The sequence below is a fragment of the Janthinobacterium sp. 17J80-10 genome, assembly GCF_004114795.1.
In the GTDB taxonomy this organism is placed as follows: domain Bacteria; phylum Pseudomonadota; class Gammaproteobacteria; order Burkholderiales; family Burkholderiaceae_D; genus Paucimonas.
The window spans coordinates 1,365,598-1,422,881 of sequence record NZ_CP035311.1; the positions used below are offsets into that span (position 1 = coordinate 1,365,598).

The window sequence follows — 57,284 nt, forward strand, 5'->3', positions numbered from 1 at the left end:
GCCGTGGTAATTGCAGCCGAGCGCCGTCACGTCTTCGTTGACGGCCGCGCATGGCCGCTGGCGCGCGTTGACAATCTGCATACCGGTGGCGAAGGCGACGAAGCCACCGGCGGCCTGCGCGCGCCAATGCCGGGCAAGATCGTGGCACTGCTGGCGCAGCCAGGCGCCACTGTCGAAAAAGGCGCGCCGCTGCTGGTGATGGAAGCCATGAAAATGGAACACACCATTACCGCACCTGCCAATGGCACCATCAAGGCGTTTTCGTACGCGCCTGGCGACCAGGTTGCCGATGGCGCAGAACTGGTCGAATTCGAGGTGACAGAATGACACGGCAAGTACGCATCGTTGAAGTCGGGCCGCGTGACGGCCTGCAAAACGAGAAGGAAGTCGTCAGCACGGCGACCAAGCTGGAGCTGATCGAACGTCTCGCCCAAACCGGCTTGCAGGATATCGAGGCGGCTTCCTTCGTTTCGCCCAAGTGGGTGCCGCAGATGGCCGACCATGCCGAGATCATGGCGGGCCTGCCTTCGCCGGAACGCTATCCGAACGTGAATTATCCGGTGCTGACACCCAACCTCAAGGGATTTGAGGCGGCGGCTGCTGCCGGTGCCAGGGAAGTGGCGGTGTTTGCTGCCGCTTCCGAGGGATTCTCGCAAAAGAACATCAATTGCTCGATTGCCGAATCGATCGAGCGCTTTGTGCCGATCTTCGAGGCGGCAAAGCAGCAGGGCATCCGCGTGCGCGGCTACATTTCCTGCGTCGTTGCCTGCCCCTACGATGGCCCGACCGCGCCGGAAAAAGTTGCGCAAGTCGCGGCACGCCTGATGGAACTGGGCGCTTACGAAATTTCGCTGGGCGACACCATCGGCGCCGGCACGCCCGCTTCAGTGCTGCGCATGCTCGAAGCCGTCGCGCGCGTGGCGCCGGTCGGCAAACTGGCCGGCCATTACCATGACACCTATGGCATGGCTGTCGCCAACGTGTATGCCTCCTACCAGTTCGGACTGCGCTCGTTCGACAGTTCGATCGCGGGTCTGGGCGGCTGCCCCTACGCCAAGGGGGCGACCGGCAATGTGTCAACCGAAGACCTGGTCTATCTCTTCGATGGCCTGGGCGTGCAGACTGGCGTTGACCTCAATGCCCTGGTGGATTGCGCCGCCTGGATCAGCGGCGTGCTGAATCGCGCGCCGAACTCCCGCGTATCGCGCGCCTTGCTGGCCAAGCGCAACTAGGTCCGGGAGCTTTGCCACATGATTACCTTGTATCACTGCATGAGCGCGCGTTCCTTCCGCCCCCTGTGGATGCTGGAGGAGCTCGGCGGGCCCTACGAACTCAAGATGCTGCCGTTTCCGCCGCGCGTTCTGGAGCGGGGCTACCTGGAAATTAATCCTCTGGGCACGGTGCCGGTGTTGTTCGACGGTGATGTGCGCATGACTGAATCGGCCGCGATGTGCCAGTACCTGGCGGCGCGCGCCGGCGCTACGCCACTGAACGTGACGCCGGACGAAGCCGGTTATGGCGCCTACCTGAATTATCTGCATTTCGGCGAAGCGACGTTGACGTTTCCGCAAACGCTGGTGCTGCGCTACGCGCACTTCGAGCCGGTGGAGCGGCGTTCGCCGCAAGTTGCCGAAGACTATGCCAAGTGGTTCCTGGCGCGCTTGCGCAGCCTGGAGCCGCTGCTCTTGCAGCACGATTATCTCGTGGCCGACCGCTTTACGGCTGCCGACGTTTCAGTGGGCTACGCCTTGCTGCTGGCCGAGCACCTGGGCCTCAAGCCGCGATTCACCCCGGCGGTGCTGGCTTACTGGGAGCGCCTGCGCAGTCGCGAGGGTTTCAAGCGCGCGCTTGCCGCGCAGGAGAAGGCCGCACAAGAGCAGGGTGTGCCTGCGATTCCGGCGCCGGATGTCCGCCCGTAGGGCTATCGTTTTAAAGGAATTAATCATGTCCGCACAACCCCTCGTATTCCAGCCTTCCCCTGCACCCGTTGCGCCCGTCGTGGCCGACAAGTGGCCGGTGGACGCCATCGTCGCCCTGTTCGAGCTGCCCTTCACGGAATTGCTCTACCGCGCCCAGCAGGCGCACCGCGAATACTTCAACCCGGCCGAAGTCGAGCTGGCCACGCTCATGTCGATCAAGACCGGCGGCTGCTCCGAAGATTGCGGCTATTGTCCGCAGGCAGCGCGCTACGATACCGGCGTGGTGGCTGAAAAGATCCTGCCGCTGGACACCGTGCTCAAGGCAGCGCGCGAAGCCAAGGCGCATGGCGCCAACCGCTTTTGCATGGGCGCGGCCTGGCGCGAGCCGAAAGACCGCGACCTGGTTAAGGTCGAGGAAATGGTGCGCGAAGTCAAAGCCCTGGGGCTCGAAACCTGCGTCACGCTGGGCATGCTGGGGCAGGGCCAGGCCGAGCGCCTGCGCGCCGCCGGCCTGGATTATTACAACCACAACCTCGACACGGCGCCGGAATTCTATGGCGACGTCATTTCCACCCGCGAATACCAGGACCGCCTGGATACCCTGGGGCGGGTGCGCGGCGCCGGCATCAAGGTGTGCAGCGGCGGCATCGTTGGCATGGGCGAATCGCGCCTGCAGCGCGCCGGCCTGATTGCGCAGCTGGCCAACATGGACCCGTACCCGGAATCTGTGCCGGTCAATAACCTGGTGCAGGTGGAAGGCACGCCCTTGTACGGCACCGAGCCGATCGACCCGCTGGAATTCGTGCGCACGGTGGCGGTGGCCAGGATCACCATGCCGAAAGCGCGGGTGCGCCTGTCGGCAGGGCGCCGGCAGATGGGCGAGACGGTGCAGGCCTTGTGCTTCGTGGCCGGTGCCAATTCGATCTTCTATGGCGAAAAGCTGCTCACCACGGGCAACCCGGAAATCGACGCCGACCGCGCCCTGCTGGAAAAGCTCGGCATGACCGCGCGCGGCACCGCCGTGGATGCGCGCTGCGAGATCGATGCCTGAATGGCATCCCGCGCCGGTCCTCGACTGGCGGGATGTCTTGCGGTATCATTACGGCAGTCATTGGGGAGTAGCCGCTCTTCCCCCGAAGAGGCTTATGTCAACACACTTGACCCGCAGGTCATGGCATAAGCAGTTCTGCAACTTGGCAAGACCTTTGACCACATCGCTTCCGTGCAGGCCGGGGGAAGCGTCGTGGTCATTCGTTTACTGCCCGGCTGTGGAATATCTCAAGTTCATGGAATCCCTTCTCGTTTCAACCGGCGTCGTTGCCCTCGCTGAAATCGGCGACAAGACGCAACTGCTCGCCTTCCTCCTCGCTGCCCGCTTCAAGAAGCCCTTGCCGATCATTGCCGGCATCCTGTGCGCGACCATCGTCAATCATGGTTTGGCCGGCGCGCTGGGCGCCTGGATCACGGCCAGCATCACGCCGGAAGTCTTGCGCTGGGTGCTGGGGGTATCGTTCATCGGCATGGCCATCTGGACCCTGATCCCCGACAAGATCGAGGAAGAGGAAACCCAGGTCGCCAAGCGCTTTGGCGTGTTCGGCGCCACGCTGATCACTTTCTTCCTGGCCGAGATGGGAGACAAGACCCAGATCGCCACCGTTGCCATGGCCGCGCATTATGCTGCGCCGCTGATGGTGGTGATCGGCACCACCCTGGGCATGCTGATCGCGGATGTGCCGGCGGTGTTTGCCGGCGACAAGCTGGCGGCAAAGATCCCCATGAAACTGGTGCACTCGATCGCCGCCGCGATTTTTGCCATCCTCGGTATTGCGACCCTGCTTGGCGCGGGCGCCAGGCTGGGGATCTGAGTCTGGTGACGTGCCGGTCAAGCCAGCCTCAGGCTGGCTTGATCGCCACCTTCAGCACGCCGTCGCGCTGGTTGGCAAACAGGTCGTAGGCGGACACGATGTCGTCGAGCTTGTAATGATGGGTGACCAGGACGCCGAGGTCGACACGGGAAGACGCCACCACGTTCATCAGCCGGCGCATGCGTTCCTTGCCGCCGGGGCAGAGCGCCGTATTGATCCGGTGGTCGCCCAGGCCGGCGGCGAAAGCTGCCAGGGGAATCTTCAGGTCGCTGGAATACACGCCCAGGCTCGACAGGGTGCCGCCGGGCTTCAGCACGCGCAGCGCCGCTTCGAAGGTGCCTTGCGTGCCGAGCGCCTCGATGGATGAATCGACGCCACGGCCCCCGGTCAGCTTCATGATCTCGTCCACCACATCGCAGTTCCTGAAATTCAGCGTGATGTCTGCGCCCATGGTCTTGGAGACGCCCAGGCGCTGGTCGTTGCCATCCACGACGATGATGGTGGTGGCGCCCAGCAGGCGCGCGCCGGCGGTCGCGCACAGGCCGATCGGTCCCTGCGCAAACACCGCGACGGTATCGCCGATCCTGATGTTGGCGTTTTCCGCGCCCTTGAAGCCGGTGGACATGATGTCCGGGCACATCAGCACCTGTTCATCCGTCAGGCCGTCCGGCACCGGCGCCAGATTGGCTTGCGCATCGGGCACCAGCACGTATTCGGCCTGGGTGCCGTCGATCATGTTGCCGAAGCGCCAGCCGGCCGTGGCCTTGTAGCCATGGCAGCCGCAGCGCCCGCTGGGGATGAGGTAACTGCCATCCTGGGACGGCGCGCCATCCTGGGCGGCATACGAATTGAAGTTGGGGCAGATGGCGCCGGCGATGACGCGCTGGCCTTCCTGGTAGCCCTGCACGGCACTGCCCAGCTTTTCAATCACGCCCACCGGTTCATGTCCGATCGTCAGGCCCTTTGCGACGGGATATTCGCCGTTGAGGATATGGATGTCGGTGCCGCAAATCGTCGTGGTCGTGATCCGTACCAGCGCATCATTCGGACCGACGTCGGGAATCGGCTTGTCCGCCAATTCGATGCGTCCGGGTTCAATAAACACCGCTGCCTTCATCATTGCTGCCATCAATTTCACCTTGGGTTGGTTGAAAGAAAACTGCGCGAATGCCTTGGCCAAGCGGGCGCGTCGGCATTTCTGCCTTGAACCTTTAAGCATATGACGAGAATCCGGCTTGTCAATGACAAGCCGGTGCGGCGGCGGAGTCGCTAAACGGGGCGTCAGACCATCAGCCAGCTTTCGCCAGGGCGTGCAAGCGCGCCAGTTCCGCGACTGCAATCGGGATACCTTCTTTTTCGGCCAGCGCGCGCTGGCGGTAGCGGCGGTCGCCTGGCTGGCGCGGCTGGCCGGCGGCCTGCATCTGCCGCACCAGCGTCTCGGTGCGCCGGGCAAAATTGTTGCCTGCGCCTTTAGACGGGTCGATAACAATCAGCAACTGGCCCGTCCAGGGTGTTTGCGCGCCCGGATGGCCGGACCAGTCGAAGTCAAACGAAAAATTGCCGCCGGTGAGCGCGGCCGCCAGCAGTTCCACCATCATGGACAGGGCCGAGCCCTTGTAGCCGCCGAAAGGCAGCAGGGCGCCGCCGTCGAGGATGGCCTTGGGGTCGCACGTCGGCTGGCCGTCGCGGTCCACGCCATACCCTTCCGGCAGCATTTTGCCTTCCCGCGCGGCGATTTGCACGTCGCCATTGGCGATCGCACTGGTGGCCAGATCGAACACCAGCGGGTCGGCGCCTTCGCGCGGCGCGGCAAAAGCGATCGGATTGGTGCCGAACAATGCCCGCGTGCCGCCGTGCGGCACCACGCATGCCATGCTGTTGACAAAGGACAGCGCCACCAGCCCCTCGCGGGCAAAGGGTTCGACGTCCGGCCACAGCGCGGCAAAATGGTGCGAATTATGGATTGCCAGCAGGGCGATGCCATTGGTGCGGGCTTTTTCGATCAGCAGCGAACGGGCCGCCGCCAGCGCCGGCTGGGCGAAGCCATTCTTTGCATCGGCGGTGATGAAGCCGGGCGCGGCATCCCTGACTTCGGGTACCGCCTTGCCATCCACCCAGCCGCTGGCCAGCGTGGAAACATAGCCGGGCATGCGGAAGATGCCGTGGCTGTCGGCGCCGTCGCGCTGGGCGCTGGCGCAATTGTCGGCAAGTACCTCCGCCACTTCGGCAGACGTGCCATGGCGCTCGAAAATGCGCGCCAGCAGCGCCTTGAGTTCGGCGAAGGAGAGATGTGCCGGGTTGTTGTGCTTCTCGGATTGCATGCTCGGTTTTCCTGTTGCGGTATTCATTCAATTGCCCAGCGCGTCAGCCGATGGTCATCAGGCTGGCGTTGCCGCCGGCGGCAGCGGTATTGACGCTGATGGCACGTTCGATCAGCAGGCGTTCCAGCGGCACCGCCGTTTCGCCGCGGGCCAGGCCGGTGACGCCGATGATGGGCCCCTTGCGGCGTGCGACCTGTTCGCACACGCCGCGCAACTGGTCGCTGTCGCCGTGGTGCAGCACGGCGTCGAATCGCGCATCGGCCGAGGTCCAGTCCGCGGTCAGGCCGATGCGCGCGCGCACCGGCTGCGGCAACCTGGCGTGCAGCTTGCCGCAGCCGTCGTCATCCGGCCACAGCAGCGCGCAACCGGCTGCCAGCGCGGCAGCCAGCTGGCACAGGCGGTCGGCATCGCTGTCTGCCAGGCCCAGCACAGTCTCGCGCGGCAGCAGGCGGTAAGTGTTGCGCTCGCCGGTCGGGCCCGGCAAGGTGCGCGACAGGCCGCTCTGCGAGAGGGCCGCGAACGTGTCGCACTGGCTGGCCAGCGTGTCCAGCTTTTGCTGCCTGGCCCAGTCCTTCAGGGCGGCCAGCGGTGCACCCAGGCGTTCCTGCAGGGTCGTGCGCAATTGCGCATCGGCAGGGACAAGCGCATCCATGCGCATGAAGGTGCGGGCAACGCCATCGGCCGGGCGGGTGGCCAGCAGGCGGTACAGGTACAGCGGGCCGCCGGCCTTGGGCCCGGTGCCGGACAAGCCTTCGCCACCGAAGGGCTGCACGCCGACCACCGCGCCGACCATGTTGCGGTTGACGTAAATATTGCCGGCATGGGCGCGCTCGACCACGCGGGCAATCGTTTCATCGATGCGCGTATGCACACCCAGCGTCAGGCCATAGCCGGTGGCATTGATCTGGTCGATCAAGGCGTCCAGGTCTTCGCGGCGGTAGCGCACCACGTGCAGCACGGGGCCGAAGATTTCGCGCTCCAGTTCGGCAATGCTGTCGAGTTCGATCATGGTCGGCAACACATAGGTGCCGTTCTGCAGCACAGTATCGTCGCTGCGCGCGATCTGGTGCACGCGGCGCCCCCTGGCACGCATGGCCTCGATATGCTTGTCGATGCCTGCCTGGGCGCGAGCGTCGATGACCGGGCCGATATCGATGTCAAAATTGTCCGGGTTGCCGATGCGGCATTGCGCCATGGCGCCCTTGAGCATGTCGATCACGCGTTCGGCGACGTCTTCCTGCACGCACAGCACGCGCAGGGCCGAGCAGCGCTGGCCGGCGCTGTCGAAGGCGGAGGCGACCACGTCGGTGACCACCTGTTCGGTCAATGCCGAGGAATCGACGATCATGGCATTCTGCCCCCCGGTCTCGGCGACCAGCGGCACCGGGCGGCCATGGGAATCGAGGCGGCCGGCCAGCCTGGCGGCAATGCCGCAGGCGACCTCGGTGGAGCCGGTAAACATCACGCCCTTGACGCGTTCGTCGCAGACCAGGGCGTCGCCGACGACACTGCCTTTGCCAGGCAGCAGTTGCACCACGCCCTCAGGCACGCCGGCCTGCAGCAGCATGCGCACGGCCTGGGCGGCCACCAGCGGGGTCTGTTCCGCGGGCTTTGCCAGCACGGTATTGCCTGCGGCAAGCGCCGCAGCCACCTGGCCGGTGAAAATTGCCAGAGGGAAGTTCCATGGGCTGATGCACACCACCGGGCCCAGCGGGCGGTGGCTGTCATTGGCAAAATCCTCGCGCGCCTGGAGGGCGTAATAGCGCAGGAAATCCACGGCTTCGCGCACTTCGGCAATGGCATTGGTAAAGGTCTTGCCGGCTTCGCGCGCCAGCAAGCCGATCAGCGGCTGGATCTCGCTCTCCATCAGGTCGGCGGCGCGCTCCAGCGCGGCGGCGCGTTCGGCCGGCGGGGTGGCCTGCCAGATTGGCGCGGCGGCAAGCGATGCCTGCAGCGCAGGGGCGATATCGTCGGGCCCGGCTTCATGGACGCGGCCGACGATATCGCGGTGGCTGGCCGGGTTCAGCACCGGGACACCGTCGCGCTCGCGCACGGCGCAGCCCAGCATGGGGTGCGCGCGCCAGTCGGCATGGCCGCTGCCCAGCAGCGCGGAAGACAGCGAGCCCAGGCGATGTTCGTTGGCCAGGTCGATGCCGCGCGAGTTGGCACGCGATTCGCCATACAAAAATTGCGGCAGCGGGATGCGTGGATGCGGCAGGCCGCAGCCGCCTTCGGCTGCGGTCATTGCCTCGATGCGGGCGACCGGATCCTCGACCAGTTCATCGATCGAGATGGCGGCGTCGGCAATGCGGTTCACAAACGAGGTGTTGGCGCCGTTTTCCAGCAGGCGGCGCACCAGGTAGGCCAGCAGGGTTTCATGCGTGCCGACCGGTGCATAGATGCGGCAGGGACGGTTGAGCTTGCCGTCGGCCGCCTTGCCCACCACCTGTTCGTAAAGCGGCTCGCCCATGCCGTGCAGGCACTGGAATTCGTATTGTCCGGGATAGTAATTCTGCCCGGCCAGGTGGTATACCGCCGCCAGCGTATGCGCATTGTGCGTGGCGAATTGCGGGTAGATTGCTTCAGGCACGGCCAGCAGCTTGCGTGCGCACGCGATGTAGGAAACATCGGTGTACACCTTGCGCGTATAGACAGGGTAGCCTTCCAGGCCGTCGATCTGGGCGCGCTTGATCTCGCTGTCCCAATAGGCACCCTTGACCAGGCGGATCATCAGGCGGTGGCGGCTGCGGCGCGCCAGGTCGATCACGTAATCGATCACATGGGGGCAGCGCTTCTGGTAAGCCTGGATGACGAAGCCGATGCCATTCCAGCCCGCAAGCGCAGGTTCGAAGCACAGGCGCTCGAGCAGGTCGAGCGAGATTTCCAGGCGGTCGGCTTCCTCGGCATCAATGTTGAGGCCGACATCGTACTGGCGCGCCAGGCGGGTGAGCGCCAGCAGGCGCGGGTACAACTCATCCATGACGCGCTCGTACTGGGCGCGGCTGTAGCGCGGATGCAGGGCGGACAGCTTGATCGAAATGCCGGGGCCTTCGTAGATGCCGCGCCCGTGCGACGCCTTGCCGATGGCATGGATCGCCTGCTCGTAAGAGGCGAGGTAGCGGGCAGCGTCGTGCTCGGTCAGCGCGGCTTCGCCCAGCATGTCGTAGGAATAGCGGAAACCCCTGGCTTCATTGGCGCCGGCGTTGGCCAGCGCCTCGCCGATGGTTTCGCCGGTGACGAACTGTTCGCCCATCAGGCGCATCGCCATGTCCACGCCCTTGCGGATCAGCGGTTCGCCGCTCTTGCCGATGATGCGGTTGAGCGAGCTGGATAGCCCCCCTTCATTATGGGTCGCGACCAGCTTGCCGGTGATGAGCAACCCCCACGAGGCTGCGTTGACGAACATGGACGGGCTGTGGCCGAGGTGCTGCTGCCAGTTGCCATTGCTGATCTTGTCGCGGATCAGGGCATCGCGCGTGCCCTTGTCGGGGATGCGCAAAAGCGCCTCGGCCAGGCACATCAGCGCCACGCCCTCCTGCGACGACAGCGAGAATTCCTGCAGCAATCCCTGCACCACGCCGGCACGGCCGCTGGCGCTCTTTTGCTTGCGCAGGCGGCTGGCGAGGTCAACGGCCAGCTTGTGGGCGGCGGCGGCCAGGTCGGCAGGCAGGCGCGCCTGCTCCAGCAGCATGGGCACGACTTCCTGCTCGGGGCGGCGGTACGCTGCCGTGATCGCCGCGCGCAACACGGATTGCGGCAGGATGCTTTCGGCGAATTCCAGGAAAGGCTGGTGTTGCGACGGCGGCAGGGCTTCCACGGCATCGATATCGCCGGCCGCGAGCCGTGTAGCCAGGCCCTGCAATTCCGGCAGCGGCAGGCCGCTTTCGAGCGATTCCAGGTAGTTGTAGATCGATTGCTTGATCACCCAGTGCGGCGTGCGGTCAATCTTGCGGGCTGCCTCTTTGAGGCGCTCGCGCGTTGCTTCGTCGAGCTTTACACCCAGGGTGGTGGTGGAAGTGGCCATGTGCGCTGCGGTCTTTGCGGTTGGATAGTGCGTCAGGAAAGAAATACTTGCAGCAATGTAGCTGAGTTTTCCTGAAAGTGCAACTAGGTGCAACCTAACGGCAGAGCATTCTAGAAATGGTGCAACCGGGCACTGGTCACCGCGCCCGGTGATTGCCAAAACTTATTCCCGTCAATGCATGTGCTGGCCGCCATTGATGGCGATATTGGCGCCCGTGACAAAGGCAGCCTCTTCCGAGGCCAGGTAGGCGACCAGGCCCGCCACCTCTTCCGGCTTGCCCAGGCGTCCCATCGGGATTTGCGGAATGATCTTGCCGTCGAGGACTTCCTGCGGAATGGCCATCACCATCTTGGTGCCGATATACCCCGGCGAAATGGTGTTGACGGTGACGCCCTTCCTGGCCACTTCCAGCGCCAGCGCCTTGGTAAAGCCATGCATGCCGGCCTTGGCAGCGGAATAATTGGTCTGGCCGAATGCGCCTTTCTGGCCATTGACGGAGGAAATATTGATGATCCGGCCCCAGCCGCGTTCGACCATGCCATCGCATACCGGCTTGGTCATGTTGAACACCGAATCCAGGTTGGTGCGCATGACCGCATCCCAGTCCGTCTTGTCCATTTTCTTGAAGGTCGTGTCGCGCGTGATGCCGGCGTTATTGACCAGCACATCGATCGGGCCCAGGGTTTTTGTGATGTTCGCCAGGCATTCCTGGGCAGCGTCATAATCGGCAACGTCGCACGGATATGCCAGGAATTTGTAGCCCTGTTGTTCCATGGAGGCAAGCCATGTCGATGCCTTGGTATTGCCGGGCGAGTAAGTTGTAATGACCTGGTAATCCAGGGCGGCCAGCTTCATGCAAATCGCTTCACCCAAACCACCCATGCCGCCTGTCACCAATGCAATTCGTTTCATGTTTTCCATTCCTTGTCGTGCGATTTGATATTTTCAGAGAGCAAGTTAATTGCCGTCCCAAGGGCGCGGCAATTACTTTGTTGTGCAAAAGCGTTTGTACGCCTTGCATAGTCGGAAGTATCTACAAAGAAAAGAAAGCTCACTATCGGGGAATTAGCGTATTTTTGTAGGGGAAGTTATGTATCTGACTAGGAAGTTTCCTACCCCAAAGATATTCCGGATGCAGAGAAATCGGGCAGGGCGGGATTCAGGGCAGCAAGTCGTTTGCCCGGGCATAACGCGCCAGGTCGGCATTGCTGGTCAAATCCATTTTTTCCAGGATGCGCGTGCGGTAAGTGGTAATGGTCTTCGGGCTCAAGTGCAGCATCAGGCCGATCGTGACCAGGCTTTCGCCGGAGGCAATCAGCTTGAGGATTTCCAGTTCGCGGTCCGACAGGATTTCGTGCGGCATCCTGCTTTCGCTGTCGACCATGTCTGCCAGCTTGTCGACCAGGCCCGGGCTGATGTACTTGCCGCCAGCGGCGACTTTGCGCACCGCGGCAATCAGGGGCGCCGACGGATTGTTCTTGGTCAGATAGCCGGAAGCACCCAGCTTGAGAGCGCGAATGGCATAGACTTCTTCCGAATACATCGAAAGAATCAGCACCGCCATCTTGGGCTTGTCCATGCGCAGCTGCTTCAGCAGGTCCAGGCCATTTTTTCCCGGCAGGGCAATATCGAGCAGCGCCACATCGTATGCCTGCGTTCGCACCAGGCGCGCCGCCTCTTCGGCGCTTTCCGCTTCGCTCGTCACTTCAATGTCGTGGGCTTCACTGAGCATCAGCCGCACGCCATTGCGGGCGACCGTATGGTCATCCACCAGTAACACCTTGATCGCATTGTCATTCAACATCGCTATGCTCCAGTGGCAAGTGCAACAGCACTGCCGTGCCCATTCCAGGCGTACCATTGATGATGATCTTGCCACCGAAATGGCGGGTGCGCTCGCGCATGCCAAGAATGCCCCACGAATCGCCGTCGAGCAGCCGTCGGTGATCCATGCCGATGCCGTCATCGCGGATCTCGACCACGAGGACGTTCCCCTCGCGCTGGACACTGATCGTCGCCTGCGCTGCCGCGGCATGGCGCACTACATTGGTCAGCGCTTCCTGCACCACGCGGAACAGCATCGTGCTGCGTTCCGCATCCAGGTCGACGATGGCCGCGCTGTTGCTGATGCTGCAGCGGCATTGCAGGCCCGTGCGCTCCTGGATCTGTCCCGCGTGCCACTCCAGTGCGGCCCATACGCCCAGCTGGTCCAGCACGCTGGGGCGCAGGTCGGTGATTACCCTGCGTACGGTTTCAATGGCCGCGTCGGCCAGTATCGCGGAATCCACCAGCAGCGGATCGGGAGGATTGCCAGCGCCGGCGGCGCGGTCAAGGGAAACGGAGATATTGGCCTTGATGCCGGTAAGGACGCCGCCCAGTTCATCATGAATTTCGCGGGCAATCCGCTTGCGCTCTTCTTCCTTGATGTTTTCCTGGTGGGCGGCGAGGCGGCGCAGATCTTCCTGGGACTGCCGCAAGGCAGCTTCGGTGCGCTTGCGCTCCGTGATGTCGCGGGCAACCACCACGATGATCCAGTCCTGTCCCGTGCGCATCGCATGGCGCTGCATTTCGACCGCAATGCGTGAACCATTCTTGTGGCGCATCCAGACTTTTTCCAGGCCAAGATTCTTGCCGGCGACGAGTTCGCCTGACAAGGCTTTAAGCTGTTCATGCGAGGCTGATGCAAGCTCGGGCGCGCTCAAGGCCAGCAATTCTTCCCGGGTATAGCCCAGCAGGCGGCATGCGGCTGCATTGGCGTCAACGAAAACCAGGCTGCGATGGTCAACCAGGAGGATGGCATCGGCAGTGGCATCCATGGCTGCGCGAAAGCGCCGCAAATCTTCAATGGTGCGCATGCGCTGGGTGACGTCCTTGGTGACGCCGCGGTAACCGATGAACTCGCCGGCGGCGTCGAACATGGGCTTGCCGCTGCTGAGAAAGTGCCGGGCAGGGCTGTCAGGCGCGAGCAGGCGGGATTCGAGGTCCTTGAACGGTTGCCTGCTTGCCCAGGCGTTTTCGAATGCAAGCCGCTTGCTGTCGTCCCAATGTTCGGACAGTTCCCAGGGTGTCAGTCCCAGAATGGATTTTGGCTCGACCGTGGAAATCCTGGGGCGCTGCGCAAAGGCTTGCGTAAAGCGCATCTGCGCATCCTGTTCCCAGTACCAGTCGGACGACATGTCGATGAGGTTGCGAAAGCGCTCTTCGCTTTGCTGTAGCAGTTGCTCTGTTTGTCGTAGCCGGGACGCGAGCGTTTGAACTTCCTGCTCAAGTAATGCAATCAGTTGAACAGCTTGTTTCGTCATTGCATCAAACCATCACGTTATCTTGATTTCATTGAAATAACTTCCTTGCGGAAAATCCAGTTTGCAACCAAAAGTGTAAGTTTGCAAGTTGATTTTTTGGCGTAATGATGATCACTCTTATTTGGAAATGGAAGTCTTCCTCGCGCTTGTTCTCCTTGTTGCCTGGTTAGGTTAATCTAGGCTGGGCGGCGGCTCCGTGGGAATTTCCCGGTCTTCGCGCCTGCAGGCGCGAATCCGCTTCGGCAGCGGCGAGCATGCTCGCCGAAACCCTGCCTTCGCCCCGCGTCCCGCGAGTTCGATACTCATCAACTGCAACAATCAAAAAAAATGCCACCACAAGGGTGACATTTTTTTCGATTGGTGGAGGCGGCGGGAATCGAACCCGCGTCCAGAAGCACTCTACAGACAGTTCTACATACTTAGCGCTGCCATTTGTTTTAACCTGTACGACGCGGACGCGCACGCTGCGAACAGGCGAGTTACCTATTGTTTAACTTTCAACCAAGTAACCCGGTCAAAAGCGATTCCCTGTAAATGACTCCACAGCTTTTAAAGGCCCGCCCCAGGGAAGAAGCGTTGTGGAGCTAACCGCAATTAAGCGGCCAGTGCGTACGAGTTATCGTTAGCAGTTATTACTTGTCTGGATGTATTTACGAGGTAACCAGTCCTCGGTATGCCCTGCGCTGCTTTGCAACCCCTGTCGAAGCCAGGTCGCCCCCAAAACAACACTTCTACTGTAGCACAAAAGATGGGGGCGGGTCGGGCGGATTCAAGGGCGTTTTTGCCCGGGCAGGGCAATTCAGCCGGCGCGCAGCAGTTCCAGCAATTGCAGCGGGTGCCCGGCAAGTGCATCGGCTTCCCAGCTTGCCGGTTCAACATTGCCGCAATAGCCCCACCCCGCGCCGATGGTGGGCATGCCTGCGGCGCGCCCGGCCTGGATATCGCGCAGGTCGTCGCCGACATACCAGCACGCTTCGCTGGGCAAACCGATCCTGCTCGCGGCTTCCAGCAAGGGCTGCGGATGCGGCTTGGCATGCGGCGTAGTGTCGCCGGAGATGACGCAGCCTGCGCCTGCCAGGCCGATCAGCGGCACCAGCGCATCGGTGAAGCGGGCCGCCTTGTTGGTGACGATCCCCCATTGCAGCCCGGCCTGATCCAGGCCTTGCAGCATTTCGCGGATGCCATCGAACAGGCGGGTGTGGATGGCAATCGCCGCAGCGTAATTGTCGAGGAATTCCGTGCGCATGACGTTGAACTCCGGGTGGTCCGGGCCGATGCCGAATGCCGCGCCGATCAAGCCGCGCGCGCCGGCCGAGGCGACCGGGCGCAATTGTTCATAAGGCGTCGGCGCCAGTCCGCGCGCGCTGCGCATCAGGTTGACGGCAGCGGCCAGGTCGGGAGCGGTGTCGGCCAGCGTGCCATCGAGGTCGAACAGGATGGCGCGGGGAGGGCGCAAGGACATGCGAATTTCTTTCAGGCAGGACGGCTGCAGGCGACCAGGTAATTGACGTCGGTATCCTGGTTGAGGGAGTACACCTTGGTCAGCGGGTTGTAACCCATGCCCTTCAGGGAATCGATGTTCAGCCCGGCTTCGCGGATGAAGCGGGCCAGTTCCGCCGGCGTCAGGAACTTGGCGTAATCATGGGTGCCTTTGGGCAGCAGTTTCAACAGGTATTCGGCGCCGATCACCGCAAACAAGTAGGCCTTGGGGTTGCGGTTGATGGTCGAGAAAAAGACATGGCCGCCCGGTTTGACCAGGGTGGCGCAAGCCTTGACGATGGAAGCGGGGTCGGGCACGTGCTCGAGCATTTCCATGCAGGTGACGACGTCATACTGGCCGGGTTCACGCGCGGCCAGCGCTTCGGCGGCAATCAGTTCATAGCGTACCTGCACGCCGGACTCGAGGCTGTGCAGGTCGGCTACCTTCAGCGGCTTTTCCGACAGGTCGATGCCGGTCACGTGCGCGCCTTTTTTTGCCATGGATTCAGCCAGGATGCCGCCGCCGCAGCCGACGTCGACGACCTTTTTACCGGCCAGCGGCACGCGCGCGTTGATCCATTCCAGGCGCAAGGGGTTGATTTCGTGAAGAGGGCGAAATTCGGAAGTCGGATCCCACCAGCGGTGGGCAAGTTCGCCAAATTTCTGGAGCTCAAGGGGGTCTGCATTCATACGACAATGATAACGGCAAAGCCTGTTTGTCGCCATACCAAAACAAAAAACCCCGCCGTAGCGGGGTTTTTCTGGAGTCGAACTGATTACTTGGTACGGGTACCAACGACTTCGAGTTCAACGCGGCGGTTAGGCTGCTGGCACTTGATCTGTGCTGCGCGATTGCCCTTGCAGTCAGCGACGACAGGTGCGGATTCGCCCTTGCCTTCGGTGTAGACGCGGTTTTCTTCGACGCCTTTTTCAACCAGGTACTTCTTGACAGCTTCAGCACGCTTGACCGACAGCTTCTGGTTGTAGGACTCGCCACCGATGGTGTCGGTGTGACCAACAGCGATGATCACTTCCAGTTGCATGCCGAACAGTTTCAGGAACAGTTCGTCGAGTTGTTCCTTGCCTTCCGGACGCAGGGTCGCTTTGTTGAAGTCGAACAAGGTGTCAGCAGAGAAAGTAACTTTCTCGGTTTGCGGAGCAGGCTTGGCAGCCGGAGCAGCAGGAGCAGCAGCCGGTTTTGCAGGTTCTTCAGCTTTGGCCAGTGTGCCATCGCAACCTGGGACCGAGTCAGCCGGGGTCCAGGTGGCGGTACGCCAGCACAGGCCTTGGCTGTTGCGGGCCACTACGCCGCGTGCATCTTGCACGTAGGCGCTTTTCGGGGTCGCTGCCTTGATGTCCGTGACTTGCGCAGTCGCAGAAAAAGCCATAACTGCAGAAGATGCAGCGAAGATGATTTTTACGTACTTATTCATATTTCTCCTCTCGGGTGAGATTTCTGCACAGTGACTGCGCAACAATTGACGAAAATTTACAACTTACGAACGAATAATAACATGTTGTTCACACCCCTATATGGAAAAACACTATCCACACAGTAAGGGCATAACTTGATGGCATTCTGCCATATGGTTGCCAATCCGGCTAAATTGCCAATTCGTCCAAGCGTTTCTTTTACTGCTTTGTTGTGTTTATGCGACGTATTTTGTAAGGAAACTTGTACTATTAAAAACTTACTTAATAAAAAGAAAATCTGGGGCGTCTTGATAGGGGCGCTTTGTTTATCCCAGTGTAATAGTCAGCCACGGTTCATTTTTGTTTTTTTGTAAATCTTGGTGCTCTTGCAGTGCGCCGTATTGCTGAAAGGCAAACTGACATGCATCGCCTCGTTGAAAGTTGCTTGCAATCGCCTGATGCGCCTGAAGCCGGAAACGGGACTGTATAGATAGGCGGCATGTTAAAATCTTCCGTTTCGTGATGGTCGCCGCCAAGCATTCTCCGGCTTATCCGAACCTTTCCACGTTATTAGTTAAAACCACTCGACCCGCCAATGGATCAATTCGCTAAAGAAACCATCCCTATTTCCCTCGAAGAAGAGATGCGCAAGAGTTACCTCGATTACGCGATGAGCGTGATCGTGGGGCGTGCATTGCCGGACGTGCGCGATGGCTTGAAGCCGGTGCACCGCCGCGTGCTGTATGCGATGCATGAGACCAACAACGTCTGGAACCGCCCGCACGTGAAGTGCGCCCGCGTGGTCGGCGAAGTCATGGGTAAGTACCATCCGCACGGCGACGCGTCGATCTATGACACGCTGGTGCGCATGGCGCAGGATTTCTCGATGCGCTACACGCTGGTCGATGGCCAGGGCAACTTTGGCTCGGTCGATGGCGACAGCGCCGCGGCCATGCGTTACACCGAGTGCCGCCTGGACAAGATCGCCGGCGAGCTGCTGGCCGACATCGAAAAGGAAACGGTCGATTTCGTGCCGAACTACGATGGCAAGGAAAAGGAACCGTCGGTGTTGCCGACGCGCATTCCGAACCTGCTGATCAATGGCTCTTCCGGCATCGCCGTGGGCATGGCGACCAATATCCCGCCGCACAATATCAGTGAAGTGATTGCCGGCGCGCTGCATGTCTTGCGCAATGCCGACTGCACGGTCGATGAACTGATCGAGATCATCCCGGCGCCTGACTTCCCGACCGCCGGTATCATTTATGGCGTCTCCGGCGTGCGCGACGGTTATCGCACCGGCCGCGGCCGCGTGGTCATGCGCGCGACGACCCATTTCGAGGAATTCGGCAAGGAAGGGCGCACCGCGATCATCATTGACGAGCTGCCCTACCAGGTCAACAAGAAGTCGCTGCTGGAGCGCATCGCCGAGCTGGTGCGCGACAAAAAGCTGGAAGGTATCTCCGATATCCGCGACGAGTCCGACAAGTCGGGCATGCGCGTGGTGATCGAGCTGAAGCGCGGCGAAGTGGGCGAGGTTGTGCTCAACAACCTGTACAAGCAGACCCAGCTGCAGGATACCTTCGGCATGAACATGGTGGCATTGGTCGATGGCCAGCCGCGCCTGCTGAACCTGAAGCAGATGCTGGAATGCTTCCTGTCGCACCGCCGCGAAGTGGTCACGCGCCGCACCGTGTTCGAGTTGCGCAAGGCGCGCGAGCGCGGCCACGTGCTCGAAGGCCTGGCTGTTGCACTCGCCAACATCGATGACTTCATTGCCATCATCAAGGCCGCGCCGACGCCACCGATCGCCAAGGCCGAGCTGATGACGCGTGCCTGGGATTCCTCGCTGGTGCGCGAAATGCTGGCGCGGACCGGCGCCGAGAACGTTGGCGGCATCGACGCCTTCCGTCCGGAAAACCTGCCCAAGCATTACGGCATGCAGGCCGACGGCCTCTACAAGCTGTCCGACGACCAGGCCCAGGAAATCCTGCAGATGCGCCTGCAGCGCCTGACAGGCCTGGAGCAGGACAAGATCGTCAATGAGTACAAGGACGTCATGGCGCAGATCGCCGACCTGCTGGACATCCTGTCCAAGCCGGAGCGCGTGACCGAAATCATCACCAGCGAGCTGACCGCCGCCAGGAACGAATACGGCGACGGCAACAAGGATGGCCGCCGCTCGAAGATCGAGCACAACACGTCCGATCTCGAAACCGAAGACCTGATCACGCCGCAGGACATGGTGGTGACCCTGTCGCATTCCGGTTACATGAAGTCGCAGCCCTTGTCCGAATACCGCGCGCAAAAACGTGGTGGCCGCGGCAAGCAGGCCATGGCGACCAAGGAAGAAGACTGGGTCGAGCATCTCTTCATCGCTAATACCCACGACTACATCCTGTGCTTCTCCAACCGCGGCCGCCTGTACTGGCTGAAGGTCTGGGAAGTGCCGCAAGGCTCGCGCAATTCGCGCGGCAGGCCGATCGTCAACATGTTCCCGCTGCAGGATGGCGAGAAGATCACCGTGGTGCTGCCGCTGTCGGGCGAAAACCGCACCTTCCCGGAAGACCGTTACATCTTCATGGCGACCTCGCTGGGTACCGTCAAGAAGACCCCGCTGAACGACTTCTCCAACCCGCGCAAGGCAGGCATCATCGCGGTCGATCTTGACGACGGCGACTTCCTGATCGGCGCAGCGCTGACCGATGGCGCCCACGACGTCATGCTGTTCTCGGACGCCGGCAAGGCCGTGCGCTTCGACGAAAACGACGTGCGCCCGATGGGCCGCACCGCGCGCGGCGTGCGCGGCATGAACCTGGAAGAGGGCCAGCAGGTCATCGCCTTGCTGGTTGCCGGCAACGAGCAGCAGTCGGTGCTGACCGCGACCGAAAACGGTTTCGGCAAGCGCACGCCAATCACCGAATACACCCGCCATGGCCGCGGCACCAAGGGCATGATCGCGATCCAGACGTCCGAACGCAACGGCAAGGTGGTTGCCGCCACGCTGGTGGAAGCGAAGGATGAAATCATGCTGATCACCACCGGCGGCGTGCTGATCCGCACCCGCGTGGCCGAGATCCGCGAAATGGGCCGCGCAACGCAAGGCGTGACCCTGATTGCGGTGGAGGACGGCACCAAGCTGTCCGGCCTGCAGCGCATTCTCGAGTCCGACATTGAAGATGAAGGCGGCGCAGCGGAGGAAGAATGACCGTCTATAACTTCTCCGCCGGCCCGGCGGTCTTGCCCAAGGAAGTGCTGCAGCAAGCCGCCGCCGAAATGCTCGACTGGCACGGCAGCGGCATGTCCGTGATGGAAATGAGCCATCGCGGCAAGGAATTCATTTCGATCTATGAGGCGGCCGAGCGCGACCTGCGCGAGCTGCTGGCGGTGCCGGATAATTACCGCATCCTGTTCATGCAGGGCGGGGCGCTGGCCGAAAACGCCATCGTGCCGATGAACCTGGTCGGCCGCAAGGCGCAGCCGGCGACCATCGATTTCATCGATACCGGTTCGTGGTCGGCCAAGTCGATCAAGGAAGCGAAGAAATACGCCAACGTCAATGTCGCCGCATCGGCCGCATCGAACAAGTATTCGGCGATTCCTGGACGCGACAGCTGGAAGCTTTCCAGGGATGCGGCCTACGTGCACATCTGCAGCAACGAAACCATCGACGGCACCGAGTACCACTACGTGCCGGATGTTGCCGCCGACACCGGCGGCGCGCCGCTGGTGGCCGACATGTCGTCGCACATCCTCTCGCGCGCCATCGATGTGTCGAAATACGGCGTCATCTATGCCGGCGCGCAAAAGAACATCGGCCCGGCCGGCGTCACCATCGTCATCGTGCGCGACGACCTGATCGGCCACGCCTTGCCGGTGTGCCCGTCGGCGTTCGACTGGAAGCTGGTGGCAGAAAATAATTCGATGTACAACACGCCGCCCACCTACGGCATCTATATTGCCGGCCTGGTGTTCCAGTGGTTGAAGCGCAACGGCGGCGTGGCGGCGATGGAGCTGGCCAATATCGCCAAGGCCGACCTGCTGTACGACTACCTCGACGCCAGCGGCCTGTACGAAAACCGCATTGCGCCGGAATGCCGCTCGCGCATGAACGTGCCGTTCTTCCTGCGCGACGAGTCGAAGAATGATGCCTTCCTGGCGGGCGCGAAAGACCGCGGCCTGCTGCAGTTGAAGGGACACAAATCGGTCGGCGGCATGCGTGCCTCGATCTACAACGCCATGCCCATCGAGGGCGTGCGTGCACTGGTGGAGTACATGAAGGAATTCGAGAAGCAGCACGGCTGATTTGCCGCCTTCTCGAACCGCTTCGCATCAAATCATGGACAAGAAACTCAAACCCCTGCGCGAACAGATCGACGCCATCGACGCGCAAATCCTCGACTTGCTCAACCAGCGCGCCCGCGTTGCCGAGGCCGTCGGTCACGTCAAGGCGGAAACCAATGCTCCGGTATTCCGTCCGGAGCGCGAGGCGCAGGTGCTGCGCCGCGTCGCCGAGCGCAATCCGGGGCCGCTGGTCGGCAGTGACGTGCAAACCATCTTCCGTGAAATCATGTCGGCGTGCCGCGCCCTGGAGCGGCGCGTCAGCGTTGCTTACCTGGGGCCTGCCGGCACCTTCAGCGAGCAGGCCGTCTACCAGCAGTTCGGCCATGCAGTCGATGGCGAACCCTGCGTGTCGATTGACGAAGTGTTCCGGGCCACCGAGGCCGGCACTGCCGATTTTGGCCTGGTGCCGATCGAGAATTCGTCCGAAGGCACGATCAACCGCACCCTCGACCTGCTGCTGCAGACGTCGCTGTCGATCAGCGGCGAAATTTCCATTCCTGTCCATCACAGCCTGATGACCAGGGGCGGCACCATGGACGGCATCAAGCGCATCTGCGCCCATTCGCAGGCGCTGGCGCAGTGCCAGGCCTGGCTCAACCAGCATTACCCGCAGATCGAGCGCCAGGCGGTTGCTTCCAACGGCGAGGCCGCGCGCATGGCCAGCGATGATCCGACGGTTGCCGCCATAGCCGGCGAAATTGCCGGCGAAAAGTACAGCCTGGTGGTGGTGCATGCGCATATCCAGGACGACCCGCACAACCGCACCCGCTTTGCGGTGATCGGCAGGCTGCACACCACGCCAAGCGGGCGCGACCAGACCTCGCTGGTGCTGTCGGTGCCGAACCAGCCCGGCGCGGTGCACCGCATGCTCGCGCCGCTGGCCGAGCACGGCGTGTCGATGACGCGTTTTGAATCGCGCCCGGCCCGCACCGGCACCTGGGAATACTATTTTTATGTCGATATCGAAGGGCATCTGCAGGACAAGAAAGTGGCGGGCGCGCTCGATGAGCTGAAGCGCAACGCGGCTTTTTTCAAGGTGCTCGGTTCGTATCCGCTGGACCTGTAGTCTTTTTCATTGCAAACCGTGTTGAAAAAAATCGCAATCTTTGGCGTCGGCCTGATCGGCGGCTCATTCGCACTGGCCCTGAAGCAGGCGGGCGCCGTGCAGCAGGTGGTGGGCGTGGGCCGCACTGCCGCGACGCTGGAACGTGCCCGCGCGCTCGGCATCATCGACGTGGCCTGCACTTCGGTTGCCGAAGCCCTGGCTGGCGCCGAGCTGGTCCTGATCGCAGCACCGGTGGCGCAGACAGGCGCGATCCTGGCTGCGATCGCGCCGCACCTGCAGCCCGGCACGGTGGTGACGGACGCCGGCAGCACCAAGGGCGACGTGGTCGCGGCTGCGCGCGCGGCGCTGGGAGCGAAGGTTGCGCAGTTTGTCCCGGGGCACCCGATTGCCGGCGCGGAACTGAGCGGCCCGGATGCCGCGATGCCCCAGCTCTATCGCGGCAAGAAGGTGGTGCTGACCGCCTTGCCGGAAAACACCGAGGCCGATGTCGAGCGTGTCGCCGGCGCATGGCGCCATTGCGGAGCGCTGATCCATCGCCTGGGCGCCGAAGAGCACGACAGCGTATTTGCCGCAGTCAGCCACCTGCCGCATCTGCTGGCCTTTGGCCTGGTCGACGATATCGCCCGCAAGCCCCACGCAGAGCTGCTGTTTCAGTATGCCGCCAGCGGTTTTCGCGACTTCACCCGGATTTCCGGCTCGTCGCCGGAAATGTGGCGCGACATCAGCATGGCCAACCAGGCAGCGCTCCTGCGCGAACTGGACGAATACATGGCACAGCTGGCGCGTCTGCGCGGCCTTCTGGCCGAGGGCAATGCCGCCGGCCTGGAAGCCGTCTATGCCAACGCGCAGCAGGCGCGCCACGACTGGATCAAGACAATCGAGGCCGCCGAGCGGCCTGCCACTGAGGGTGGAGACTGACAGCCATGAAACACTATCCCAATCATCTCGACCTGCAGCCGGCGCTGCACGCCAGCGGCAGCGTACGCCTGCCGGGGTCCAAGAGCATTTCCAACCGCACGCTGCTGCTGGCGGCGCTGGCCAAGGGCAGCACGCGCATCCTTGATTTGCTGGCGTCCGACGATACGCACGTCATGCTGACGGCCCTGCAGAAGCTGGGCGTCAAATGGGAGCAGGAAGGCGACAGCAGCAACTACGTCGTGCACGGCGCCGGCGGCGCCTTTCCGCTGCACCAGGCCGACCTTTTCATGGGCAACGCCGGCACGGCGATCCGCCCGCTGACGGCGGCGCTGGCGGTCATGGGCGGCGACTATACCCTGCATGGCGTGGCGCGCATGCACGAGCGGCCCATCGGCGACCTCGTGGAAGCGCTGAACGGCGTGGGCGCGCAGATCGAATACACCGGCGTGGAAGGTTACCCGCCGCTGCGCATCCGCCGCGGCCACATCCATGCCCAGAACATGCGCGTGCGCGGCAATGTGTCGAGCCAGTTCCTGACCGCGCTGTTGATGGCGGCGCCCCTGATGGCGCATTCGCATGCGGTGACCATCGAAGTGGTTGGCGAGCTCATTTCCAAGCCTTATATCGAAATCACCCTGAACCTGATGCGCCGCTTCGGTGTCCACGTCGAGCGCCATGGCTGGCAGGCTTTTACGGTGCAGGCCGGACAGCATTACACCAGCCCGGGGTCGATCCATGTCGAGGGTGATGCGTCGTCGGCATCCTATTTCCTTGCGGCCGGCGCCATTGCAGGCGGGCCGGTGCGGGTCGAGGGCGTCGGGCGCGACAGCATCCAGGGCGATGTGCGCTTCGTCGAGGCGCTGCAGCAGATGGGCGTGACCGTCACCACGGGCGACAACTGGCTCGAGGCCCAGGGCGGCGGGCCCTTGCGCGCCATCGACGCCGATTTCAACCATATTCCGGATGCCGCCATGACGATTGCGGTCACCGCGCTGTATGCCGAGGGCACCAGCACGCTGCGCAACATCGGCAGCTGGCGCGTCAAGGAAACCGACCGCATTGCCGCCATGGCGACCGAGCTGCGCAAGCTCGGGGCAACGGTGGAAGAGGGCGCGGATTACCTGCGCATCACGCCGCCGCAAGAGCTGCAGGCGGCCGCCATCGATACCTACGATGACCACCGCATGGCGATGTGCTTCTCGCTGGCTTCGCTCGACGGCAGTGCGCGGCGCGGCGCGAAAATCCGCATCAATGACCCGAAATGCGTGGCCAAGACTTTCCCGGATTATTTCGACGCCTTTGCCCGCATTGCCCAGAACAAGCTGCTTTGACCCTTGCCTTCTGTTATCTTGCCAAGATGAACACTGCCCATATCCCCGTCATCACCATCGATGGCCCGACCGCTTCCGGCAAGGGCACGGTCTCGCACATCGTTGCCCAGAAGCTCGGCTTCCATTACCTCGACTCTGGCGCGCTATACCGCCTGACCGCGCTGTCGGCCTTGCGCAAGGGCGCGGATCCGGGCGATGAGCACGCATTGGCCAAGCTGGCGCGCGACCTGCACTGCTCGTTCAGCGGCGAGCATATTTTCCTGGGGCAGGAGGATGTGTCCGCAGCGATCCGAGCCGAGGAGGTTGGCAATACGGCATCGAAAATCGCGGCATTGCCTGCCGTCCGCCAGGCCTTGTACAGCCTGCAACTCGATTTCCGCAGGGCGCCTGGCCTCGTGGCCGACGGCCGTGACATGGGCTCGGTGATTTTCCCGCATGCACCGTTAAAGGTGTTCCTCACAGCAAGTGTCGAGGCGCGTGCGGAAAGGCGTTATAAGCAATTGATTGGCAAGGGTTTTCCTGCTAATATGGCAGACCTTCTAAAGGATTTGCAGGAGCGTGATGACCGCGATACCAATCGCAAGGTCGCGCCCTTGAAGCCCGCCGAAGGGGCATATGTTCTGGATACTTCCGCAATGACCGTCGATGAGGCGGTCGGGCAGGTGCTGGGATGGTATGCGGCCCTGAAGAAGCAGCACGCGGTCTGATGGCGTTGCTGTTGTAGTGTGTGGTGCCCGTGCAGGCGCAAGGTCTGTTCGGGATTTGATTAACTTAACCCGGTGTTCGTCGCATGTGTGACGGAATCGGCTAACCCTTTATTCTTATGTCTACTGTTGCTACCTCCCCTGAAGTTACTGGTATGGAAAGCTTTGCCGCCCTCTTTGAGGAATCGCTGACGCGCCAGGACATGCGCTCCGGTGAAGTGATTTCCGCCGAAGTCGTGCGTATCGACCACAATTTCGTGATCGTCAACGCCGGCCTGAAATCCGAAGCTTTCATCCCGCTCGAAGAATTCAAGAACGACAATGGCGAACTCGAAGTCGCCATTGGCGATTTCATCTCCGTTGCCATCGAATCCCTGGAAAATGGTTTCGGCGACACCATCCTGTCGCGCGACAAGGCCAAGCGCCTCGCATCGTGGCTCGCGCTTGAAAAAGCGATGGAGTCCGGCGAGATCGTCACCGGTACCGTCAATGGCAAGGTCAAGGGCGGCCTGACCGTTCTGACCAACGGCATCCGCGCCTTCCTGCCGGGTTCGCTGGTCGACACCCGTCCGGTCAAGGACACCTCCCCGTACGAAGGCAAGACCCTGGAATTCAAGGTCATCAAGCTGGATCGCAAGCGCAACAACGTTGTGCTGTCGCGCCGCGCAGTGGTCGAAGCCTCGATGGGCGAAGAGCGCGCCAAGCTGATGGAAACCCTGAAAGAAGGCACCATCGTCAACGGTATCGTCAAGAACATCACCGACTACGGCGCATTCGTGGATCTGGGCGGCATCGATGGCCTGCTGCACATCACCGACCTGGCATGGCGTCGCGTGCGTCATCCGTCGGAAGTGCTGACGGTTGGCCAGGAAATCACCGCCAAGGTCCTGAAGTTCGACCAGGAGAAGAACCGCGTTTCGCTGGGCGTCAAGCAGCTGGGCGACGATCCTTGGACCGGTCTGTCGCGTCGTTACCCGCAAGGCACCCGTCTGTTCGGCAAGGTCACCAACCTGACCGACTACGGCGCATTCGTGGAAGTCGAGCAAGGCATCGAAGGCCTGGTGCACGTCTCCGAAATGGACTGGACCAACAAGAACGTGGCCCCGAACAAGGTTGTCCAGCTGGGCGACGAAGTCGAAGTCATGGTCCTGGAAATCGACGAAGAGCGTCGCCGTATCTCCCTGGGCATGAAGCAGTGCAAGGCCAATCCTTGGGATGATTTCGCGATCAACCACAAGAAGGGCGACAAAGTCCGCGGCGCCATCAAGTCGATCACCGACTTCGGCGTGTTCATCGGCCTGTCGGGCAACATCGACGGCCTGGTGCACCTGTCCGACCTGTCCTGGACCGAAGCCGGCGAAGAAGCCGTGCGTCGTTTCAAGAAGGGCGACGAGCTGGAAGCCATCGTGCTGGCCATCGATGTCGAGCGCGAGCGTGTCTCCCTGGGCGTCAAGCAGCTCGAAGGCGACCCGTTCAACAACTACGCTGCAATGAACGACAAGGGTTCGATCGTCAACGGCACCGTCAAGTCGGTGGAGCCGAAGGGCGCCGTGATCCAGTTGTCCGATGAAGTCGAAGGCTACCTGCGCGCTTCCGAAATCTCCCGCGACCGCGTGGAAGATGCCGGCACGCACCTGAAAGTCGGCGATGCCGTCGAAGCCCTGGTCATCAACATCGACCGCAAGGCTCGCAGCATCCAGCTGTCGATCAAGGCCAAGGACAATGCAGAAACCCAGGAAGCCATGCAAAAGATGGCATCCGACTCGAGCGCCGCTTCCGGCACCACGAGCCTGGGCGCATTGTTGAAAGCCAAGCTCGACAACAAGCAATAAGCAAGCGAAGGGCGAGCCAATAAATGACAAAGTCGGAGCTGATTGCCCGCCTGGCCGAACGTTATCCGCAACTGGTCGCAAAGGATGCGGATTACACGGTCAAGACCATCCTCGATGCAATGACCGACGCTTTGGCGGGCGGTCAGCGCATCGAGATCCGCGGTTTCGGCAGCTTTGCCCTGAACAGCAGGCCGCCGCGCATCGGTCGCAACCCGAAGTCGGGCGACAAGGTGATGGTGCCCGAAAAGCGGGTGCCGCACTTCAAGCCGGGCAAGGAATTGCGCGAGCGTGTGGATGCGATGGTCGGCCAGCCGATCAAGGATGACTGAGTCCTGGCTCGCAAATATGAAAACGGCATCTTCGGATGCCGTTTTTTTTCGCGTACAATTTCAGCTGTCTTTGCAAAACATCAGGCATGGCAGCAGCGCATGCATCACGAAAGGGGTTCGCCATGAAGCTGGTTTCAAAAATAATCTGGGGCATACTGTTCATCATCGTCTTCATCGTGGCGCTGAAGAACATGGACAGGGAAGCGACGCTGGCGTTCTTTTCCGGTTATGAAGTGCATGGCCCGCTGCCGCTGGTGCTGCTGGCCTTTACCGTCATCGGTTTCGTGCTGGGCGTGCTGGCGATGACGCCGACCGTGTTCCGCCATCGCCGCGACCTGTCAAAGCAGCGCAAGGCCATCAAGACCATGCAACAGGAAGGCGAAGCCAAAGAGCTGGCGCGCTCGCAGCCGCCGTCACCCGATTCCATCGTCGGCGCCTGAGTGCCCCGTATCCGACCCACTACACAAGAATAAAACTCCATGGAATTTCAAATCTGGTGGCTGCTGAGCATGCCGGTCTTTTTCGGGCTGGGCTGGATCGCAGCGCGGGTGGATATCAGGCAACTGGTGTCGGAATCGCGCAGCCTGCCCAGGGGCTATTTCCGGGGCTTGAATTTTCTGCTCAACGACCAGCCCGACAAGGCCATCGATGCCTTCATCGAAATCGTCAAGCTCGACCCCGAGACTGCCGAGCTGCATTTCGCCCTGGGCAACCTGTTCCGCCGCCGTGGCGAAACCGAGCGCGCTATCCGCGTGCACCAGAACCTGCTGGCGCGGCCGGACCTGCCGCGCGAACAGCAGGCCCAGGCGCAGTACGAACTGGGACAGGATTACCTGAAAGCGGGCCTGCTGGATCGTGCCGAAGAAACCTTCAAGAGCCTGATCGATACCCAGTACGGCGCCCAGGCCCGTCGCGCGGTGCTGGAAATCTACCAGCGCGAAAAGGAGTGGCGCCGCGCCATCGAGGCGGCGAGCGCCCTGCAGGAATCGGGCGCCGGCTCGCGCCAGACGGAAATTGCGCAATTCTATTGCGAACTGGCGCAGGACGAACTGGTGCATACCCATCCCGATGCCGCCCTGGCCCTGCTGGAGCAGGCCCTGGCAACCGACCGCGCCAGCGTGCGCGCAGCCATCCTGTCCGGCGACGCCTATCTGGCCAAGGGCGATGTCGAGGCGGCATTGCTGGCCTGGCGCCGGGTCGAGCAGCAAAGCGTGCCGCACGTGGCATTGGTGGCGCAGCGCCTGATGGACGGCTACCGGCAGGTGGGCCGCCCGCAGGAAGGTCTCAACCTGCTCAAATCCTACCTGGCGCACGCGCCATCCATCGACCTGCTGGAAGTGGCGTTCAAGGCCGTGCAGGAACTGGATGGCGAAGCCGCGGCCACCCAGCTCATCAGCGATGAATTGCGCCGTACCCCGACCCTGCTGGGCCTGGACAAGTTGCTGGAGGCGCGGCTCAACAGCGTGCCGCCGGAAATGCGTAGTGAACTTACGCTGGTCAAGAACCTGGTGCACAGCTATACGCAAAAGCTGGCGCGCTACCAATGTGGCCATTGTGGCTTCAAGGCGCGCCAGTTCTACTGGCAATGCCCGGGCTGCAGCCAGTGGGAAACCTATCCACCCCGCCGTAGTGAAGAACTCAATGTCATGAATTGAATGACATAAATTTTCTACTCAGAATCAGTACTTAATCGCCATCAAGATTTGACGAAATAGCAATTTCCTTCCTGATTGTATTGTTAATATGGCAATCCCAATACAATCATCAGGAGCGAAAATATGTTCAAAAAAATCGTGCTGTGCCTTGGCATGCTGGGCAGCAGCCTCTGCTTTGCCCTGGTTCCCGTCGATGTCAACAAGGCCGATCAGGCCGCCCTTGACGGCGTTCGGGGCATCGGCCCGACAACTTCCAAGGCGATTCTCGATGAACGCAAGCGCGCAGGCCCCTTCAAGGATTGGGCTGACTTTGCGTCCCGCGTAAAAGGTATCGGCGAGAAGAAATCCACGAACCTCTCCCAGGCCGGCCTGACCGTGAATGGCCAGGCAAAAGCCGGTGCCTCCGGTGCTGCGCCGGTGAAAACGGCAATGGCAACGCCACCAGCCAATGCCAGGGTAGAGCCACGCAAATAAGGCATTTCCCAAAACGCGGCGCTCGCCGGGCGCAGGAAATGCCGCTCATCGCCGCTTCATCAACGTCCTGGAAAGCGTTCGGTTCCAGGACGTTTTGTTTTGTGAAGCCAACAGGTATGGCTTTTGCATCCACGTGTCTTCCAACCGCAAGAAATCATTGCTTTCGTTACGAGGAATCCTGCAGCCATGAAAATAGCGCAAGTTGCTCCCTTGTTTGAACGGGTACCGCCCAAAGCCTATGGTGGTACCGAACGCGTCATTTCTTACCTCACTGAAGAGCTGGTCCGGCAGGGGCATGACGTCACCCTGTTTGCCAGCGGCGATTCGGTGACGGCAGCAAGGCTGGTGCCGGTGATCGAGCAAAGCTTGCGGCTTGATCTGAATCGCCAGGAATGGTTGATGTATCACACGATGATGCTCGATGAGGTCGCGGCAATGGCAGACGAATTCGATGTCATCCATTTTCATACCGATTACCTGCATTTCCCCCTGACGAGAAGATTGCCTGTCCCCCATGTGACTACCTTGCATGGCCGGCTGGATTTGCCCGACCTGGTACCGTTGTACCGCCACTTTAACCAGGTGCCGCTGGTTTCCATTTCCCAGAGTCAGCGCGGTCCTTTGCCATGGGTAAACTGGATTGAGACGGTTTACCATGGTTTGCCGCCGGACCTCTATAACTTCCATGCAAAGCCGGGTGAATATTTTGCATTCGTCGGCAGGATTTCCCCGGAAAAAAGGGTCGACCGCGCCATCGAAATTGCCGTGCATTGCGGCGTGCCATTGAAGATTGCCGCCAAAATCGACCGTGCCGATCAAGCGTATTTCAAGGAGCACATCGAGAAACTGTTTCAGCATCCGCTGGTCGAGTACATAGGTGAGGTCGGCGAAGCAGATAAGCGCAGCCTGCTGGGGCAGGCACGCGCACTATTGTTTCCGATCGACTGGCCCGAACCATTCGGCCTGGTCTTGATCGAATCTTTCGCTTGCGGTACCCCTGTTGTTGCATATCGACATGGCTCCGTACCGGAAATCGTGGAAGAAGGCGTCACTGGCTTGCTGGTCAGCGATCAGGAACAGGCTTTGCTGGCGGCACAAAGGATTGGCGACCTGGATCGCGCGCTTTGCCGGCGCACATTTGAGCAACGTTTCACGGCGCAGCACATGGCGGATAACTACCTGAAGGTCTATCGCCAAGTCATCGATGCGCGTATGAATCAATAGCCGGAGTAAACCATGGCCCATAAAATTCAGCTCGACGAACAATGGTATATCCTGGCGACGTCGTCGCCGACGGATGAACGCAGGCGTGTGCTCAAGCACAACGATACCTTCGGCCTGTTTGACCGCTTCGGCGATATCCAGCCGATTGGCATGGGCGAGGAAGGCATCTATCACGGCGATACCCGTTTCCTCTCGCACCACGAACTGCTGATCGAAGGGGTGCGGCCGATGTTCCTCAATTCCTCGGTCAAGGATGACAGCAGCCTGCTGATTGTCGAGCTGATGAATCCGGATCTTCATCCCGAAGGCAAGGAACCCATCGCCAAGGGCTTGCTGCATATTTTTCGCGCCAAGATCCTGTGGGATGGCGCCTGCTACGAACATGTGCGGATCGTCAATTTCGGACTGGAGGAGATCAGCACCCGGGTCTGGATGGAATTCGGCGCCGATTTTGCCGATATTTTCCAGGTGCGCGGCTTCCAGCGCAGCGGACATGGCGAACTGCTGGCGCCGGAATCCGGCGGCGCCGAGCTCTTGCTTGGTTACAGCGGCCTCGACAAAGTGCAGCGAAATACCCGGGTCAATTTCGAGCCGCAACCGGACAAGCTGACGGGTAACCGTGCGGAATTCGCGGTGCGCCTGGCGCCGAAAGGCGAGGTGCATTTGTATGCGAGCATCCGCTGCGAACAAGGCAAGGCGCCCCTGGCGCGGCCCTCCCTGCCGAAATCCGAGGCCGATGCCTATCTGCAGGCATACAACCTCGCCAGCGAGTTCATCGGCAGCTGCCGCGGCGGGCGCTGCGGCATTACCACTTCCAACGCCCTGGTCAACCAGTGGCTCGACCGGTCCGCCTCCGACCTCGACATGCTGACCTCGACCATGGCGGAAGGCAGTTACCCGTATGCCGGCGTGCCATGGTATTCCACCACGTTCGGCCGCGACGGCATCCTGACGGCGCGCGAGTGCCTGTGGATCGACCCGCGGCAGGCCAAGGGGGTGCTGGCGTTTCTGGCGAAGACCCAGGCGAACGAAGTCGACCCGGAACGCGATGCCGAGCCGGGAAAGATCCTGCACGAGGCGCGCAAGGGCGAACTGGCCGCCCTCGACGAAGTGCCTTTCCGGCGCTATTACGGCACGGTGGATGCGACACCGCTGTTTGTCGGCCTGGCGGGCGCCTACTATGAGCGCACCGGCGATATCGACTTCATCCGCACCATCTGGCCCAACGTGCTGCGCGCGCTCGACTGGATCGACCATTACGGTGACGCCGACGGCGACGGTTTCGTCGAGTATGCGCGCAAGAGCGAAAAAGGCTTGCAGCAGCAGGGCTGGAAGGATTCGTTCGATTCGATCTTCCATCACGATGGCAGCTTCGCCGATGCGCCGATCGCCTTGTGCGAGGTCCAGGGCTATGTGTACGAAGCAAAGCTGCGCGCGGCCGAGCTGGCCGAGGTGCTGGGCGAATCGGAACTCGCGCTGGCGCTGCGGGAAGCTGCGCAGACGCTCAAGCAGCGCTTCAACGAAGCGTTCTGGTGCGAAGAGCTCGGCACGTATGCCATCGCGCTGGATGGCAAGAAACGCAAATGCGAGGTCGCCTCCTCCAATGCAGGCCACGCCCTGTGGAGCGGCATTGCGACCCCGGAGTATGCTGCGCGGGTGGCCGATCGCCTGCTGGGGGAGGATTTTTTCTGCGGCTGGGGCATCCGCACCATTTCCAGCGAAGAAAAGCGTTACAACCCGATGGCTTACCACAACGGCTCGGTATGGCCGCACGATAATGCCCTGATTGCCGAGGGCATGGCGCGCTATGGCCTGACCGACAAGGCCATGACCGTATTCACTGGCATGTTCGATGTCAGCCTGTTTGTTGACCAGCATCGCTTGCCGGAGTTGTTCTGCGGCTTTGAAAAACGCCCTGGGGAGGGGCCGACGCTGTACCCGGTGGCCTGTTCGCCGCAGGCATGGGCGGCGGCAACCGTGTATTACCTGTTGCAGGCTTGCCTGGGCCTGTCCTTCGATCCGGACAATGACCAGATCCGCTTCCGCCACCCGCGCCTGCCGCCTTTCCTGGAAACGGTGGAAATCACCGGCTTGTCGGTCAAGGGCGGCAGTGTCGACTTGCGCCTGCAACGCTATCCCAATAACGTCGGCATCAATGTCGTGCGCAAGCAAGGCCATGCGGAGGTGGTGGTCGTGGCATAAATACGGGTGTCCTGGAAACGGATTCGGCAGGGGAATGCTTCTGCCAGTAAAATAACCGTTTCTTCGAGCATTCATCAAAGCCCTTATGCCCTATCTGACGATTGAAGACACCATCGGCAATACGCCGCTGGTGCAGTTGAACCGCGGCCTGGCGGAAGCCCCGCGCCGCCGCAACAACATCATTCTGGCCAAACTGGAAGGTAACAATCCGGCTGGTTCCGTCAAGGACCGGCCGGCGCTGTCCATGATCAAGCATGCCGAACAGCGCGGCCAGATCAAGCCGGGCGACACGCTGATCGAAGCTACCAGCGGCAATACCGGTATCGCCCTGGCAATGGCAGCAGCCATGCGCGGCTACAAGATGGTGCTGCTGATGCCGGAAAACCTCAGCGAAGAACGGCGCCAGAGCATGGCTGCCTATGGCGCCAAGATTATCCTGACGCCGCGCACCGGCGGCATGGAATATGCCCGCGACCTGGCAGAGCAGATGCAAAAGGAAGGCAAGGGCATCATCCTTGACCAGTTCGCCAATCCTGACAATCCGCTGGCGCATTACGAAGGTACCGGTCCGGAAATCTGGCGCGATACCGAAGGGCGGGTGACGCATTTCGTCAGCGCCATGGGCACCACCGGCACCATCATGGGCGTGTCGCGCTATCTCCGGGAACAGAGCCCGGCGATCCGCATCATCGGTGCGCAACCGGAAGAAGGCTCGCAAATCCCGGGTATCCGCAAATGGCCCGAGGCCTATCTGCCAAAGATCTATGACAAGGGGCTGGTCGACCAGCTTGAATATGTCAGCCAGGCCGCAGCCGAGAAAATGGCGCGGCGCATGGCTGTCGAGGAAGGTATTTTCTGCGGCATCTCGGCTGCGGGCGCCTGCGAAGTGGCGTTGCGCGTTTCCGAAACCGTGGAGAATGCCACGATCGTCTTCATCGTCTGCGATCGCGGCGACCGTTACCTGTCCACCGGCGTATTTCCCGCCTAGCGAACAAGTCGGGCAAGCTGGCCGACTGCTGGCTTATTCGCCAGCTTCGGCCAGTTCGTTGCCGTCTTTTGGCTTGAATTGCTTGTCGCTGATGCGGAACTTGTCGCGGCGGTCGCCCATCAACAAGCGCAATTCCTTGATGGAGAGGTCGCTGACTTCATGCATGCGGATCAGCAGCGAAGCGCCTACCGGCAGGCGGCGATGGCGGATCTTGCTGATCACGGGGGGCGCCACTTCCAGCGCGCGGGAGAGGGCAGCATCGTTTTTCAGGCGCAGCTTTTCGATCAGGGAATCGAGCAGGTGGTTCGGATCGTAGGCCGGCAGGTCAGCCAGGCGATTGCTGCCAGCGGAGGTATCGAGTTCGGTATTCATGGTGGCGTCACTTCCAAATTGCAGGTTAATGTAAAAGTTGTTTATTTTCTGTTTTCTGGAAATGACAATAGTGTAAGACTATTTTGTTAAAAATATTGCAATTTTTAACAAATGCCTGTGGCTATTCAGAACATTTCCAAACAGAATCTTGTTTGATGACAACATAGTGATTAAATCTATTTTTGCAATGGATTTATTGCAAATTAATTGCATTTCTACCTTCAATTCCCGGGCAAGCCATCGCCGTTTTCTGTACTGACCCCGGTTTTCCGTTATGCCGCCAACAGATTGCAATAGTTCAACACATTGTAGCGAGCGCTTTTATTGTCATTTTGAGGGGACGCAAGCGTGTAACAGACGAGGTTTTGTTTGCCTCATGAAGCATGCATCCCGGAAGGGCCGAGCCGGCTTGTGTACTGCCTTATTGATCTTTCTTGAGCGCGTTCCAGCCGGCGAGGCCCAGGCGTCGCATCGTTTCCATGTTCTTTTCAAAAATGTCGGCTGCGTCGGGAAACGCTGCGACCGCGGCATCGAGACTGGATTCGCGCAACAGGTGCAGGGTGGGGTAGGGTGAACGGTTGGTATAGTTTTCGATTGCATCGGCAGCAGCATCGGCGAACTGGTAGTCCGGGTGAAAACTGGCAATCTGCAGCTCGCCTTCCAGGCCAAGATCGGCAAGGATGTCATCGGCGCGGCCAAGGAATGCGTTGTAGTCGAAAAAATCGGCCAGTACTCCCGGGTGGATCAGCAGCGTAGTATCGATTTCATCCGCCGCGGCGGCTTGCAGCAGCTGGAGTTCGCGCGCCAGTTCCGCCGCCAGTTCATCGGTTGTCGTGGCTGCGCTGGCGACGTACCGGATCAATCCCTTGACTTGTACTGACTTGGCGAAGGGGCACAGGTTCAGGCCGATGACGGCCTTGTCTACCCAGGCGCGGGTTGCAGCAATGGCTTGTTCCGCGCTTGGCAGAGGGAGTGTGGACATGGCGTGTATTCCAGAATAAGGGCGATGCGGGATGGATGGTGCAGGGATTGTATCAAGCCTGTAGGCGATCCTGGCAGCATGCGTTATGCTTGCACGCCGCCGTGACAGCGCGGCAATTCGCCGCAGTTTTTGAACTTGATTGAAAGGGCAGGCATGGCGCTCAAGGCCACCATTTTTAAAGTCGACTTGCAGGTTGCAGACATGGATCGTCACTATTACGGCGACCATGCCCTGACGATTGCGCGTCATCCTTCGGAAACTGATGAGCGGATGATGGTGCGCGTGCTGGCGTTCGCCCGCCATGCCGATCCGGCGCTGGTCTTCGGCAAGGGCTTGAGCAGTGACGATGAACCCGACTTGTGGCAAAAGGATCTGACCGGCGCCATCGATTTATGGATCGAGGTTGGACTTCCCGATGAAAAGCGTCTGCTCAAGGCCAGCGGACGGGCAAATCAGGTCATCGTCTACAGCTACGGCAGTTCTGCTGCAATCTGGTGGAAGCAAATAGCCGGAAAAATCGAGAGGGCAAAAAATGTTGCCGTTTATCACGTGCCTATAGAGGCAAGCCTTGCTTTGGCCAAAATGACGCAGCGTACGATGCAGGTGCAATGTACGGTACAGGATGGGCAAATGTGGCTGACCGGCACGGAAGAGGCGGTTTTGGTCGATATAACGCACTGGAAGGACGCTCGACGTTAAATGCAGCATCCGTTTTTTCAGGTACGCTTTATTTTTGCTGCCGGGTGCGGTAATCCTGGAATGTTGTCGTGGATTGCCGGCGCTGAAAAAACGTCATGGAGGACGCGCTTTGCCAGACAAGTTGCGGCGCCAGAGAATCCGGCAGATCATGAAGGCCAAGCATATCCTGCCTGTCGTTATGCTGGTCTTGGCCCTGTTGATCACGTTCCTGTTGGTACGCGATGCACGCCGGGTATCTGAAAAGTATCTGCAGGATGAATTCGCTTTCCGTGTACAGGAGATAAACGAAGCGATTTACCGACGCATGCAACTGTATGAACAGGTGCTGCGGGGCACGCAGGGATTGTTTGCGGCATCCGGGGCAGTCTCCCGCGAAGAATTTCGCAGCTATATCGATACTTTGGATTTGCAAAGAAATTATCCCGGCATTGAAGGCATCGGATTTTCGCTGGTCGTCTCACCGGCAGCCAAGCCAGGTCATATTCAGGAAATGCGCAGGAGCGGTTTTCCGCAATACGTCATCAAGCCTGCGGGCGAGCGCGACCTGTATACATCGATCCTCTATCTGGAACCCTTTTCCGGCCGTAATTTGCATGCGTTCGGTTTCGATATGTATTCGGAGGCGCGCCGCCGCGAAGCAATGGAAAAATCCCGGGACAGCAACCAGGCCGTCATGTCGAAAAAGACCCGGCTGGTCCAGGAAGTCGAGGTCAATGTCCAGGTGGGATTCCTGATGTATCTGCCGGTGTATCGCTCGGGCTCGCCCCATGAAACAGTGGAGCAGCGACGCGAGAACCTGATTGGCTGGGTGTATGCGCCGTTTCGCATGAACGATCTCATGCGCGGCATGGAAGGGGTGCGCACCGGCGAACTGGATGTCGAAATTTATGATGGCGGCAAGCTGGACGATGCCGGGTTGATGTATGACTCGAACCAGGTGGTCAGCGCCATCCGGCATCCGGGCAGGTTCACGCAGGTGGAGCCATTGCAATTTGCCAGCCACCAATGGCTGGTCGCAATCACCTCCCTGGCGCTATATGAACGGCAGGCAGATGATGGCAGGGCGGGACTGCTGCTGCGCGGCGGCATCAGCATCAGCCTGCTGCTGTCCATGCTGGCCTGGGTTTTTTTGGACGACAAGGCGCGGGCCTTGCAAGCCGCCGATCAGGCGATGCAACTGGCCCTTTACGATGCCCTGACCGGTCTGCCCAATCGCAAGCTGCTGTCGGAGCGCCTGGCACTGGCGCTGTCGAAGGCCAAGCGCGATCACGGCAAGGTTGCGCTGTTGTTCATTGACCTGGACAAGTTCAAGCCGGTCAATGACGAGTACGGCCATGCGATCGGCGATTTGCTGCTGAAGGACGTGGGCAGGCGCCTGCAGCATTGCATGCGCGAGTCCGACACGGTGGGGCGCATCGGCGGCGACGAATTTGTCGCCATGCTGGGGACGGTCGAGGGCAGGGAGGGTGCCTGCAAGGCTGCCGATAAAATCCTGCGTGAATTGACCCGCCCGTTCGAGGTCGTCGGACATCGGCTGGAAATCGGCGGCAGCATCGGCGTTGCCCTGTATCCGGAACATGGCGAGGAGCCGAACGCCTTGCTGAAAAGTGCTGACATGGCCATGTATGAAGCCAAGAACAGCGGACGCGGTACGGTGCGGTTTGCTTCCTGACAAGGCTTTTCCTGCCTGATCCGGCGGGCGCTTGCGCCCCGGCCACTTCTGGCCTACTATCAGTCTTTTGAAGGCCCGATCATCCGCTGCGTGCGGATTTTTTATTTTTGGAAATGTGATGGAAATAATCATGGAAAAATCCTTGCCGCCAATCACCGTCTCCAGCCTGGATCTGGAGCGCATCGAGGAATTGCTGGAAATGGCGTCGTTCAGGAGGCTGCCCGGCATCGATGCGCTCCAGGGCGAACTGGATCGCGCCGCGGTGGTGGACCCGGAAGAAGTGCCGCCGGATCTGGTGACCATGAATTCGACCGTGGTGGTGCTTGACGAAGACTTGAACAGTCAAAGCGAATTGACCCTGGTGTACCCGAATTCGGCGCAGCAAGCCAATCCGGTATCGGTGCTGGCGCCGGTCGGCAGCGCCTTGCTTGGCTTGTCGGTCGGCCAGTCGATTGCGTGGCCAGTGCCCAGCGGGCGCGAATTGCACCTGCGCGTCCTGAGTGTCAAGAACCAGCCTGAGGCCAGCGGCCTGTACTACCGCTGATCGCTCCTCGCCGCACCCCATGCGTGGTGCGAAAAAAACCCGCAGGCCGTTTCCGGCTGCGGGTTTTTGTTTGCCTGTGACGGCCGGGTCGTTACACCACGCCCTGGTCGATCATGGCATCGGCGACCTTGCGGAAGCCGGCGATGTTCGCACCCAGGACCAGGTTGCCAGGCTGGCCGAATTCCCTGGCGGTTTCGCTGGCGCTCAGGAAAATGTTTTTCATGATCCGGTGCAGCCGGCTATCGACTTCTTCAAAGGTCCATTGCTGCATGCTGGCGTTTTGTGCCATTTCCAGCTGGCTGGTTGCCACGCCGCCGGCGTTGGCAGCCTTGCCCGGGCCATAGAGAATGCCGGCAGCCAGGAACTTGTCGACAGCGCCCTGGGTGGACGGCATGTTGGCGCCTTCCGAAATGAGGGTGCAGCCATTCTTCAGCAGGGTGGCGGCGTCTTCCTCGTTGAGTTCGTTTTGCGTCGCGCTCGGGAAGGCTGCATCACAGGGGACTGACCATACCGCATTGCGCCCGGCCGGGTAATCGGCCACCGGGGTGTACTTGGCGTCGGCATGGTACTTGACGTATTCGGCCAGCGATGCGCCCTGGACTTCCTTGAGCTGCTTCAGGGTTTCCAGGTTGATGCCGGCGGCGTGGTGGATCATGCCGCGCGAATCACTGACGGTGACCGGCCTGGCGCCGACTTCCTGCAGCTTTTCCACGGTATAGATGGCGACGTTGCCGGAGCCCGATACCGTGCAGATTTTGCCTTCGAGCGACTGGCTGCGCTCGGCCAGCATGTTTTGTGCAAAATACACCGAGCCGTAGCCGGTGGCTTCCTTGCGCGCCAGCGAACCGCCCCAGGCGACCTTTTTGCCGGTGAAGACGCCTTCGTAGCGGCCGGTCAGGCGCTTGTACTGGCCGAACATATAGCCGATTTCGCGCGCGCCCACGCCGATGTCGCCGGCTGGCACATCGATGGTCGGGCCAAGGTAGCGGTACAGCTCGTTCATGAAGGACTGGCAGAAGCGCATGATTTCATTGTCCGACTTGCCCTTGGGGTCAAAGTCGCTGCCGCCCTTGCCGCCGCCGATGGCCAGGCCGGTCAGCGAATTCTTGAAGATCTGCTCGAAGCCGAGGAACTTGATGATACCGCCGTAGACGCTCGGGTGAAAGCGTATGCCGCCTTTGTAGGGGCCAAGGGCGGAGTTGAATTCGATGCGGTAGCCCTTGTTGACCTGGACCTCGCCCTTGTCGTCAACCCATGCCACGCGAAAGAGGATCTGGCGCTCCGGTTCGACGATGCGGTCGATGATGTTGTGCTTCCTGTATTTCGCATCCTTGTCGAGCAGGGGGCGCAAGGACATCAGGACTTCTTCGACCGCCTGGTAGTACTCAAGCTGGCCGGGGCCGCTGCGCTTCAATTTTTCGATGGTCTGGGCGACGTAAGGCAAGGTAATTCTCCTGAAACGAAAAGGGGCAAATGCCGGCTTCCCAATGCGGCCGGGCCGGCAATCATGGTTCTGAAGGTGTGTTTAGACTGGAATTTCACTGCATGAAATGCGCATGAGCGAAAAAATCAAGGCTGAATTCTACGCCAACTTAGTGCATGTCTGCATTGTTTTGGTGAATTGACAATAATTCGCACCAAAATGGCGATCTATTCGGGCGGTTGCGAGGATTTGTTGCCTTTTTGTGGTGCATTTTCGTCAGGCAGGTCGCGATTGCGGTAGAGCGAGGCCTGCATGAGCAGGATGGTCGAAATGGGCGAGGTCGTGATCATCAACAGGGCGATCAGTATCTCCTGCAACGCCAGGCGTTCGCCGTGGGCCGCGGCCGCCAGCAGGGAAGCCGCCAGCACGCATCCCAGTCCAAGAGAGTTGCCCAGTGTCGGCGCATGCATGCGCGAGTGGAAGTCAGGCAGCCGCAGCAAGCCGCTTGATCCGGTCAGGGCCAGCGCGCTGCCGGTCACCAGCAGCAGCGCAATCGGCAGCGCGGCCCAGAGTGGCAGTTCGGCGCCGCTCATGGCTCGATCACCTCGCCGCGCAGGAGAAATTTCGCCAGCGCCGTGGTGCCGACGAAGCCGAACAGGGCAATCAGCAGGGCGATGTCGAAATAGACGCGCGTGCCGAGCCGGATGCCGAGGGTGAGCATCACCAGCATCGCATTGACGTAAAGGGTGTCGAGCGCGAGCACGCGGTCTTGCGCCGCGGGGCCGCGCAACAGCCGCACGGCGGCGCAGCACATGGCCAGCGCAAAGCCGGTCAGGGCGATCGAGCTTGCCCAGTAGAGCAACAGTTGGCTCATTCGAATATCTCCATCAGGGGGCGTTCGTAATGCAGCTTGATCGTATCGATCCAGGTCTGCTCGTCCTGCAAGTCCAGCACATGCAGGGTCAGCGTAGCGCCGTCCGGCGAAAGTCCCGCCCATACTGTGCCCGGCGTGGCGGTGACAATGCATGCCAGCGCCGCCAGTCCGTGCGGGTCGCGCAGGTCGAGCGGAATATCCATGAAGCCGGCGCTGGATCTGCTGCGCCTGTTGCCGAGGATGATGCGGGCGACCGCCAGGTTGGAGCGCCCGATGTCCTTGATGACGGTCCATAGCAGCCGGGCGATTGCCAGGGGCTGGCGCACCTGCGCGCGCATCGGCCGCATCGATGCGGTAAGCAGGGGTATGCCGATGGCCAGCATGAGTCCCAGCAGGGCGTGTCCCGGGGAAACGCTGTCATTCAGCAGCAGCCACAGGGCAAGCAGAAAGGCTGCCAGGCGTATTTCGGCAGGAAATTTCATGGTTGTCCTCCGGAGGCCGCTGTGCCGTTTGCCGATGCCGGCAATACTGCGCTGATGTAAGCCTGCGGCAAATAGAGCGACTCGCCGGTGGCCTGCAGGTAGCGTACGGCAGGTTCGGCCATCAGCGACAATACGCCTGCCAGCAATATCAGTGCTGCCACAGGCCCGGCTTCGATCAGGCGCAGGCGCGGCTTGCTGCGCTCGCCGGTCCCCCAGAACAGGCGGCTGCCCATCCGCGACAGCGCGATGATGCCCGCCAGTCCCGATGCCAGCACCGCCGCCAGCAGCACCCAGGCCTGCTGTTGTTGCGGGCTAGCCGGCGCCGCGTCGAGCGCTGCAGACAGCATCCAGAATTTGGCGACGAATCCCGACAGCGGCGGCATGCCCGTGACCAGCAATGCGCAGGAAGCGAAGCTGAAGCCCAGAAAGGCCATCGCTGCGGGTATGGCGATGCCGACGACGTCATCGGGACGGTCCGAATATACCGGGTCGTCGATACCGAACGATTCCATTGTGATGGCCAGCATGTTGGCGCCGTACGACTGGCTGCGTTCGATCATCTCGCACAGCATGAAGAAAGCGCCAGTGGCAAGCACCGAGCTGACCAGGTAGAACAGTGTCGATCCCGCCATCGCAGGCCCGCCGATGCCGAAGCCCGCCAGCAGGGTGCCGGCGGAAACGATGACGCAATAGGCCGTGAGGCGTTGCGGCTTTTGTTCGGTCAGCATGGCCGCCGAGCCAAACAGCAGTGTTACCATGCCGATCCAGAACAGCCAGTCGCCATTGAATGGTGCCGGCCCGCCATCGGCTGAAAACAGCGTCGTCAGCCGCAGCAGGGAATACACGCCGACCTTGGTCATGATCGAAAAAATCGCGGCCACCGGCGCGGCTGCCGAGCCGTAGGCATTGGCAAGCCAGAAGTTCAGCGGCCAGACGCCGGCCTTGAGGAGAAAGGCCGTGCCGAGAATGGCGCAGCCGGCATCCAGCAGGGTGCGTTCGTCACGGGCGAGAGCGGGCAGCCGCACCGCCAGGTCCGCCATGTTGAGCGTGCCGGCGGCGCCGTAGATCAGCGCCACGCCGACCAGAAAAACCAGCGAGCCGGCCAGGTTGACGGCGATGTAGTGCATGCCTGCACGCACCCGCAGGATGCCGGAGCCGTGCAGCACAAGGCCGTAGGAGGCGGCCAGCAAAACCTCGAAAAATACGAACAGGTTGAACAGGTCGCCCGTCAGGAAGGCGCCATTGAGCCCCATGACCAGGAACTGGAACAGGGGATGGAAATGCGCGCCCATGCGCTCCCAGCGCGCCAGGGAATACACCACGGATGCCAGCGCCAGCAGGGAACTCACGGTCAGCATGACTGCGGCCAGGCGGTCGGCGACCAGCACGATGCCGAATGGCGCGCGCCATGCGCCCAGCGAGTAGACGGCAATGCCGTCGGGCCACCAGGCCGGCATGCCGCCATTCGCCATCGCCAAAAGGGCAATGGCGATGCCGACCTGCAGCGACGTCGCCGACAAGGCCAGTGCCACGCGTGTGCGGCGCCAGTTGTCACGCAACAGCAGCATGGCTGCGCCTGCCAGTAGGGGCAGCAGGATCGGCAGGATCGGCAGTTGCAGGATCAGGTCGCTCACTGGTCCGGTTCCTCGCCGTCGACATGGTCGGTGCCGGTCAGGCCGCGCGCGCCCAGGAGCACCACCAGGAACAGTGCGGTGGTGGCGAAGCTGATCACGATGGCGGTCAGTACCAGCGCCTGCGGCACCGGGTCGGCATAACGCGCCGGGTCCGATGGGTGCGCGGGATCGATGATCGGCGCGCCGCCCACCGTCAGGCGTCCCATCGCAAAAATGAACAGATTGACGGCATATGACAGCAGCGACAGGCCCATGATCAACTGGAAAGTGCGCGGTCGCAATACCAGCCACACGCCCGAGCCTGCGAGGACGCCGACGGCCAGTGCATAGATGATTTCCATCATTCCTCCTTTGTTGTGGCGGCGGGCGGCAGGTTGGCGAAGGGCTGCAGGGTCATGCCTGCCAGCCTGGCCGCCGCCGGCAGGCGCTGGCGCCGGCGCAGCGACTGGTGCGCCAGCGCCACGAGAATCAGGGCGGCGGCGCCGATCACGAGGAGGTAGACGCCGAGGTCGAACAACAGCACGGTAGACAGGTGCAGCTCGCCGATCAAGGGAATTTGCGGGTGCCAGGCCATGGATGCCAGGAAGGGTCGGGTCGCCAGCCATGCCGACAGGCCGGCAGCGACGGCGCACAGCAAGCCCCAGCCAATCCAGTACTGCGGCCGCAGGCGCGCGCGCGATTCCGCCCAGAGCGTGCCGCTGCCAAGGTATTGCAGGATCATGGCGGTCGCCATGACCAGGCCGCCGACGAAACCGCCGCCCGGAGAATCATGGCCGCGCAACAGATAAAACAGCGAAATCATGCCCGCCACCGGCAGCAACAGTCGCATCAGCAGCGCCGGCAGCATCATGACGCCGTCTGGCAATGCCGCGCGCGGATCGGTGGGCGCAGGGCGCTCGCCTTCGCGCTGCTGGCGCGGCAAGGCAATGCTTTCTTCGGCCGGCCGGAAACGCCGCAGCAACGCGTATACCGTCAGGGCAACGATGCCCAGCACGGTGATTTCTCCCATCGTGTCAAAGCCGCGAAAATCGACCAGGATCACGTTGATGACATTGGCGCCGCCGCCCAGCGGCACCGAATTTTCGACGAAGAAAGAGGCAATGCCATGGCCAGGTTGCTGCCGCAGCACCGCATAGGTGAGGAGCGCAAGCCCCAGTCCCGCGGCGCAGGCCGTCAACAGGTCGCGCAGACGGCGCGCGCGGGTGCGCAGGTCGATTTCGTCTGATTGCCCATCGTCGGCTTGCTTGCGCCGCGGTAGCCAGCGTAGACCGAGCAAAAGCAATACCACCGTCACGACTTCGACCGCCAGTTGCGTCAATGCCAGGTCGGGGGCGGAAAACCACGCAAAGGTGAGGCTGGTGGCGAGGCCGGCGCCACCGACCATGATCAGTGCGGCAAGGCGGTGGTATTTCGCCTGGGTGGCGGCGCCGACGGCGCAGGCGGCCCCGATCAGCCAGACCAGCGCGAAAGCCGGATCGATGCCTGTCAGCCTCAGATTGGCTGCTGGCAAGCCATCCTGGCGCAACGCAAACAGGGCCGAGCCGCCTGTCGCCAGCAGCAGCAACAGCAATTGCACCTGGAGTCGCACGGTGGACAGGGTCCTGGTCAGTCCGCCGGCGAAGCTGGTACACCGGTCGAGCAGGGATTCGAAGATGCGCTTGCCATCCAGTTGATAGCCCGGTACGACGGCAGCGGCCAGGCGCCGCAGGCGCAGCCGCAAGCCCAGGTAAAGCGCAATGCCGCCCGCCATGGCCAGCAGGCTCATGGCCAGGGGCAGGTTGAACCCATGCCAGACTGCCAGGCTATGGGGCGGCATGTCCGGGCCCAGGACCGAGGCCGCAGCGGTATCCAGGAAAGGGCCGATGGTTTGTGCGGGGAAAATGCCGACGACCAGGCAGGTCAGCACCAGCAGTGCGCTGGGCAGCAGCATCCAGCGTGGCGCCTCGTGCGGAACGCGCGGCAAATCCTGTGCCGGTGGTCCGAAAAAAACTTGCAGGATGAAGCGCAGCGAATACGCGACGCTGAACATCGAGGCGATGACGGCGATGACCGGCAAGCCGATGCGCGCAGCCATGTTGCCGCTGACGAAGACCGTTTCGGTAAAAAACATTTCTTTCGAAATGAACCCGTTCAGCAGGGGCACGCCCGCCATGGCCGCAGCGGCTACCACGGCCAGAAGCGCCGTGATGGGCATGACGTCGCGCAGGCCGGATAGCCGTGTCAGGTTGCGCGTGCCGGTCTCATGGTCGACGATGCCCGCTGCCATGAAAAGCGATGCCTTGAATGTGGCATGGTTGGCGATATGGAAAATGGCCGCCAGCAGGGCCAGCGGGCTGTTCAAGCCCAGCAGCAGGGTGATCAGACCCAGGTGGCTGATCGTCGAGTACGCCAGCACGCCTTTCATGTCTTTCTGGAACATCGCCGCGTAGGCGCCCAGCACCAGCGAGCACAGGCCGGCGCCGCCGATCAGCCAGAACCAGGCTTCGGTGCCGGACAATACCGGCCAAAGCCGCACCAGCAGAAAGACGCCTGTCTTGACCATGGTGGCGGAGTGCAAATAGGCCGATACCGGCGTCGGCGCCGCCATGGCATGCGGCAGCCAGAAATGAAAAGGCACCTGGGCGCTCTTGGTCAGCGCGCCCAGGCCCACCAGCAGCAGCACCGCCATGTACCAGGGATGGTCGCGCAGGAGGTCGCCCGATGCCAGCACCGTATCCAGGTCATAGCTGCCGACGATGCGGCCGATCAGCAGGACGCCTGCCAGCAGGCACAAGCCGCCGCCGGCGGTGACTGTCAGGGCCATGCGGGCGCCGCGCCGCGCATCGACACGGTGGTGCCAGTATCCAATGAGCAGGAAGGAAGCAAGGCTGGTCAATTCCCAAAACAGCACCAGCTGGATCAGGTTGCCTGACAAGACGACGCCCAGCATGGCGCCCATGAATGCCAGGAGAAATGAAAAGAAGCGCGGCACCGGGTCTTGCGGCGACATGTAGTACCGCGCATACAGCACCACCAGCGCGCCCATGGCACTGACCAGCATGGCGAACAGCCAGGCGTAGCCATCCATGCGCAAGGTGAATTCCAGCCCCAGCGCGGGCGCCCAGTTGAATGTGGCGCGCAGCACGCCGCCGTCGGCAATTGCCGGGTAGAGGCTACCGATGACCGTGCAGCAGCCGAGCGCCACGGCACCGGCCAGCCATGCTTCGGCATTGCGCGAATGGCGTGGCATTGCTCCCGCCAGCAGGCAGCCGATGAGCGGAAGCAGGAGGATCCAGGCGAGCGACATGAGTGGGGCAATCCTTTCCGTGACACGGGCATTTTGCCGAACCGATGAGCAGCGATGTTGCGATAAACTAGCGTGCCGTGCGCGCGCCTCGGGCGCGCACGGCATTTATCCGCACACGATGTTCACACCATGTTAACAGACGTACGGAAAAAATGTGCGCGTCAGCCGCCGCGCGCGGCCTTCACGGCGCGACCGAGTTCCACTACCGACATGGCATAGAAGAAGCTGCGGTTATATTTGGTAATGGCGAAGAAATTTGCTGCGCCCAGCCAGTACTCGGTGGCTTCGCTGCCGTTTTGCAGGTCGACCAGGCCGTATGGCAGAGCGGCCGGCGCGTCGCCCGCCGGGGCAATCCCGACAGTCAACATTTCATCGAGCGTATGCCTGGCTTCCAGGCTCTGGCCGATGTAGGCTTCCCAGCGATTGTCGGGCGCGCCGTTCACTGTCGTCGTGGTGACAGTGGCGGGGAAGGCAATGGGTTGCCCGGCTTGCCAGCCATGCTGCACCAGGAAGTTGGCAACGCTGCCGATGGCATCGATGGCAGAATTGCGCAAGTCGATCTTGCCATCGCCATTGAAGTCGACAGCAAAATTGCGTATGCTGCCCGGCATGAACTGCGGCAGGCCGATCGCCCCGGCATAGGAACCCAGCAGCATGAAGGGATCGATGCCGGAGTCGCGCGCAAACAGCAGGGTTTGCTCGAGCTGGCCCCGGAAAAACTTCATCCGGGCGACACGATTTGGGGTGTTTGGGTAATCGAAGCCCAGGGTGGTCAGGGTGTCGAGCACGCGGAAGTTGCCGGTATTGCGGCCATAAACGGTTTCCACGCCGATGATGCCGACAATGATTTCAGCGGGCACGCCATACGTTTTTTCGGCGCGTTCGAGCGCCTGCGCATGCTCGTTCCAGAAGTCGGTGCCTGCGCGAATGCGGATCGGTTCAATGAAGCGGGCGCGATAGGCGCGCCAGTTTTTCGGTTGCCCGGGTGGCGCTGGCTTGACTAGCTGTATTGCCTTTTCAACATACTTCACTTCGCGAAATAAAGTTTCCAGGGTCTGGCGCTCGAAGCCATGGCGCGCTGCCATGTCATCGATGAAAGCGGCAACGTCCTGCCACTGGCCAAAATTGGCGAATTCGCCGGGCTGCACGGCGGGATAGGTAGCCTTGCTCAGCCTGGGCTTGGCTGTGGCGGGCCGGATTGCCGCTTCCCTGGCAAGCGTTGGCGTAGCTGCGGGCAGGAGAAGGCTAAGCGCGAGCAACAGGCTGCGCAGGGTGTTTGGAGGCGAGGTGGAAAATGTCATCGGCATTGCTTCAAAAGGGACTTCAGCTGGGCGACGTGGGGCGCAGCGGATAAGTCGCTTACCGTACCATATCGGACGCTTTCATAGCGTGCCAGGAAGCGTTCTGCAGCCATTTTTTTATTTTCGGAAAGCATGCCGGCAGCTTGCCGGAGGCGCAAGCAATAGGTGCGCGGGCCTTCATGCGCGGCACGTGGCAAGCCCTTGCGCGCCATGATTTGGCAAAAGCGCAAATATAGCGTGGTCAAAGGATCCATCTTGCGGCGTTCGACCAGCAGGGGCCAGGCCAGCAGCGCCATCACGATGGCCGCGCCCACACCCAGCAAGCTGGCCAGCGTGCGCCAGTCCGGCTGGTTGAAACCCAGCGATTGCAGCAGGCTGGTTTGTTTGTCACGGGAATAATTCATGACCCACTGGTTCCAGCCATTGTTGATGGCGTCCCAGTTGAAACGCAACGATGCCAGCCAGGAGCGGGCCGCCGGGTTGAGCCCGATTGCGCCAGCCAGTCCGCCTTGTGGCAGGTTGCGCGCAAGAGACTGTTCGATCCGGTTCGGCGCGACAGCTGCAGTAGGATCGACACGCACCCAGCCGCGGTTTTGCAGCCAGATCTCTGCCCAGGCATGGGCATCCGACTGCCGCACCGTCATGAAGCCATCGACCGGATTGATTTCGCCGCCCTGGTAGCCGGTGACTACCCGTGCCGGCACGCCGGCGGCGCGCATCAGGATAACGAACGCGCTGGCATAGTGTTCGCAAAAACCGGCACGCGTGCCGAACAGGAAGTCATCCATCGCATTGCGGCCCAGCGCCGGCGGTTCCAGCGTATAGCGGAATTGCTGCTCGCGGAAATACTGAAGCGCGGCATTGGCCACCTGCATGTCATCGCTGGCAGCGCGCCGCAGGCTTGCGGCGAAAGCCTGCGTGGCAGGGTTATAGCCCGTTGGAAGCGCGAGCCACGGGCGCAAGTCATCGCGCGCCAGATCGGCCTGCAATGCAAAGTCGAGATGGGAAACAGCGGTATAGCGGATGCGGTCATGGACGGGGCGTTCCGCCCGCAATTCGCCATTGGCCGCAATCTTCGCAGTCAGGCCGGGCATGACGGGCGGCGTTTGTGGCAATTCCAGTGCAAACAGCCAGCGCTTGCCGTGAGGCTCCATGGTGATCTGGTGGCGCACCGCGCTGCCACGCGTGCGCACGGCGGCAGGCAGCGTTGCGGCGCTCGTGGCGGTGGCCTGTTTCCAGTTGCGGCCATCGTAATCGTCCAGCACGATACCGCGCCAGTACAGCTTCGCTTGTGCCGGCACCGTATCGAGAAACTTCACGCGAAACGCGACATCGCCGGACAAGGCCAGTTGTGCGATATTTCCGGGCGCCATGGTATCCGACAAGCCGCTGCGGCTTACCTTGGCATCGCCCGGCATGTTCCACAAAGGCCCTTCGATGCGGGGGAAAAGAAAGAACATCAGCAAGGTCAACGGCGCCGCCAGCGCCAGGATTTTTCCGCCCAGTTGCAGGCGTTGCCGCAGTGGGGGCACGGCGCCTGTGTACTGGAAAGAAAGTTGCGCGCTCAGGAGGGCGACCATGGCCAGCAACGCCATCAGGGCCGCACCCATGCCCTGGGAGTGAAAAAAGCCTGCCAGTATCAGGAAGCAGCCAAGAAAAAGCACGACGAACAGGTCGCGCCGGGCATGCATTTCCAGTAGCTTGAATGCCAGCAGCAATACCAGTGTTGCCACGCCGGCTTCCCGCCCAAGCAGCGTCCTGAAGCTGGCATATACGCCCGCCATGGCCAGCACGGCGAGCGGCAGCAGCAGCCAGCGCGGCGGCAGGCGGTTGCCGCGAAAAGTGATCCAGCCCCGCCAGAGCAGCAACGCCCCGGCAGTCAGCGCTATCCATAATGGCACCTGTGCCGCATGCGGTGCCAGCACCAGGACACAGGCGCACAGCAACAGCAGGGTGTCGGCCTTGTCGCGCGACATTGGGCGGTCGTGATTCCGCGCGGGCAGAAAAAAGGCGGGCAAGATGGTCAGCAATTTCATTGCGTCCCCGCCATGCCGAATAGCGCGAGTTCCTGCAGGCAGGCAGCCTGGTGCGCCGGACCGAGCGCCGGTGCCAGATCGACCTGCCCCAGGCGGAAAGCATACGGCAAGCCTCGCGCCTCGGCTTCCAGGACCCAGCGGGCCATGCGCGACAGGCGCATTTCCAGGTCCATGCTGCCTGGCAGCCGTGAGAATTCCAGCACCAGTTCGGCGGCTGCGCCACCTTCAAAATGTTTGCTGACCAGTGTTGCGCCATGCTGGCTATCCATGCGGGCGATCTGGCGCCAGGCCAGTTGCCGCAGGGAGTCGCCGCTCTGGTAGGCGCGAATGCCGGCAAAGTCGTCATGCCCGGCGCTGCCGCTGCCATCGGCTTCACCGCTGCCATCCAGCGGCAGTGGCGGCGCATCTGTTTCCGGACGGGGATATACCAGCACACGCATGTCCGGTTGCCAGTAACCCCAGGCGCGCAACAGGCCGAGCGGGAAGCGCGTCTGCAGGCGGATGCGCGGTGCCGCCAGCCAGCCGCGCTGTGTCGTGGCAAGGCCGGCGACCGCGGAACGGCTGGAAGCGGCAGGAAGGTCCAGGGGTTGCTGCACCTCTGGCAAGCCGGTTCCCGTGAAGCCCAGCCAGATGGCAAATCGGTCGCGCTTGCCGCGATTGGCCAGGTGCAGTTCGAACTGTGCTTCTTCGCCGGCAAAGACAGGACGCACCCGCCCTGGCGCGAGATGCAGGTGCGCCAGGTTGCGGAAGGTCAGGTGCATGTCGACCACCGCGCAGGCGCCCAGGAGAAAGGTAAGACCGAAGCCGAGGCTGAGGTTGTAATTGATCGAGGCGATGAACAGCACCAATAGCATGAAGCCGAATGCCACGCCCGCCCGGGTGGGCAGGATGAACACGCGACGCTGGTGCAGGTAGACTTCGCCGGCCTCGGCCGTGCCGATGCGAAACAGCCAGCGCTCCAGGCGCTGGCGCAAGCGCGCCCACAGGCCTGGCGCGTGCGTATGCAAAGGTGGCATGCCTGGCATCGTCTGCGCTGCCGGCATCTAGACGGGCACGGACTGCATCAGCCGGATCACCAGGTCGCGGCTGGAAAGGGCGGCGGCGCCCGCCGTCTTCAGCGGACGCAGGCGATGCGCGGTCACTGGCACCAGCACCGCCTGCACATCTTCCGGGATGACATGGTTGCGTCCCTCCAGCGCCGCGCACGCGCGCGCTGCCTGCAACAGCGCGAGCGCGGCGCGTGGGCTCAGGCCTTCGGCAAACAGGCCACTCTGGCGGGACGCCTGCGCCAGCGCCTGCACGTAATCGATCAGGGCAGCGGATGCATGGATTTTCCGGGCGGCCTGTTGTGCCGATTCAAGCTCGTCGGGTTCCATGGCGGGCGCCAGGGAGCGGAGCATGGCGCGCCGGTCCTCGCCCAGCAGCAGGGCGCGTTCGGCCGTGCTGTCGGGATAGCCGAGCGACAGGCACATCAGGAAACGGTCCAGTTGCGACTCCGGCAATTGAAACGTGCCGATCTGGCTGGTCGGGTTTTGCGTGGCGATCACGAAAAATGGCGCCGGCAAGGTGCGCGTGACGCCATCGGCTGTGACCTGGCGTTCTTCCATGGCTTCAAGAAGGGCCGACTGGGTCTTGGGCGTGGCGCGGTTGATTTCATCTGCCAGCAATACCTGGGTGAAGACGGGTCCTGGGTGAAATACGAAGTTGTTTTTTTCCCGGTCGAAAATCGAGATGCCGGCGACGTCGGCCGGCAGCAGATCGCTGGTGAACTGCAGGCGATTGAATTTCAGGCCCAGCGAAATCGCCAGTGCGTGCGCCAGCGTGGTCTTGCCCACGCCGGGTACATCCTCGAGCAGCAGATGGCCGCCTGCCAGGAGGCAAATCAGGGCTTGCCGTACTTGTGATTCCTTGCCGATGACGATATTGTTGACTTGCCTGGCGACTGCGTGGATTTTGTCGAACATGAAGCTTCCGATGAGAAGTGGAAATTTGGTGATCTGCTTGCGCGCTTGAAGTTATTCTATGGCAGCATTGATGAATCGCAAATATAAAAACAAGCCGGATTTGTGAAAAAACCGGCGCTCCCCTGTTTCTTGGCTAAACTTGGAAGGAAAAGGGTGAAAATTAAAAGAGGATGAAGGATGACAACCGGTTTTTATACCCACGCCGAGTGCAAGCGTCATGAAATGGGGGAGTGGCACCCGGAATCGCCGGCACGATTGCAAGCCATCGAAGACCAGTTGATTTCCAGCCGGATCGATCCTTTCATCGTGCATCGCGATGCCCCTGCCGCCAGTCTCGACGATGTGGCGCGCGTGCATACGGCGGCTGCCATCGCCCGCATTCGTGAGAACGTGCCGTCTCCCGGCAAGCATTTCAGCCTGGATGGCGATACCTCGCTCAATGCGCACAGCTGGGATGCTGCCCTGCATGCGGCGGGCGCTGCAGTGGCGGCGACCGACGCGGTGCTGGCCGGCGAACTCGTCAACGCCTTCTGTTCCGTGCGCCCTCCGGGGCACCATGCGACGCCGGACGAGTCCATGGGTTTTTGCCTGTTCAATAACATTGCCATCGCCGCCCGTCATGCGCTCGAGGTGCATGGACTGGAACGGGTTGCCATCGTCGATTTCGATGTCCATCACGGCAACGGCACTGAAGCCGCTTTCATCGACGAGCCGCGGGTGCTGATGGTCAGTTTCTTCCAGCATCCTTTCTATCCCTACAGCGGCGCCACCGACATCGGCGCGCATGCCGTCAACGTCCCGGTGCCGGCCTATAGCGGCGGGGAAGTCGTGCGCCAGCTTGTCGCCGAGCGCTGGCTGCCGGCGCTGCACGCGCATCGTCCGCAGATGCTGTTCATCTCGGCCGGATTCGACGCCCACCGCGAAGACGATATCGGCCAGCTCGGCCTGCTGGAAGCCGACTATGCCTGGCTGACGCAGCAGATCATGGCCATTGCCGACGAATATGCGCAGGGGCGCATCGTCAGCTGCCTGGAAGGCGGCTATAACCTGTCGGCGCTGGCGCGCAGCGTGGTGGCGCACATCAAGACACTGGCGCGGCTCGACTGAGCCTGCAACCAATTCATCAATCAGGCAATGGGGAGAGACAAGCATGGATAAATTCGACCTTGGTCTGGAAAAAAATCCAGCCAACTACACGCCGCTCACCCCGTTGAGTTTCATTGAACGCGCTGCCTCCGTCTATCCGGATCGCCTGGCGACGGTTCACGGACCCCTGCGCCTGACCTGGGCCGAACAGTACCGGCGCGCGCGCCAGCTGGCCTCGATGCTGGCGTGGTATGGCATCGGCAAGAACGATACGGTGGCGGTCATGCTGCCCAATACGCCGCCGATGGTGGATGCCCATTTCGGTGTGCCCATGACCGGCGCGGTCCTGAACACGCTCAACACCCGGCTTGATGCCGAAAGCCTCGCCTTCATGCTGAACCATGGCGAGGCGAGGGCGGTGATCGTCGACCGGGAATATTCCGGCGTCATGCGGGATGCCCTGGCCATGCTGGGCCGCAAGGTCCTGGTCATTGATGTTGATGATCCGGAGTACACCGGCGCCGGCGAGCGCATTGGCGACCTTGAATATGAAGCCTTCATCGCTCGCGGCGATGCCGAATACAGCTGGCGCAATCCCGAGGATGAATGGAACGCCATCGGCCTGAACTATACATCGGGGACAACGGGCGACCCCAAGGGCGTGGTAGTGCACCATCGCGGCGCTTACCTGAATGCCGTCTCCAATATTGTCACCTGGACCTTGCCGCGCCATCCGGTGTACCTGTGGACGCTGCCCATGTTTCATTGCAATGGCTGGTGCTTTCCCTGGACCGTGGCGGCGCAGGCGGGCGTCAACGTTTGTTTGCGCCGGGTCGAGGCTGCCGCGATCTGGCATGCCATTCGGGAGCACAAGGTCACGCATTATTGCGGCGCGCCGATTGTCCATTCGCTGATCCTGAATGCGCCGGTGGAATTGCGCCAGGGCGTCGATCACAAGGTGTCCGCCATGGTCGCCGGCGCTGCGCCGCCGGCATCGATGATCGAGGGCATGGAAGAAATCGGCTTCGATTTGACCCACGTATATGGCTTGACAGAAGTGTATGGGCCGGCGGCGGTATGCGAGAAACATGACGAGTGGGATGCAACGGATATCGGCGAGCGTGCCCGGCTGAACGCGCGCCAGGGCATCCGTTACCTGCTGCAGGAAGCGGTCACGGTATTGAACCCTGCCACCATGCAGCCGGTGCCCGCCGATGGCGAAACCATCGGCGAGATTATGTTTCGCGGCAATATCACCATGAAGGGTTACCTGAAAAACGAGAAGACCACGCGCGAGGCATTTGCCGGCGGCTGGTTCCATTCGGGCGACCTCGGCGTGATCCATCCTGATGGCTATATCAAGATCAAGGACCGCAGCAAGGACATCATCATTTCCGGCGGCGAAAATATTTCCAGTGTCGAAGTCGAGGACGTGCTATATCGCCATCCGGCCGTGCTGGTGGCGGCGGTGGTCGCTATGCCCAACGAGAAATGGGGCGAGACGCCGTGTGCCTTCATCGAACTGAAGCCGGGGGCGAACGTCACCCAACAGGAAATCATCGCCCATTGCAAGCAGCACCTGGCGGGTTTCAAGGTGCCGCGCGCGGTGCTGTTCGAGGTCTTGCCTAAGACTGCCACCGGCAAGATCCAGAAATTCGAGTTGCGCCAGCGCGCCGGATCGGCGCAGGCAATCGACGTCTGAGGCCTCAGCCTGCCTGCAAGAACGTAGGGCCCGGGCGGGCGAACGGGTAGAATAGCGCCTTGATCCCGTTCGAAAAGCGTCACATGTCCATACAATGGTTCCCCGGTCACATGAATTCGGCCCGCCGCCAGGCGGCCGAAACCATGGAAAAGACCGATATGGTGGTCGAGGTGCTCGACGCCCGCCTGCCGCAGGCCAGCTGCAACCCGATGATTGAGCAATTGCGGGTGTTCCGGCAGCGCCCTTGCCTGAAAATCCTTAACAAGGCCGACCTGGCCGACCCGGCCGCAACCCAGGCCTGGCTGGATTTCTACAACAAGCAAAAGAATGTGCACGCGGTAGCGCTGAGCTGCAAGAATCCAGCCGATGTTGCCAAGGTCCCGGGCCTGTGTCTGAAGATCGCACCGCACCGCGGCACAGCCTTGAAGCCATTGCGCATCATGATCATGGGCATTCCCAACGTCGGCAAATCAACGCTGATGAATGCCTTGCTGAAAAAACGCGTCGCCAAGGTGGGTGACGAGCCGGCGGTCACCAAGACCCAGCAGCGGCTGTACCTGGGCAATAACATGGTGCTGGTCGATACCCCCGGCATGCTGTGGCCGAAGATTGCCCATCCGACCGATGGCCTGATGCTGGCCGCCAGCCACGCCATCGGCAGCAATGCGCTGATCGAGGAAGAAGTTGCCACCTTCCTCGCCGGCGTGGTGCTGGAACGCTATCCACAATTGCTTTTCACGCGCTACGGTGTCAGTGGCGAAGGCATCGATGCGGTCGACGTGGTCGAGGGCGTGGCGAAGAAGCGCGGCTTCCGGCAAAAGGGTGGCGAGTTCGACTATGAAAAGGCGTCGCACACCTTCCTGCAGGATTACCGCAGTGGCGCGCTTGGCCGGATCAGCCTGGAGACGCCCGACAGCCGTGCGGCGCTGCTGGCGAGCTACCAAGCTCCGCAAAGCCTGGGGCTGGCGGCCGAGCCGGAAGAAGAGACGGATCGCGACGACTGAGTCCGGCTCCACGACGAAGATAGGCAAACAAAAAGCCTGCAAGGCGCAAACCTTGCAGGCTTTTTTATTTTCGGGGCAGGCGAGGAAAATGCATCCCTCGCCGGGCCGGCCGGCAAATTACATCATGCCGCCCATGCCACCCATGCCGCCCATGCCGCCCATACCTTCCATGCCGCCGCCAGCTGCCGGCTTGTCTTCGACCAGCTCGGCCACCATGCAATCGGTGGTCAGCATCAGGCCGGCGATCGAAGCGGCGTTTTGCAGCGCCGAACGGGTCACCTTGGCTGGATCCAGCACGCCCATTTCGACCATGTCGCCATAGGTGCCGTTGGCGGCGTTGTAACCGAAGTTACCCGAGCCTTCCAGGACCTTGTTGACGACGACCGAAGCTTCTTCACCGGCGTTGGTGACGATCATGCGCAGCGGCTCTTCGATGGCGCGCAGGACGATCTTGATGCCTGCGTCCTGGTCAGGGTTGTCGCCCTTGACGGTCACGCTGTTACGTGCGCGCAGCAGGGCCACGCCGCCGCCGGCAACGATGCCTTCTTCCACGGCAGCACGGGTTGCGTGCAGCGCGTCTTCAACGCGGGCTTTCTTTTCTTTCATTTCGACTTCGGTGGCAGCGCCAACCTTGATCACGGCAACACCGCCTGCCAACTTGGCAACGCGTTCCTGCAGCTTTTCACGGTCGTAGTCCGAAGTCGCTTCTTCGATTTGCGCGCGGATTTGCTTGACGCGGGTTTCGATGTTGGCAGCCTGGCCAGCGCCGTCGATGACGGTGGTGTTTTCCTTGCCGATTTCGATGCGCTTGGCTTGGCCCAGATCGTTCAGGGTGACTTTTTCCAGGGTCAGGCCGACTTCTTCAGCGATGACCTGGCCGCCGGTCAGGATGGCGATGTCTTCCAGCATGGCTTTGCGGCGGTCGCCGAAGCCAGGTGCCTTGACTGCGCAAGTCTTCAGGATGCCGCGGATGTTGTTGACCACCAGGGTGGCCAGCGCTTCGCCTTCGATGTCTTCAGCGATGATCAAGAGCGGACGGCCAGCCTTGGCGACTTGTTCCAGCACCGGCAGCAGATCGCGGATGTTCGAGATCTTCTTGTCGAACAGCAGGATGAACGGGCTTTCCAGCAGGACGGTTTGCTTTTCCGGATTGTTGATGAAGTACGGCGACAGGTAGCCGCGGTCGAACTGCATGCCTTCGACGATGTCGAGTTCGTCGTTCAGGGACTTGCCGTCTTCAACCGTGATGACGCCTTCCTTGCCGACTTTTTCCATGGCTTCAGCGATGCGCTCGCCGATCGAGGAATCGCTGTTGGCCGAGATCGAGCCGACCTGGGCGATTTCCTTGGTGGTGGTGCAAGGCTTGGAGATGTTCTTCAGTTCAGCGACGACGGCAGTCACTGCCTTGTCGATGCCGCGCTTCAGGTCCATCGGGTTCATGCCGGCGGCAACGTATTTCATGCCTTCGCGCACGATGGCTTGTGCCAGCACGGTTGCGGTGGTGGTGCCGTCACCGGCGTTGTCGGAAGTCTTGGAAGCGACTTCCTTGACCATTTGCGCGCCCATGTTCATGAGCTTGTCTTTGAGTTCGATTTCTTTCGCGACCGAGACACCGTCCTTGGTCACGGTCGGGGCGCCGAACGAGCGCTCCAGCACGACATTGCGGCCTTTCGGGCCCAGGGTAACCTTGACTGCGTTGGCGAGGATATTTACGCCTTCAACCATCTTGTGACGGGCGGAATCGCCGAATACTACGTCTTTAGCTGCCATGTTGTAACTCCTTAATTGGGAAATTCGTATGAGGCCAGATTACTTTTGGACGATCGCCATGATGTCTTCTTCGCGCATCACCAGCAGTTCCTCGCCGGCAACCTTGACGGCCTGGCCGGAATACTTGCCGAACAGGACGCGGTCACCGACCTTGACGTCGAGCGGGCGGACCTTGCCGTCGTCCAGGATCTTGCCATTGCCAACGGCCAGCACTTCACCCTGATCCGGCTTTTCTGCAGCGGCTTCAGGAAGGACGATGCCGGATGCGGTTTTGGTTTCCTGATCCAGACGCTTGACGATGACGCGATCGTGCAAAGGACGAAGGTTCATACAAACTCCTTAAAATTCAATAGGTTGTGATAATTTTCCGCAGGCATGCCACAAACCGTGAAGTTCACGATGCAGCCTGCGCGACGCAAAAGTTGGAAGGCCAGGGAAGCGTTGTTAGCACTCTCCCCTAACGAGTGCTAAGTATATGGGCGAGGTGTGCTTTTTTCAAGTCAAGAGTGGCGGATTATTCCAGTCGAGAGTCGCTTAACTCTTAACAATAACGCTGGAGCGCTCGCTTTGAATCCCGGTAGACTGGGTGCGAATACAATCCTGTTGGGATATCATGGCGGCCGTGCCTTGGCAGTTCGGCGTGCTTGCTGCGGCATATTTTATTTCTCAGGAGGAACGACCTCCCCCCAAAGACGGGAATAATGCTCGGGACGGCCCGGCTCTTTCAAAAGGAGGGCCGCAATGGCTTGGATTTGGTTGGTGGTTGCCGGGATATTTGAAATCGTTTGGGCGTATGCCATGAAGCAGTCAAACGGCTTTACGCGACTTGTTCCTTCCGTCGTGACCGTGGTCATGATGATCGCCAGTGTCGTTTTGCTATCGTTTTCGATGCGCACACTTCCCCTTGGCACCGCCTATACCGTCTGGACCGGCATTGGCGCGCTCGGCGCATTTGTGGTGGGCGTGGTCGCGCTTGGCGAACCGTTGACCATGACCCGCGTGGCCGCTGCGGCGCTGATTGTGTGCGGCCTCGTATTGATGAAACTTTCCACTACCGGCTAGC

General features: G+C 61.4%; 51 protein-coding genes, 1 other RNA gene and 1 riboswitch (2 of these 53 only partly in view). Of the genes, 26 read left to right on the forward strand and 26 right to left on the reverse strand.

The features are described from left to right. The 5 genes from EKL02_RS06195 to EKL02_RS06215 all read left to right on the forward strand — a co-directional run. Window positions 1–327 carry the 3' end of an acetyl/propionyl/methylcrotonyl-CoA carboxylase subunit alpha gene (locus EKL02_RS06195; protein WP_128901234.1) on the forward strand. It extends 1,662 nt beyond the left edge of the window, so 327 of the gene's 1,989 nt are visible here — the last part of the coding sequence; its start codon lies beyond the left edge, outside the window; its stop codon occupies window positions 325–327. Further along, complete coding sequence (locus EKL02_RS06200; protein WP_128901235.1) at window positions 324–1,232, forward strand: hydroxymethylglutaryl-CoA lyase; 909 nt, start codon at window positions 324–326, stop codon at window positions 1,230–1,232. Before EKL02_RS06195 ends, EKL02_RS06200 begins: the two co-directional genes overlap by 4 nt. An 18-nt stretch (window positions 1,233–1,250) precedes the next feature. Continuing rightward, complete coding sequence (locus EKL02_RS06205) at window positions 1,251–1,919, forward strand: glutathione S-transferase family protein (protein WP_128901236.1); 669 nt, start codon at window positions 1,251–1,253, stop codon at window positions 1,917–1,919. A 25-nt stretch (window positions 1,920–1,944) separates the two neighbouring features. Beyond that, complete coding sequence (bioB, locus tag EKL02_RS06210; RefSeq protein ID WP_128901237.1) at window positions 1,945–2,970, forward strand: biotin synthase BioB; 1,026 nt, start codon at window positions 1,945–1,947, stop codon at window positions 2,968–2,970. Window positions 2,971–3,020: 50 nt separating this feature from the next. Then, window positions 3,021–3,194, forward strand: a riboswitch (yybP-ykoY riboswitch). An 11-nt stretch (window positions 3,195–3,205) separates the two neighbouring features. Next, entirely contained in the window at window positions 3,206–3,784 is a 579-nt protein-coding gene (locus tag EKL02_RS06215) for a TMEM165/GDT1 family protein (RefSeq protein WP_128901238.1), read from the forward strand. Between the two features lie 28 nt (window positions 3,785–3,812). Here the strand turns inward: EKL02_RS06215 and EKL02_RS06220 are convergent, their stop codons facing one another. From EKL02_RS06220 to ompA, 10 genes are all read right to left on the reverse strand, one after another. Continuing rightward, a complete protein-coding gene (locus tag EKL02_RS06220) occupies window positions 3,813–4,913 on the reverse strand; it encodes an NAD(P)-dependent alcohol dehydrogenase (protein ID WP_128901239.1) in 1,101 nt (366 codons plus the stop codon). A gap of 160 nt (window positions 4,914–5,073) precedes the next feature. Continuing rightward, complete coding sequence (locus EKL02_RS06225) at window positions 5,074–6,105, reverse strand: Ldh family oxidoreductase (protein WP_128901240.1); 1,032 nt, start codon at window positions 6,103–6,105, stop codon at window positions 5,074–5,076. A gap of 43 nt (window positions 6,106–6,148) precedes the next feature. Continuing rightward, the gene (gene putA / locus EKL02_RS06230; protein WP_128901241.1) at window positions 6,149–10,129 is read right to left on the reverse strand and encodes a trifunctional transcriptional regulator/proline dehydrogenase/L-glutamate gamma-semialdehyde dehydrogenase; all 3,981 of its coding nucleotides are present in this window, start codon (window positions 10,127–10,129) and stop codon (window positions 6,149–6,151) included. A gap of 171 nt (window positions 10,130–10,300) precedes the next feature. Further along, the gene (gene phbB / locus EKL02_RS06235; protein WP_128901242.1) at window positions 10,301–11,041 is read right to left on the reverse strand and encodes an acetoacetyl-CoA reductase; all 741 of its coding nucleotides are present in this window, start codon (window positions 11,039–11,041) and stop codon (window positions 10,301–10,303) included. Between the two features lie 247 nt (window positions 11,042–11,288). Further along, window positions 11,289–11,933, reverse strand: a complete 645-nt coding sequence (locus EKL02_RS06240; protein WP_241687805.1) for a response regulator transcription factor — start codon at window positions 11,931–11,933, stop codon at window positions 11,289–11,291. Continuing rightward, on the reverse strand, window positions 11,923–13,431 hold the full coding sequence (locus EKL02_RS06245) for a PAS domain S-box protein (RefSeq protein WP_128901243.1): 1,509 nt from the start codon (window positions 13,429–13,431) through the stop codon (window positions 11,923–11,925). The genes EKL02_RS06240 and EKL02_RS06245 overlap by 11 nt, the downstream gene beginning before the upstream one ends. A 358-nt stretch (window positions 13,432–13,789) precedes the next feature. Beyond that, window positions 13,790–14,150, reverse strand: a transfer-messenger RNA (tmRNA) gene (ssrA, locus tag EKL02_RS06250). A gap of 80 nt (window positions 14,151–14,230) precedes the next feature. Beyond that, the gene (locus EKL02_RS06255; RefSeq protein ID WP_128901244.1) at window positions 14,231–14,893 is read right to left on the reverse strand and encodes an HAD-IA family hydrolase; all 663 of its coding nucleotides are present in this window, start codon (window positions 14,891–14,893) and stop codon (window positions 14,231–14,233) included. An 11-nt stretch (window positions 14,894–14,904) separates the two neighbouring features. Next, on the reverse strand, window positions 14,905–15,600 hold the full coding sequence (ubiG, locus tag EKL02_RS06260) for a bifunctional 2-polyprenyl-6-hydroxyphenol methylase/3-demethylubiquinol 3-O-methyltransferase UbiG (RefSeq protein WP_128901245.1): 696 nt from the start codon (window positions 15,598–15,600) through the stop codon (window positions 14,905–14,907). Window positions 15,601–15,686: 86 nt separating this feature from the next. Then, a complete protein-coding gene (ompA, locus tag EKL02_RS06265; RefSeq protein ID WP_128901246.1) occupies window positions 15,687–16,343 on the reverse strand; it encodes an outer membrane protein OmpA in 657 nt (218 codons plus the stop codon). Between the two features lie 575 nt (window positions 16,344–16,918). Between ompA and gyrA the strand changes: the two genes are divergently transcribed. The 14 genes from gyrA to cysM all read left to right on the forward strand — a co-directional run bounded on the left by gyrA (window position 16,919) and on the right by cysM (window position 33,390). After that, window positions 16,919–19,531: a DNA gyrase subunit A gene (gene gyrA / locus EKL02_RS06270; protein ID WP_128901247.1), complete on the forward strand. Its 2,613-nt coding sequence runs from the start codon at window positions 16,919–16,921 to the stop codon at window positions 19,529–19,531. Further along, window positions 19,528–20,628 carry a 3-phosphoserine/phosphohydroxythreonine transaminase gene (gene serC, locus EKL02_RS06275; protein WP_128901248.1) on the forward strand — a complete coding sequence of 367 codons (1,101 nt, stop codon included), beginning with the start codon at window positions 19,528–19,530 and terminating at the stop codon, window positions 20,626–20,628. The genes gyrA and serC overlap by 4 nt, the downstream gene beginning before the upstream one ends. 34 nt (window positions 20,629–20,662) lie before the next feature. Further along, the gene (gene pheA, locus EKL02_RS06280) at window positions 20,663–21,733 is read left to right on the forward strand and encodes a prephenate dehydratase (protein ID WP_128901249.1); all 1,071 of its coding nucleotides are present in this window, start codon (window positions 20,663–20,665) and stop codon (window positions 21,731–21,733) included. Between the two features lie 21 nt (window positions 21,734–21,754). Then, the gene (locus EKL02_RS06285) at window positions 21,755–22,651 is read left to right on the forward strand and encodes a prephenate dehydrogenase/arogenate dehydrogenase family protein (protein ID WP_128903406.1); all 897 of its coding nucleotides are present in this window, start codon (window positions 21,755–21,757) and stop codon (window positions 22,649–22,651) included. A gap of 5 nt (window positions 22,652–22,656) precedes the next feature. Beyond that, a complete protein-coding gene (gene aroA / locus EKL02_RS06290; protein WP_128901250.1) occupies window positions 22,657–23,982 on the forward strand; it encodes a 3-phosphoshikimate 1-carboxyvinyltransferase in 1,326 nt (441 codons plus the stop codon). 26 nt (window positions 23,983–24,008) lie between these two features. Next, on the forward strand, window positions 24,009–24,689 hold the full coding sequence (gene cmk / locus EKL02_RS06295; RefSeq protein ID WP_128901251.1) for a (d)CMP kinase: 681 nt from the start codon (window positions 24,009–24,011) through the stop codon (window positions 24,687–24,689). A 152-nt stretch (window positions 24,690–24,841) separates the two neighbouring features. Further along, the gene (gene rpsA / locus EKL02_RS06300; RefSeq protein WP_128901252.1) at window positions 24,842–26,518 is read left to right on the forward strand and encodes a 30S ribosomal protein S1; all 1,677 of its coding nucleotides are present in this window, start codon (window positions 24,842–24,844) and stop codon (window positions 26,516–26,518) included. Window positions 26,519–26,541: 23 nt separating this feature from the next. Further along, window positions 26,542–26,847: an integration host factor subunit beta gene (locus EKL02_RS06305; RefSeq protein ID WP_128901253.1), complete on the forward strand. Its 306-nt coding sequence runs from the start codon at window positions 26,542–26,544 to the stop codon at window positions 26,845–26,847. A gap of 122 nt (window positions 26,848–26,969) precedes the next feature. Further along, the gene (locus tag EKL02_RS06310) at window positions 26,970–27,287 is read left to right on the forward strand and encodes a LapA family protein (protein ID WP_128901254.1); all 318 of its coding nucleotides are present in this window, start codon (window positions 26,970–26,972) and stop codon (window positions 27,285–27,287) included. A 39-nt stretch (window positions 27,288–27,326) separates the two neighbouring features. Continuing rightward, complete coding sequence (gene lapB / locus EKL02_RS06315) at window positions 27,327–28,502, forward strand: lipopolysaccharide assembly protein LapB (protein ID WP_128901255.1); 1,176 nt, start codon at window positions 27,327–27,329, stop codon at window positions 28,500–28,502. A 123-nt stretch (window positions 28,503–28,625) separates the two neighbouring features. Next, window positions 28,626–28,976, forward strand: coding sequence for a helix-hairpin-helix domain-containing protein (locus tag EKL02_RS06320; protein ID WP_128901256.1), 351 nt, complete (start codon window positions 28,626–28,628; stop codon window positions 28,974–28,976). A gap of 186 nt (window positions 28,977–29,162) precedes the next feature. Beyond that, the gene (locus EKL02_RS06325) at window positions 29,163–30,200 is read left to right on the forward strand and encodes a glycosyltransferase family 4 protein (protein ID WP_128901257.1); all 1,038 of its coding nucleotides are present in this window, start codon (window positions 29,163–29,165) and stop codon (window positions 30,198–30,200) included. A 12-nt stretch (window positions 30,201–30,212) separates the two neighbouring features. After that, entirely contained in the window at window positions 30,213–32,402 is a 2,190-nt protein-coding gene (locus EKL02_RS06330; protein ID WP_128901258.1) for an amylo-alpha-1,6-glucosidase, read from the forward strand. Window positions 32,403–32,487: 85 nt separating this feature from the next. Then, window positions 32,488–33,390, forward strand: a complete 903-nt coding sequence (gene cysM, locus EKL02_RS06335) for a cysteine synthase CysM (protein ID WP_128901259.1) — start codon at window positions 32,488–32,490, stop codon at window positions 33,388–33,390. Window positions 33,391–33,423: 33 nt separating this feature from the next. Here cysM and EKL02_RS06340 read toward each other — a convergent pair whose 3' ends face one another. Both EKL02_RS06340 and EKL02_RS06345 read right to left on the reverse strand, forming a co-directional pair. Further along, a complete protein-coding gene (locus tag EKL02_RS06340; RefSeq protein WP_128901260.1) occupies window positions 33,424–33,762 on the reverse strand; it encodes a hypothetical protein in 339 nt (112 codons plus the stop codon). Between the two features lie 421 nt (window positions 33,763–34,183). Beyond that, window positions 34,184–34,744, reverse strand: coding sequence for a DUF1415 domain-containing protein (locus tag EKL02_RS06345; protein ID WP_128901261.1), 561 nt, complete (start codon window positions 34,742–34,744; stop codon window positions 34,184–34,186). A 153-nt stretch (window positions 34,745–34,897) separates the two neighbouring features. Between EKL02_RS06345 and EKL02_RS06350 the strand changes: the two genes are divergently transcribed. The 3 genes from EKL02_RS06350 to rnk all read left to right on the forward strand — a co-directional run bounded on the left by EKL02_RS06350 (window position 34,898) and on the right by rnk (window position 37,659). Further along, window positions 34,898–35,443, forward strand: coding sequence for a YaeQ family protein (locus EKL02_RS06350; protein WP_128901262.1), 546 nt, complete (start codon window positions 34,898–34,900; stop codon window positions 35,441–35,443). Window positions 35,444–35,552: 109 nt separating this feature from the next. Next, complete coding sequence (locus tag EKL02_RS06355; protein ID WP_241687806.1) at window positions 35,553–37,115, forward strand: CHASE domain-containing protein; 1,563 nt, start codon at window positions 35,553–35,555, stop codon at window positions 37,113–37,115. Between the two features lie 130 nt (window positions 37,116–37,245). Continuing rightward, entirely contained in the window at window positions 37,246–37,659 is a 414-nt protein-coding gene (gene rnk / locus EKL02_RS06360; protein ID WP_128901263.1) for a nucleoside diphosphate kinase regulator, read from the forward strand. A 91-nt stretch (window positions 37,660–37,750) separates the two neighbouring features. On the opposite strand, the gene gdhA is transcribed toward rnk, so the two are convergent. The 11 genes from gdhA to EKL02_RS06415 all read right to left on the reverse strand — a co-directional run bounded on the left by gdhA (window position 37,751) and on the right by EKL02_RS06415 (window position 50,659). Continuing rightward, on the reverse strand, window positions 37,751–39,103 hold the full coding sequence (gene gdhA, locus EKL02_RS06365) for an NADP-specific glutamate dehydrogenase (protein ID WP_128901264.1): 1,353 nt from the start codon (window positions 39,101–39,103) through the stop codon (window positions 37,751–37,753). 206 nt (window positions 39,104–39,309) lie between these two features. Then, window positions 39,310–39,675, reverse strand: coding sequence for a monovalent cation/H(+) antiporter subunit G (gene mnhG, locus EKL02_RS06370; RefSeq protein WP_128901265.1), 366 nt, complete (start codon window positions 39,673–39,675; stop codon window positions 39,310–39,312). Continuing rightward, complete coding sequence (locus EKL02_RS06375) at window positions 39,672–39,956, reverse strand: K+/H+ antiporter subunit F (RefSeq protein WP_128901266.1); 285 nt, start codon at window positions 39,954–39,956, stop codon at window positions 39,672–39,674. The genes mnhG and EKL02_RS06375 overlap by 4 nt, the downstream gene beginning before the upstream one ends. Continuing rightward, window positions 39,953–40,438 (reverse strand): Na+/H+ antiporter subunit E, encoded by a 486-nt coding sequence (locus EKL02_RS06380; RefSeq protein WP_128901267.1) that lies wholly within the window; start codon window positions 40,436–40,438, stop codon window positions 39,953–39,955. Before EKL02_RS06380 ends, EKL02_RS06375 begins: the two co-directional genes overlap by 4 nt. After that, on the reverse strand, window positions 40,435–42,006 hold the full coding sequence (locus tag EKL02_RS06385; protein WP_241687851.1) for a monovalent cation/H+ antiporter subunit D: 1,572 nt from the start codon (window positions 42,004–42,006) through the stop codon (window positions 40,435–40,437). Before EKL02_RS06385 ends, EKL02_RS06380 begins: the two co-directional genes overlap by 4 nt. A 62-nt stretch (window positions 42,007–42,068) precedes the next feature. After that, complete coding sequence (locus EKL02_RS06390) at window positions 42,069–42,413, reverse strand: Na+/H+ antiporter subunit C (RefSeq protein ID WP_128901269.1); 345 nt, start codon at window positions 42,411–42,413, stop codon at window positions 42,069–42,071. After that, window positions 42,413–45,358 (reverse strand): monovalent cation/H+ antiporter subunit A, encoded by a 2,946-nt coding sequence (locus EKL02_RS06395; protein ID WP_128901270.1) that lies wholly within the window; start codon window positions 45,356–45,358, stop codon window positions 42,413–42,415. The genes EKL02_RS06390 and EKL02_RS06395 overlap by 1 nt, the downstream gene beginning before the upstream one ends. A 161-nt stretch (window positions 45,359–45,519) precedes the next feature. Continuing rightward, window positions 45,520–46,659, reverse strand: coding sequence for a lytic murein transglycosylase B (gene mltB / locus EKL02_RS06400; protein ID WP_128901271.1), 1,140 nt, complete (start codon window positions 46,657–46,659; stop codon window positions 45,520–45,522). Then, window positions 46,656–48,695: a DUF3488 and transglutaminase-like domain-containing protein gene (locus EKL02_RS06405; RefSeq protein ID WP_128901272.1), complete on the reverse strand. Its 2,040-nt coding sequence runs from the start codon at window positions 48,693–48,695 to the stop codon at window positions 46,656–46,658. Before EKL02_RS06405 ends, mltB begins: the two co-directional genes overlap by 4 nt. Next, window positions 48,692–49,711, reverse strand: a complete 1,020-nt coding sequence (locus EKL02_RS06410; protein ID WP_128901273.1) for a DUF58 domain-containing protein — start codon at window positions 49,709–49,711, stop codon at window positions 48,692–48,694. The genes EKL02_RS06405 and EKL02_RS06410 overlap by 4 nt, the downstream gene beginning before the upstream one ends. 27 nt (window positions 49,712–49,738) lie before the next feature. After that, the gene (locus EKL02_RS06415) at window positions 49,739–50,659 is read right to left on the reverse strand and encodes an AAA family ATPase (protein WP_128901274.1); all 921 of its coding nucleotides are present in this window, start codon (window positions 50,657–50,659) and stop codon (window positions 49,739–49,741) included. A gap of 177 nt (window positions 50,660–50,836) precedes the next feature. On the opposite strand from EKL02_RS06415, the gene EKL02_RS06420 reads away from it, so the two are divergent. The 3 genes from EKL02_RS06420 (at window position 50,837) to ylqF (ending at window position 54,451) form a co-directional block, all read left to right on the forward strand. Then, on the forward strand, window positions 50,837–51,766 hold the full coding sequence (locus EKL02_RS06420; protein ID WP_128901275.1) for a histone deacetylase family protein: 930 nt from the start codon (window positions 50,837–50,839) through the stop codon (window positions 51,764–51,766). Window positions 51,767–51,809: 43 nt separating this feature from the next. Further along, window positions 51,810–53,447, forward strand: a complete 1,638-nt coding sequence (locus EKL02_RS06425) for an acyl-CoA synthetase (protein ID WP_128901276.1) — start codon at window positions 51,810–51,812, stop codon at window positions 53,445–53,447. An 83-nt stretch (window positions 53,448–53,530) separates the two neighbouring features. Then, a complete protein-coding gene (gene ylqF / locus EKL02_RS06430) occupies window positions 53,531–54,451 on the forward strand; it encodes a ribosome biogenesis GTPase YlqF (RefSeq protein WP_128901277.1) in 921 nt (306 codons plus the stop codon). Window positions 54,452–54,568: 117 nt separating this feature from the next. Here ylqF and groL read toward each other — a convergent pair whose 3' ends face one another. Next, entirely contained in the window at window positions 54,569–56,221 is a 1,653-nt protein-coding gene (gene groL / locus EKL02_RS06435) for a chaperonin GroEL (RefSeq protein ID WP_128901278.1), read from the reverse strand. 39 nt (window positions 56,222–56,260) lie between these two features. Next, a complete protein-coding gene (gene groES / locus EKL02_RS06440; RefSeq protein ID WP_128901279.1) occupies window positions 56,261–56,551 on the reverse strand; it encodes a co-chaperone GroES in 291 nt (96 codons plus the stop codon). A gap of 411 nt (window positions 56,552–56,962) precedes the next feature. On the opposite strand from groES, the gene EKL02_RS06445 reads away from it, so the two are divergent. Continuing rightward, complete coding sequence (locus EKL02_RS06445; protein ID WP_128901280.1) at window positions 56,963–57,283, forward strand: multidrug efflux SMR transporter; 321 nt, start codon at window positions 56,963–56,965, stop codon at window positions 57,281–57,283. On the opposite strand, the gene EKL02_RS06450 is transcribed toward EKL02_RS06445, so the two are convergent. Then, a protein-coding gene (locus tag EKL02_RS06450) for an HTH-type transcriptional regulator ArgP (RefSeq protein WP_128901281.1) crosses the window boundary here: on the reverse strand, window positions 57,280–57,284 show its final stretch. It continues 889 nt past the right edge of the window; only the last 5 of its 894 coding nucleotides appear in the window; the start codon falls outside the window, past its right edge; the stop codon is at window positions 57,280–57,282. The two genes, EKL02_RS06445 and EKL02_RS06450, sit on opposite strands and share 4 nt — an antisense overlap.

Bases quoted from the DNA above. Each gene is read 5' to 3' on its own strand.
- EKL02_RS06345 (WP_128901261.1), bottom strand. From the start codon at position 34,744: ATGTCCACACTCCCTCTGCCAAGCGCGGAACAAGCCATTGCTGCAACC.
- EKL02_RS06420 (WP_128901275.1), top strand. From the start codon at position 50,837: ATGACAACCGGTTTTTATACCCACGCCGAGTGCAAGCGTCATGAAATG.
- EKL02_RS06330 (WP_128901258.1), top strand. From the start codon at position 30,213: ATGGCCCATAAAATTCAGCTCGACGAACAATGGTATATCCTGGCGACG.
- EKL02_RS06220 (WP_128901239.1), bottom strand. From the start codon at position 4,913: ATGGCAGCAATGATGAAGGCAGCGGTGTTTATTGAACCCGGACGCATC.
- cysM (WP_128901259.1), top strand. From the start codon at position 32,488: ATGCCCTATCTGACGATTGAAGACACCATCGGCAATACGCCGCTGGTG.
- EKL02_RS06445 (WP_128901280.1), top strand. From the start codon at position 56,963: ATGGCTTGGATTTGGTTGGTGGTTGCCGGGATATTTGAAATCGTTTGG.
- EKL02_RS06255 (WP_128901244.1), bottom strand. From the start codon at position 14,893: ATGTCCTTGCGCCCTCCCCGCGCCATCCTGTTCGACCTCGATGGCACG.
- EKL02_RS06415 (WP_128901274.1), bottom strand. From the start codon at position 50,659: ATGTTCGACAAAATCCACGCAGTCGCCAGGCAAGTCAACAATATCGTC.
- aroA (WP_128901250.1), top strand. From the start codon at position 22,657: ATGAAACACTATCCCAATCATCTCGACCTGCAGCCGGCGCTGCACGCC.
- mltB (WP_128901271.1), bottom strand. From the start codon at position 46,659: ATGACATTTTCCACCTCGCCTCCAAACACCCTGCGCAGCCTGTTGCTC.
- EKL02_RS06215 (WP_128901238.1), top strand. From the start codon at position 3,206: ATGGAATCCCTTCTCGTTTCAACCGGCGTCGTTGCCCTCGCTGAAATC.
- serC (WP_128901248.1), top strand. From the start codon at position 19,528: ATGACCGTCTATAACTTCTCCGCCGGCCCGGCGGTCTTGCCCAAGGAA.
- cmk (WP_128901251.1), top strand. From the start codon at position 24,009: ATGAACACTGCCCATATCCCCGTCATCACCATCGATGGCCCGACCGCT.
- EKL02_RS06350 (WP_128901262.1), top strand. From the start codon at position 34,898: ATGGCGCTCAAGGCCACCATTTTTAAAGTCGACTTGCAGGTTGCAGAC.
- ompA (WP_128901246.1), bottom strand. From the start codon at position 16,343: ATGAATAAGTACGTAAAAATCATCTTCGCTGCATCTTCTGCAGTTATG.
- EKL02_RS06310 (WP_128901254.1), top strand. From the start codon at position 26,970: ATGAAGCTGGTTTCAAAAATAATCTGGGGCATACTGTTCATCATCGTC.
- EKL02_RS06205 (WP_128901236.1), top strand. From the start codon at position 1,251: ATGATTACCTTGTATCACTGCATGAGCGCGCGTTCCTTCCGCCCCCTG.
- EKL02_RS06375 (WP_128901266.1), bottom strand. From the start codon at position 39,956: ATGAGCCAACTGTTGCTCTACTGGGCAAGCTCGATCGCCCTGACCGGC.
- EKL02_RS06245 (WP_128901243.1), bottom strand. From the start codon at position 13,431: ATGACGAAACAAGCTGTTCAACTGATTGCATTACTTGAGCAGGAAGTT.
- lapB (WP_128901255.1), top strand. From the start codon at position 27,327: ATGGAATTTCAAATCTGGTGGCTGCTGAGCATGCCGGTCTTTTTCGGG.
- EKL02_RS06340 (WP_128901260.1), bottom strand. From the start codon at position 33,762: ATGAATACCGAACTCGATACCTCCGCTGGCAGCAATCGCCTGGCTGAC.
- bioB (WP_128901237.1), top strand. From the start codon at position 1,945: ATGTCCGCACAACCCCTCGTATTCCAGCCTTCCCCTGCACCCGTTGCG.
- EKL02_RS06395 (WP_128901270.1), bottom strand. From the start codon at position 45,358: ATGTCGCTCGCCTGGATCCTCCTGCTTCCGCTCATCGGCTGCCTGCTG.
- EKL02_RS06410 (WP_128901273.1), bottom strand. From the start codon at position 49,711: ATGCCACCTTTGCATACGCACGCGCCAGGCCTGTGGGCGCGCTTGCGC.
- pheA (WP_128901249.1), top strand. From the start codon at position 20,663: ATGGACAAGAAACTCAAACCCCTGCGCGAACAGATCGACGCCATCGAC.
- ubiG (WP_128901245.1), bottom strand. From the start codon at position 15,600: ATGAATGCAGACCCCCTTGAGCTCCAGAAATTTGGCGAACTTGCCCAC.
- gyrA (WP_128901247.1), top strand. From the start codon at position 16,919: ATGGATCAATTCGCTAAAGAAACCATCCCTATTTCCCTCGAAGAAGAG.
- EKL02_RS06325 (WP_128901257.1), top strand. From the start codon at position 29,163: ATGAAAATAGCGCAAGTTGCTCCCTTGTTTGAACGGGTACCGCCCAAA.
- EKL02_RS06405 (WP_128901272.1), bottom strand. From the start codon at position 48,695: ATGAAATTGCTGACCATCTTGCCCGCCTTTTTTCTGCCCGCGCGGAAT.
- EKL02_RS06305 (WP_128901253.1), top strand. From the start codon at position 26,542: ATGACAAAGTCGGAGCTGATTGCCCGCCTGGCCGAACGTTATCCGCAA.
- EKL02_RS06240 (WP_241687805.1), bottom strand. From the start codon at position 11,933: ATGTTGAATGACAATGCGATCAAGGTGTTACTGGTGGATGACCATACG.
- phbB (WP_128901242.1), bottom strand. From the start codon at position 11,041: ATGAAACGAATTGCATTGGTGACAGGCGGCATGGGTGGTTTGGGTGAA.
- putA (WP_128901241.1), bottom strand. From the start codon at position 10,129: ATGGCCACTTCCACCACCACCCTGGGTGTAAAGCTCGACGAAGCAACG.
- EKL02_RS06390 (WP_128901269.1), bottom strand. From the start codon at position 42,413: ATGGAAATCATCTATGCACTGGCCGTCGGCGTCCTCGCAGGCTCGGGC.
- rpsA (WP_128901252.1), top strand. From the start codon at position 24,842: ATGGAAAGCTTTGCCGCCCTCTTTGAGGAATCGCTGACGCGCCAGGAC.
- EKL02_RS06200 (WP_128901235.1), top strand. From the start codon at position 324: ATGACACGGCAAGTACGCATCGTTGAAGTCGGGCCGCGTGACGGCCTG.
- groL (WP_128901278.1), bottom strand. From the start codon at position 56,221: ATGGCAGCTAAAGACGTAGTATTCGGCGATTCCGCCCGTCACAAGATG.
- EKL02_RS06320 (WP_128901256.1), top strand. From the start codon at position 28,626: ATGTTCAAAAAAATCGTGCTGTGCCTTGGCATGCTGGGCAGCAGCCTC.
- groES (WP_128901279.1), bottom strand. From the start codon at position 56,551: ATGAACCTTCGTCCTTTGCACGATCGCGTCATCGTCAAGCGTCTGGAT.
- mnhG (WP_128901265.1), bottom strand. From the start codon at position 39,675: ATGAGCGGCGCCGAACTGCCACTCTGGGCCGCGCTGCCGATTGCGCTG.
- EKL02_RS06225 (WP_128901240.1), bottom strand. From the start codon at position 6,105: ATGCAATCCGAGAAGCACAACAACCCGGCACATCTCTCCTTCGCCGAA.
- EKL02_RS06425 (WP_128901276.1), top strand. From the start codon at position 51,810: ATGGATAAATTCGACCTTGGTCTGGAAAAAAATCCAGCCAACTACACG.
- rnk (WP_128901263.1), top strand. From the start codon at position 37,246: ATGGAAAAATCCTTGCCGCCAATCACCGTCTCCAGCCTGGATCTGGAG.
- ylqF (WP_128901277.1), top strand. From the start codon at position 53,531: ATGTCCATACAATGGTTCCCCGGTCACATGAATTCGGCCCGCCGCCAG.
- EKL02_RS06380 (WP_128901267.1), bottom strand. From the start codon at position 40,438: ATGAAATTTCCTGCCGAAATACGCCTGGCAGCCTTTCTGCTTGCCCTG.
- EKL02_RS06385 (WP_241687851.1), bottom strand. From the start codon at position 42,006: ATGCTGCTGTTGCGTGACAACTGGCGCCGCACACGCGTGGCACTGGCC.